Below are 57,671 nucleotides of genomic sequence, written 5' to 3'. Positions count from 1 at the left end.
GTCGCGCTTGCCGATGCGGTGGGCGGCCAGGAAGCACAGCCCGCCGACGAGGAAGAAGGGCAGCTTGGGCATGGCGGGGATGACGGCCAGCACGAGGGCGGCACCGCCGGCGATCTGCAGGACGAGCTTGTTCTGGCCCAGCTGCTTGATGGCCTCGCTGCCCATGTCCCCGGAGGAGGTGGCGCGGGTGACGATGAGGCCGGTGGCCACGCTCAGCAGCAGCGCCGGCACCTGCGAGGACAGCCCGTCGCCGATGCTCAGCAGGGCGTACTGGTTGATGGACTCGCCCGGGCCCATCCCCCGCTGCAGCATCCCGATGGCGAAACCGCCGACGAGGTTGATGATCACGATGACGATGCCGGCGATGGCGTCGCCCTTGACGAACTTCGAGCCACCGTCCATGGCGCCGTAGAAGTCGGCCTCGGCGGTGACGTCGGCGCGCCGGCGGCGGGCCTCGGCCTCGTCGATGAGCCCGGCGTTCAGGTCGGCGTCGATGGCCATCTGCTTGCCGGGCATCGCGTCCAGGGTGAAGCGGGCGCCGACCTCGGCGACCCGCTCGGCGCCCTTGGTGATGACGACGAACTGGATGACCACGAGGATCATGAAGATCACCAGGCCGATGACCAGCGAGCCGGAGATCACGAAGTGGCCGAAGGCCTCGATGACCTTGCCGGCGTACCCGTCGGACAGGACCAGCCGGGTGGAGGCCACGTTCAGGCCGAGGCGGAAGAGGGTCAGGACCAGCAGCAGCGCGGGGAAGACGGAGAAGTCCAGGGGCCGCTTGACGAACATCACCACGAGCAGCGCGAGCAGCGAGCAGGTGATGTTGGCGGCGATGAGGAAGTCCAGCAGCGCCGCCGGCAGCGGCACGACGAGCAGCAGCACGATGCCGACGACTCCTGCCGGCACCGCCATCTGCGTGAGGTTGCGGAAGTTCACTGCACCGCCTGTGTCGCACGGTCACCCGTCCGGGTGCCCTCGGTCAGCGGCCCGTCCGTGGCCCTGCTGCGCCGTCCTGGCTGTCTCTTCCTCGGCACCGGCGCCCGGTGCCTTGAGCGCCCGCCGGGGTGGCGCGCGCGGGTGACGGCGCGGGAGCTGACAGCCGGCCTGCGGGGCCGGTGCGACACGCCGCGCGAGGGGCCCGGTGGGACGGCGTGTCGCCGTGCGCCCGCAGGCCGGCTGTCAGCCGGCGGGGACGGTGTGGGCGTCGCCGAGGGGGGTGACGCTGCCGCGGGCGCGCAGGTTCATCACGAAGGCGAGGACCTTGGCCACGGCCGCGAACAGCTCGGCGGGGATCTCCTGGCCGACCTTGACGCTCTTGTACATCGTGCGGGCCAGGGCGACGTCCTTGACGAGGGGGACGCCGTGCTCGCGGGCGCGCTCGCGGATCTTGGTGGCGATGAGGCCGGCGCCCTTGGCGACGACCTTGGGGGCGCCGGTGCCGGGCTCGTAGCGCAGCGCCACGGCGATGTGGGTGGGGTTGACGACCACGACGTCGGCCTTGGCGACGTCGGCCATCATGCGGTTGCGGGACATGGCCATCTGCTTGGAGCGGATGGCGCCCTTGAGCAGCGGGTCGCCCTCGGCGTTCTTGTGCTCCTGCTTGACGTCGTGCTTGCTCATCCGCAGCTTCTTCATCACCCGGCGCCGGCTCATGGCGAAGTCGGCGACGGCGATGACCAGGCCGATGACGATCGTGACGGTGAGCATGGAGCCGATGGCGGCGCCGGTGGCCGACAGCACCGAGGACAGCGGCAGCAGGCCGGTGCCGATCAGCTGCGGGGCCAGGGTGCGGGCCACCACCCACAGGGCGAGGCCGATGAGGACGGTCTTCAGCAGCGACTTGGCCCCCTCCCACAGCGCCTGCGGCCCCCAGTGCTGCTTGAGGCCGTTGACGGGGTTGAGGTTGGAGAACTTCGGCTTCAGCTTCTTCGTCGCCGGGCGCAGGGTGCCCTGCACCCCGCCGGAGGCGACGACGGCCAGCACGGTCACCAGGGCCATGGGGCCCAGGACGGCCGGCAGGCCGGAGAAGGTCTCCACGAGGGCCTTCAGGGCGCGCGCGGGCTCCGGCTGGGCGGCCACGTCGCCCAGCTGGGCGAGGGTGTCGCGGCACAGGTCGCGGGCGGCCTCGATGGTGCGCGGGACGAGCACGGCCCCGGCGGCGACGCTGAACCAGGCCGCGACGTCGCGCGACTGGGGGACGTTGCCCTCCTGGCGCGCCTCCTTGAGGCGCTTGGGAGTCGGCTTCTCGGTCTTCTCCCCGCTCACGCCCGCCTCACCCCCCGCCGCCCGCGGCGGCCAGGCGCACGAGGGTCTCGCGCAGCTGGCCGGCCAGGTCGGTGACCACCCCGGGCAGGACGGCGTAGGCGAAGCCGCCGAGGGTGAGGGTGATGAGGATCTTCAGCGGGAAGCTCATCGCGAAGACGTTCAGGGCCGGCGCGACGCGCGAGAGCAGGCCCAGGCCGACGTCGGCGACGAACAGGACCGCGATGAGCGGGGCGGCGATCTGCAGCGCCGACAGCATCAGCGTGCCGATGCCGGCGGTGAAGACGCTGGCGACGGTGGACCAGTCCATCCCCGCGTCCAGCGGCAGCACGTCGAAGGTGCGCAGCATCCCCTGCAGCACGAGCAGGTGCCCGCCGGTGAAGACGAGCAGGGCGCTGGTGGTGGCCGTGTACAGCTTGCCGAAGATCGCCGTCTGGGCCTGCATGAGCGGGTCGTAGGCGCTGGCCAGCTGGAAGCCGCCGAAGAGGTCGATGAGGTCGCCGGCGGACTGCACGGCGGCGAAGACCAGCGCGCACAGGGCGCCCAGGACACCGCCGACGAGGACCTGCTGGGCGACGGCGCCGAGGAGGGCGGCCGGCTCGGCGGCGGGCACCTGCCCGCGCAGGCCCTCGGCCATCGGCAGGGCGACCGCGAACGCCAGCATGGCCTTCACGCGCGCGTTGACGGCGCGGTTGGCGAACGGCGGGGCCAGGACGAGGAAGGAGACCACGCGCACCGAGGCCAGCAGCAGCGCCAGCAGCAGGTCGAGCGGGATCGCGCTCGGGGTGCCCGACACCGCCTCAGCCGCCGCGGACGATCTCGGGGATGCGCTCGTACAGGTCGGTGGTGAAGGCCGTGGCCTCGTGCAGCATCCACCGCCCGCACACGACGATCGCGACGCCGACGGCGATCGCCTTGGGCACGAACGCGATCGTCATCTCCTGCAGCTGGGTGACCGACTGGAACAGGGAGATGCCGAAGCCGACGGCCAGGGCGGTCAGCAGCAGCGGGGCGGACAGCTTGGCGGCGAGGACGAGAGCGGTCATCCCGATGTGGATGACGGTCACGTCGGTCATCGCAGGTGCCTTCCGTCGGGCGGGGTGCGGGCTGGGGTGCTGGGGTGCTGGGGAGTGCTTCGGCCGGACGGGTGAACGGCTTGAGCGCGGCGCCGGGCGGCCCGGGGCGTGCGGGACGCCCGTGGCGCGCGGGGCGTCGTGAGGGGGCCGTCGTGCGCGGGTCAGCCGCCGCCGTAGCTGGCGACCAGCGACTTCACGACGAGGTTCCAGCCGTCGACCATGACGAACAGCAGCAGCTTGAAGGGCAGGGCCACCGTGACGGGCGGCAGCATCATCATGCCCAGGCTCATCAGCGCGCCGGAGACGACGACGTCGATGACCAGGAACGGGATGAAGATGACGAACCCGATGATGAACGCCGAGCGCAGCTCCGACAGGGCGAAGGCCGGGATCAGCGTGGTGATCGGGGTGGCCAGGCAGTTGGCCGGGTCGTCCCGGTCCGCGGCCCGGCTGATGAGGGCGATCTCGTCGCCGCGGGTCTGCCCGCACATGAACTGCTTGAGCGGGTCCTGGGCGGCCGTGAACGCCTCGGTGATGGGCGTGCCGTTCAGGTAGGGCTGGACGGCGACCTCGTTGATGTCGCTGAAGACCGGCGCCATGACGAAGAACGTCAGGAACAGCGCCAGGCCGGCCAGGACCTGGTTGGGCGGGGTGCCCATGAGGCCCAGGGCGTTGCGGGTCAGGCCCAGCACGACGAGGATCTTGGTGAAGCTGGTGCACAGCAGCAGCAGCGAGGGCGCCACCGACAGCAGGGTCAGCGCGACCAGGATGGTGATCGACTGGCTGGGCTTGCCGTCCACGCCGGTCAGGCCGCCCACGTCGATGGTGACCTGGCCCGGCGCGGCGGGCGCCTCGGGGGCCACGGGCGCGCTGACGGCGGCCAGCTGGACGGCCGGGGCGCTCATCGGCGTGGCGCCGGCGTGCCCGGCCTGGGCCAGCCAGAACGCGGCGGCCAGCAGCAGCCCGAGCATCAGGACGCCGGCGGTGCGGCGCAGGCGGTGGGTCACCGTCGGGTCGTCCTCTCGCGCAGCACGTCGACCGCCTTCGTCCAGGTGGCCGGGGACAGCGCCGACCCGGCCAGCGCGCCGGTGGGGGCGCTGTGGCGGCCGGGGGCGGGCGCGACCGCGGTCGCGGCGGCCGGGGCGCTCGTCGTGGCGGGGGTGGTGGCGGGGGTGGGAGCGGGGGTGCTCGTGGGGGTGCTCGTGGGGGCGGTGGGACCGGCGGTCCCGCGGGTGCCGGCGCGGCGGGTGTAGCGCTCCCCCACCACGCGCGCGACCGGTTCGCCGGTGCCGGGCAGCTCGACGGTGACGGGCTGCGCGAGCGGCGGGGCGGCCGGCCCGGCGGCCGCGTCGCCGGCCGGCTCGTCGACCGCGTCGGCGGCGCCCAGCTCGGCCAGGGTGGTCTCGGCCAGCAGGGTGACCTGCTGCTCGGTGACCCCGACGACCAGGGCGCGCTCCCCCACCCGCACGACCGCGACGCCGGCCTTGTGGCCCACGCCCTGGCGGGTCAGGACGGCCACGGCCTCGGTGCCGCCCAGGCCGGCCAGCTTGGAGCGGCGCAGCCAGCGGGCGGCCAGGTACAGCAGCCCGAGGACGGCGACCAGGCTGACCGACATCCGGGCCAGCGCCGCGAGGGCCTCCATCAGGCGCCGGCCTCCGTGCCCGGGGTGACGATCTCGGTGACGCGGATGGCGTAGTCCTCGTCGACGACGACGACCTCGCCGCGGGCGATGAGCTGGCCGTTGACGAGGATGTCGGCCGGGCTGCCGGCGGCGCGGTCCAGCTCGACGACCGCGCCGGGGGTCAGGGCGAGCAGGTCGTGCACGGTCATGCTCGTGCGGCCCAGCTCGACGGTGACGTCCATCTGCACGTCGCGCAGCAGGTCCATCGTGCGGCGCGGGCCGCCGGCGACGGCGGCCGCGGCGGCGACGGGCGCGGCGGCGGCCGGCACGTCGGCGCTGAAGGTGATGCCGATGAGGGCCAGGGTCTCCCCGCCCGCGCCGATGACGGCGACGGCGCCGCCGTCCAGGGCGCCCAGCGCGGCGGCCGGGTCCTGCTCGACGCCGGCCTCCAGCACGCACGGGCCCAGGGTGGCCACGGCCGTCTCCAGCGCCGGGCGCAGCGCGTCGACCGGGTCGAGCGCGCCCTCGGGGCTGGTCAGCAGCGTCTCCAGGGTGGCCTCGCCGACCACGACGGTGACGCGGCCGGTGGCCGCGCCGGCGAAGTTCGCCGAAACCGCGGTGCCCTCGTCGCCCAGGTCGGGGGCGGAGGCCACGGGGACGACACCGGTCAGGGTCCCGGGCGAGGCCAGGGGCAGCACCGCCAGCGCCGCCTCGGCGGCCTGGGTGACGAAGGCGTGGACGTCGGCGTGGGTGGCGGTGCTCATCGGGAGCTCTCCTCGGGGGTGGGGACGATCAGGCAGGCGAGCCGCTGGCCGCGGCTGCCGGCGACGGCGGAGGCGACGTGGACGTCGGAGGCGACGACCTCGAGGGGGGTGTCGGCGGTGTGCGGCAGGCGGATCACGTCGCCGGGCACGAGGGCGAGGATCTCGTCGGGGCGCATCTGGGCGGCGGTGAAGCGCACGGAGACGTCGACGGGGATGTGCTCGAGGTGGTCGTCGAGGCGGTCGCGCATGAGGCGGCGCACCCGCAGCTCCTCGGGGCTGGCCACGCGCAGCTCGGCGGCCGACAGCGCCGCGGACAGCGGGTCCAGGGGCATGGCCAGGGTGGCGGTCCCGCTGGCCTGCTCCACCTGCAGGTGGAACGCGGCGACGATCATCACGTCGGTGGCGGCGGCGGCCTGGGCGAACTGCGGGTTCTGCTCCAGGCTCGTCAGGCGCGGCTTGAGGTCGACGACGCTGGTCAGGCTCGCGGCCAGCTCCACCAGGGTCCGCTCGAGCAGCCCCTTGGCCAGGACGGCCTCGATGTCGGTGAGGACGCGCTGCGGCTGGCCGGGCTTGCCGGCGCCGCCGAGCATGCGCTCCACGCAGCTGAGCAGCAGCGGGGTGTCCACGTGCAGGACGCCGGCGCCCACGAGCGGCTCGGGGTCCACGACGGCCATGACGGTCGGCATGGGCAGCTCGGCGGCGTACTCGTCGTAGCTGTACTGCTGGATGCCGTCCAGCTCGACCTGCACGGTGGTGCGCAGGGTGGAGGACAGCAGGGTGGCCCACTGGCGGCAGAACGCCTCGTAGGTGATCTCGAGGACGCGCGCGTGCTGGCGCGAGAGCTTCGTCGGGCGCCGGAAGTCGTACGGGACGGGGACGCCGCGCCGTCGCGAGCGACGGCCGCCGGTCCGCTCTGCGCTGGTGGAGGTCTCGGGTGCCACGCCGTACCTATCGGCACGGACGGCCGTCACCCTTTAGCGCTAGCCCGCGCGGGTGACGGCGGCCGTCGCGCACCCCCGCGCGCCGGACGACCCCTCGACGCGAACACCCGCCGTGATCATGGACGGGTGAGCGTTCAGCCATCCATGATCACGGCGGGTGGGAGGGGTGGGGCGGGTCAGGCGGAGGTCACTGCATGACGAACTGGGTGAAGTAGATGCCCATGACCGTCTTGTGCGGCTTCTCGCCCTCCTTCTCCGCCTCCTCGGTGTACGCCTCGACGATCTTGGCCTGCAGGTCGTCCTTGAACGCCTGGCGCTGCTCGGGGCTGCTCAGGTCGGCCATCTTCGCGCCGCTGAAGGTGGAGATCGCCAGGTCGAGGGCCTTGCTGCCGTCGGGGCCGCTGGAGCCCCCGTGCCCGCCGCCCTCGGTGTGCACGCCCTGCAGGGCGATGCCCAGCTTCAGGTAGCGCCCGTCGGCCAGGTTCAGGGTGATCGGGTCCAGGGCGGTGACGTCCCCGGGGACCAGGTGCTCCTCCTCCTCGACGGCGGCCGCGGAGGCCGAGTCGCCCTTGGTGAGCAGGAAGACACCCCCGCCCGTGCCGCCGGCCAGCAGCAGCGCGCCGAGAGCCGCCACGACGACGAGCTTCTTGCCGCCGAGCTTGCCGCCCTTGGTCTCGGCGCCCTCGGCGTCGTTCTTCTTGCCGGCCATGTCAGTGGCCTCCCGTCGTGGTCTCGCTGTGGCTGTCGGCGTGGGTCTCGGTGGTGGTGCCCGTGGTGGTGCTGGTGGTGGTGCTGGCGGGGACCGCCGCGGCGGCCCCGGTGGTCGTGCCGGTGGTGCTGCCGGTGGTGCTGGGGACGTCCAGCTCGGCGGGGCCGTCGGTGGGCGTGCTCTGCGCCACCTGCGGCAGCAGCGCCTTGACGGACTCCGAGGACGGCGAGGCGACGACCAGGTCGACGCGCCGGTTGCCGGCCAGGGCCCGCGGGTCGGCGTCCGGGTACAGCGGGCGCGCCGACCCGTACCCGGTGGAGGACAGGCGCTGGTCGCTGATCCCGGCGCGACTGGTGAAGTGCGTCAGGACCGAGTTGGCGCGGGCCGAGGACAGGTCCCAGTTGTCGCGGTAGCGGGCGTTGCCGCGCAGCGGCAGGGAGTTGGTGTGCCCCTGCACGGCGATCTCGTTGGGCAGCGGCGCCAGGACGGGCCCGACGACGTCGAGGACGTCCAGGCCGGTGGGCATGACGTCGGCGCTGGCGTTCTCGAAGAAGACGTTGTCGGCGACCAGCCCGATGACCAGGCCGTCGGAGGTGATCCGGTAGGTGACCTGGTCCTGGTCGCCGCCGGCCGCCAGGGCCTGGTCGATGCGCGCCTCCAGCTCCCGGTACCCGGCGACCTCGGCGATCGCCTTCTGCAGGTCCGAGACGGACTGCTGCGTGTCGGCGGCGTCCTGCGCCTGCTGCACCGCCTGGGCGATGGTCAGGGACTGCATGGGGTCACCACCGGCGAAGGGCGCGAGGTCGACGGGGTCCTCGCCGTTGTCGACCTGGTTGATGCCGTCGTTGCCGGGCAGGACGAGGTTGGAGGCGGACTCCCCGTCGTTCATGCCCGCCTTGAACTGGGCGAACTTGACGACGTCGACCTGGCTGAGCGCGAACAGGACGATGAACAGGGCCATGAGCACCGTCAGCATGTCCGCGTAGGAGACCAGCCAGCGCTCGTGGTTGACGTGCTCGTCGTGCTCCTCGTGCTTGTGCCGGCGCTTGTGGCCCGCGGCGGACATCAGGCGGCCTTCTTCGCGTCGGCGACGGCCGTCCCCGGCGGCAGGAGGCTCTCGAGCTTGCGGGCGACCGAGCGCGGGTTGGAGCCGGCCTGGATGGCGAGGATGCCCTCGACGACCAGCTCCATCTGCGCGACCTCCAGGCCGGACAGGCGCATGAGGCGGCTCTGCACGGGCAGGAAGAAGAAGTTCGCGCTGGCCACGCCCCACAGGGTCGCCACGAACGCGGCACCGATCATCGGGCCGAGCGCGGCGGCGTCGGAGAGGTTCTGCAGGACGACGGTGAGGCTGACGACGGTGCCGCAGATGCCGACGGTGGGCGCGTAGCCGCCCATGTCGCCGAAGATCTTGGCGTTCTGCTTGTCGGCGGCCTTCTTCGCCTGGATCTGCGCGGTGAGGATCTCGTACAGCTCGTCGGGGTCGGTGCCGTCGATGGCGGTCTGCAGGCCGTCGCGCAGGAAGGGGTCGTCGACCTCCTTGATGGCGTCCTCCAGGGCCAGCAGGCCCTCGCGGCGGGCGCGCTCGGCCATCTTGACCAGGACGCCGACGGTGTCGGCGGAGTTCTTCGGCTTGGACAGGAACGCCTTCTTCAGCTGCCCGACCGAGGCCAGGCCGTCCTTGAGCGTGCCGCCCATGAGGCCGACACCGAGGGTGCCGATGAACACGAGCACCAGCGGGCCGGGCAGGAGGATGTCGCCGAGGGCGCCGCCCTCGTGGTTCTGCATCCACAGCACGGAGGCCGTGGCGATGACGAGCCCTGCGATCGCTGCGATGTCCATGTCACGGCCTCCTGCGGTGCAGCGGGGTCGGCGCGGGCAGGTCGCCGTCGGTGTCGCTGGTGGTGGGGGTGCTGCTGCGGGTGTGCGAGCTGTCGCTCGTCGGGTGCGCCGGCAGCTCGAGGACGTCGGCGGTCCCCGTCTCCTCCAGCGCGTGCGCGGTGGCGACGACGCGGGCGCGGAACGCGAGCACGCGCTCCACGACGTCGTCCAGCGTCTCGGTCACGACGAACTTGGCCCCGTCCACGAGGGTGATGACCGTGTCCGGGGTCGCGTCGACGCGCTGGACCAGGTCGGGGTTCACGGCGAACACCGACCCGTTGAGGCGAGTCACGAGAATCACGGGGATCCGTCCTTGGGCTGGGATCGAGGGCCCTTCCGTGGGCCGTGTCAGCAGTTCCATCGGCGTGTCCGGGGTGGACCTGAGAGAGGTTGATCGACCCCACCCGTTCGTGCTAACGGGTCACCCTGCGCGAGCACCGCTCCCCCGGCCGGCGGCCCGCGGGGGTGGCGCCAGGAGGGGCGCGCGAGCGGGCCCGGACGCGCGGACGCCCTCCCGGGCCGCGCACCACGCGGCCCGGGAGGGCGTCGAGCTGGTCCCGTCGGGGGCGTCAGCGCTTGAGGTTGACCAGGTCCTGCAGGATCTCGTCGGAGGCGCTGATGATGCGCGAGTTCGCCTGGAAGCCGCGCTGGGCGAGGATCAGGTTGGTGAACTCCGCCGACAGGTCGACGTTGGACATCTCCAGGGAGCCGGCCAGCAGGCCGCCGCGGCCCGCCTCGCCGGCGATGCCGAAGACCGGGTTGCCCGAGTTCGTCGACACGCTGTAGAGGGAGTTGCCCTCCTTGCGCAGGCCGGCGTAGTTGTTGAAGGTCGCGATGGCGACCTGGCCCAGGGTCTGCTTGTAGCCGTTGGAGTACGAGCCGGTGATGACGCCGTCGGTGCCGAAGGAGTAGCTGGTCAGGGTACCGATCGGGAAGCCGTTGCCGGCGCCCTGGATGTTGCTCTTGCCGGTCGTGCCGACGTAGCCCGTGAGCTTGGTCAGGTCGACGGCGATCGCGGCCCCCGTCGGGCTGGTGCCCGCACCGATGCTCAGGGTGCTCGGGGTGGCGGCGGCACCGTCGGCCACGGTGCCCGTGCCGTTGAAGGAGATCGGCCCGAGGGTGTTCGCGAAGGTGCCGGCGGGGTCGGTGTCCCAGGCGACGTTCCAGGTGTTGGTCTTCACCGGCGGCGTACCGGGCGCGTCGTTGCTGAAGCGCACGTAGACGGTCGTCAGGTTGCCCTGCTCGTCGAACGCCTTGAAGCTCGTCGTCACCTTCTGCGCGGTGCCGTCGGCGGCCAGCGTGTTGTCCAGGTTGCCGCTGATGGTGGCCTCCGCGGTCACCTTCGCGGGCATCACCGAGTCGGAGGGGATGACGAGCTTCTCGACCTGGCCGTTGGTGTTGATCGGCCCGTTGGGCGTGGCGGGACGCCAACCCATGACGTAACCGCCGTTGTTCGTGACGACGGAGCCGTTGGCGTCCAGCGTGAACGAGCCGTTGCGGGTGTAGAACGTCCCGTCGCCCTGCTGGACGGCGAACATGCCGTCGCCCTGCAGCATGATGTCGGTGGACTTGCCGGTGGACTGCGCCGAGCCCTGCGTCATGTTCATGGTGATGGCGTCCACGCGCACACCCAGACCGACCTGGGAGGGGTTGGTGCCGCCGTTGACGTCGGTCGGCGCACCCGCGGCCTTGGTCAGCTGCGACAGCGTGTCGGAGAAGACCACGCTGGAGCTCTTGTAGCCGGTGGTGTTGACGTTGGAGATGTTGTTGCCGACGACGTCCATCATCGTCTGGTGCGAGCGCAGGCCGCTGACACCGGAGAACATGGAACGGAGCATGGGCGTTGCCTTCCTGGGGACGGGCGGGGTCGGGGTGGGGGGTGGTGCGGGTCAGCCGGTGGTGGTGCCGGCCGGCGGGACCGCCGCGGCGGCCTTCGGCACGTCGACGCTGCCCACCTTGGACAGCACGACCTCCTGGCCGTCGACCTTCAGGACCGGCTCGCCGCCGGTGCCGCCGACGGAGGAGGCGCTGAAGGACGCCGAGGTGACGACGCCCGTCACGGGGTTGCCGTCCGCCCCGGTGTAGGTGACGGTCTGGCCGACGAGGGTGCTGGCCTGCAGCTTCAGCTGCGCGCCGAGCATCTCGACGTTGTTCTTGTTCATCGCCTCCATCGTCTCCAGGCTGGAGAACTGCGCGGTCTGCGCGATGAAGGCCGTGGAGTCGACGGGCTTGGACGGGTCCTGGTAGCGCAGCTGCGCCACCAGCAGCTTCATGAAGGTGTCCTTGTTGTCCTTCGTGTTCCCGGACGCCTTCGTGCTGGCGCTGGGGTCAGCCGCCCGCTTCGCCGCCGCCGCGGACGTGGCCGCGTCGGAGTTGGCGATGAGCGAGGCGTACGGGTTCGCACCGCTGGCCGCGTCGATGGTCATGGGTTCTCCTTCGGTCGTCCGGGTGACGATCTGTAGGCCGGACAGGCGTTCTCGTGCGCCCGGGAGGCTGACAGGAGCGCTCAGACGCGCAGGTCGAGGCGCCCGGCTGCCGAGGCCGCGGCCGCGCGCCGGGCGGCGAGGTCGCCGTCGGCGCCGAAGCCGGCGGACGCCCAGCCGCCGCGGCGGCCGGTACCGCCGTCGCCGCGCTCGTCACCGCGCTGCCCCGGCTGGCCCGGCTGCCCGGACCCGGTGTCACCGGCGGCGGCGCGGGACTGCTGCTGGCCGGGGGTGTCGGCGCTGACGTCGACGCTCGTGGAGGTGAACGAGGTGCCCGACAGCTCCCGCTGCAGGTCCCCGAGGGCCTGGCGCAGGGCGTGCCGGGCGGCCTCGGAGCTGCCCGAGAGCTGCACGTGCAGCGCACCGCCGGACACCTCGGCGCTGACCTGCACCGGCCCGAGGCCGAGCGGGTTCACCTCGACGGTGAGCCGGTGCGCGCCGTCCACGTCGTGCGGCAGGCGCGACAGCTGCGCGCTCAGGCCGTGCGCGAACGCGGCCGGGTTGGTCAGCGGCAGCGGCGCGGGCGGCGTGGAGGTCGCCGCGACGGCCGGGGCGGTCACCGCACCGGCCAGCGGGGCGGCCGGAGCCGGGACGCCGGCACCGGTCACCGGCGCCGAGGACGAGGCGGCGGCGCGGGTGGCGGGCCCGGTGTCCGCGAGCGCCCCGGCGGCGGACGCGGCGGTGGCGGTGGCCGGCTGCGGGACGACGGGGCTGGCGGCCAGGACGGTGGGCTGCGCGTCCTCCGTCCGGCCGGCGGTGCCCGCCGCGGCGGGGGCGGGAGGTGCGGCGGGCCGCTGCCCGCCGGGCTGGTCCTGCGCTCCCCCGCCGGTGCCCGCGTCGCCGGTCGTGGCGGACGGGACGCCCGCGGCGGCCGTGGCGGTGCCCGCGGCGTCGGCGGGGGCGGCGGTGGCGGCGGTGGCCGGGGCGCCGGTCGCCGCGGGACCCACCGGGACGGCCTGGGCGACGGCAGCGGTCGCGGCGGTCGTCGCGGTGGTGGTCGCGGGTGCGGCGGCCTGGTCGGCGGTCTCCGCGGTGGGCACGGCGGCGCCGCGCTGGGCGGCCTGGACGGCGGCGCGCACGGCGAGGGCGCCGGCCACGTCGGCGGAGGCGCCGCCGGTCGGGTCGGCGGCGGGCGCGCCGGGGGTGCTCGCGGCGACCGCGGTGGCGGCGTCCGCGGCCGGCGCGGCACCGGGGGCGCCCGGCACCGGGACGCCGGTACCGGCGACGGCGGCACCGGTCGCCGGAGCGGCCGGGGCGGCGTCCACGGCGGCGGGCGTCGCGGTGGCGGGAGGTGCGGTGGTGGCCGGGGCGGCGAGCGGGGACGCGGACGGGGCGACCGAGGTCTGCTGCGCCGCAGCGGGAACGGCGGCGGGCGCACCGGCGACCGGCGCGGCGGGCACCGCGCCGGTGGCGTCCGCCGCAGCGGCGACCTGGCCGGGCACCGCGGCGGCGGGCTGACCCGGCACGGTCGCGCCGAGCGCGGTGGCGGTCCCGGCAGCAGCCGCGGGCTGGCCGGCCGGCTGGCCGTCCGCGACGGCCCCGGCGGACGTGGCGGTCGCGGTGGTCAGGACGTGCGGTGCGAGCAGCGCCAGCGGCAGGCCGAGCAGCGCGGGGTCGACGGGGGCGGGCGCGGCGGTCGCGGCCTCGCCGGTCGTGGCCTCGCCGGTCGTGGTCTCGCCGGTGACCGGCTGCCCGGACCCGCCGCCGGACCCGCCCGCGGAGGCGCCGGAACCGCCGGTGCCGCCGGTGCCGTCGCCGCCCTCGCGCAGGGAGGCGACGGCGCGCCCGAAGCTCTCGGCGAACCCGGCGCCGCCGCCGGAGGCGGCGCTGTCCCGGCTCCCGGACGAGGGGGCGGGCGCGGCGACGGGCAGCGTGCTGATGGTGGGGGTGCTCACGCGGCGCTCCAGGCGTTCAGGGTGGCGGTGATCTTCTGGACGTACTTCTGGGTCTCCGCGAACGGCGGGACACCGCCGTGCTTGCGGACGTTGCCCGGTCCGGCGTTGTAGGCGGCGAGCGCGAGCGGGACGGACCCGAAGGCGTCCAGGTGCTTGCGCAGCAGGCGCCCGGCGCCGTCGATGGCGGAGGCGGGGTCGAGGGGGTCGACGCCCATCTCGCGGGCGGTGGCGGGCATGAACTGCATGAGCCCGAGGGCGCCGGCGCGGCTGCGGGCGTTCGGGTCGTAGCCGGACTCGGCCTTGGCGACGGCCGAGAGCAGCCCGGCGGGCAGGGAGTAGCGCTGCTCGGCGGCGCGGAAGGCGGCGTCGTAGGGGGCGGAGGCGGCGCCGGCGCCGGTGAGGGCGGGCGGGCGCACGTAGCCGGCGCCGGTGGTGGCCGGGGCGCCGCCGACGCCGGTGAAGACCGCGGCGGCGGCCAGGCCGGCGGCCGCGGTGGTGGCGGCGGTGGTGCCCAGGCGCCGGATGGTCATGGGCGTCTCCCAGACCTTGGCGATCTTGACGACGTCACCGGCCTTGGGCGCGTGCAGCATCTTCCCGTCCCCGACGTAGATCCCGATGTGGTGGCCGCCGGACAGGACGACGAGGTCGCCGGGGCGGGCGTCGGCGAGGCTCGCGACCTCGGTGCCGACCTTCGCCTGCTGGGCGGCGGTGCGCGGCAGGCTGACGCCGACCTGCTTCGCCGCGTACTGGATCAACCCGGAGCAGTCGAAACCGGCCGGGGTGGTGCCGCCCCACACGTAGGGCACGCCCAGGTAGGGGCGGGCGGCGGCCAGCAGCCGCTCCCCCGTGTCGCCGCCGGCGGCGGTGGCCGGGTCGGTGGCCGGGTCGGCGACGACGCGGCCGCCGAAGGCGGCGCTGACGGCACGGGTGCCGCGGGCGACGGCACCCGTGGCACCGCCGAGCGCCGAGGCGAAACCCCCGTCGCCCGCGGTGGCGGAGCTAGCGGCGCGCACCGCGGCCTGGGCGGCGAGCAGCCGCTGCTGGCCGGCGGCCGCGCCGAGCCCGGCGATGCGGGACTCGATGTCGGCGATGCGGGACTGGACCTCGGCGATGCCGCTCACGCGTCGTCCTCCCCCGGCCCGTCCGCGGGCCCGGCGAGGCCGGCGCGCCGGCGGGCGCGGGCGGCGAAGGCGGCCACGGTCAGGTCGTCCAGGGCCTTCTGGTCGGCGGCCAGCGCGGCGCGCTCCTGCGCGAGCTCCTGGCGCTCGACGACCCGCTCGAGGGAGCGCTCGGCGCGGCGGGCGCGCGCCCAGGCGGCCTGCTTGTCGCCGACCTCCTGCTCGGCGCGGGCCACGAGGGCGCGGGCGGAGTCCAGGTCGGCGACCAGGGCGGCGCGCCGGGCCACGGAGACGGTCCAGGCGGTCATCGTCTCGTCGCTCAGGTGGGCCTCGCCGAGGTCGCGCTGCACGCGGGCGGCGCGCTGGGCCTCGCGGCGCAGCTGGGCGTTGGCGTGGGAGACGTCGGCCTTGGCCTGCTCCTGCTGGGCGCGGCGCAGCTTGAGCAGGCCGAGGATGCCGCGGGCGATCACCGTCCACCTCCGGATCGGGTCAGCTGGGCGGCCAGCTGCGCCAGGTCGTCCCACGCCCGCTCGGCGGGGGTGGTCTCGTCCAGGTCCTGGCGCAGGAAGGCGTTGATGGCGGGCATGGCGACCACGGCGGCGTCGACGTCGGGGTTGGCGCCGGGGGCGTACGCGCCGACGTCGATGAGCTCCTTGGCGTCGCGGTGGGCGGCCAGGACGCGGCGCAGGGTGGTGGCCAGCGCGCGCTGCTCGCGGGTGGTCACCCGCCCGGCGACGCGGGAGACGGACTCCAGCACGTCGATCGTCGGGAAGTGCCCGGCGGTGGCCAGGCGCCGGTCCAGGACGACGTGGCCGTCGAGGATGGAGCGGGCGGCGTCGGCGATCGGCTCGTTGTGGTCGTCGCCGTCGACCAGGACGGTGTAGATCCCGGTGATGGAGCCGGTGACGCCCGGGCCGGCGCGCTCCAGCAGCCGCGGCAGCAGCGCGAAGACGCTGGGCGGGTAGCCGCGGGTGGCGGGCGGCTCGCCGACGGACAGGCCGACCTCGCGCTGGGCCATCGCCACGCGCGTGAGGGAGTCCATCATCAGCACGCAGTCGGCGCCCAGGTCGCGGAAGGACTCGGCCACCGCGGTGGCGGTGACGGCCGCGCGCAGGCGCAGCGCGGGCGCCTCGTCGCTGGTGGCGACGACGACGACGGAGCGGGCCAGGCCCTCCGGGCCCAGGTCGTCCTCGAGGAACTCGCGGACCTCGCGGCCGCGCTCGCCGACGAGGGCGAGGACGGACACGTCGGCCGCGGTGCCGCGGGCGATCATCGACAGCAGGGAGGACTTGCCGACGCCGGAGCCGGCGAAGATGCCGAAGCGCTGACCGCGCCCGGCCGGCACGAGGGTGTCCAGCGCCCGCACGCCCAGCCCGAGGGGGGCGTCGACGCGGGCGCGGGCCATCGCCGGCGGCGGGGCGCTGTGCAGGGGCGCGCGGGGCGCGGCGTGCAGGGGCTCGCCGCCGTCCAGGGGGTTGCCCAGGGCGTCGACGACCCGCCCCAGCAGGGCGGTGCCCACGGGGACGGTGGGGGCGCGGCGGGTGGCGGTGGCCGGCAGGCCGGCGGCCAGGCCCGCGGCGTGGCCCAGCGGCAGGCAGCGCAGCCGCGGCGCGCCGCCGGGACCGGCGTCCACGGCCACGACCTCGGCGGGCGTGACGGGACCCGTGGCCGGGTCGCCCAGCAGGACGGTCTCGCCGACGGCGGCCTCCAGGCCGGCCACGTCCACCGACAGGCCCACGACGCCGCTGACCCGCCCGCGCACGAGCGGGCGGGCGGCGGTGGTGGCGCGCTCCAGCTGCGGGCGCAGCACCTCGCGCACCTGCCGGGCCAGCGCCGGGCCCACGAGCCGCCCGGAGGTCACGGGGGTCCCGGCGGTCGCGGCGCTCACCGCGCCCGCCCGGGCACCTCGCTGCGCGCTGCCGCCTCCGGCGACACCAGCGCCTCCAGGGCGCGGGCGACGCTGGCGCGCAGGCCGGCGTCGACCTCGGTGTCGCCCTGCCGGGCGAGCGCGTCACCCGGCTGCAGCGTGGGATCGGGCAGGTACGTCACGAGCTGTGCATCGGCGCCGCCGTCCGGGCCCTTGAGCGCTGCGCCGGACGGGTGGTGCGCGCCGGGCCCCTCGGGTCCGGTGAGCGCGTCCAGGTCCTGCGGGTGCAGGCGCACGGTGACCGGGCGGGTGGCGTCCAGGGGGCGCAGGGCCCGCTGCACGGCCTCCAGGACCGGCGAGGACGCCAGGGAGACCTCGCGGTCCAGGACGGCGCCGGCCAGGTCCAGGGCCAGCTCCAGGACGGTGTCGGCCAGGGCGCCGACGGTGGGCTCGCGCTCGGCGCGCACGGCGTCGGCCGCGTCCAGCAGGGCGCCCTCGGCACGGGCCAGGACCTGCGCGCGGTGCGCCTCGTGGGCGGCGGCCGAGGCCCGGGAGGCCTGGCGCTCGGCCAGGCGCTCGGCGGCGGCCCGCTCGGAGGCCTGGCGCATGCCCTCGGCCCAGCCCTCGGCGTACCCGGCGGCGCGGGCGGCCTCGCGCTGGGCGCGCGCGGCCTCCTCGTCACCGGGACCGCGCGGCACCTGGAACCCCGTGAACCGTTGCGGCACACCGGCTCCCGGGGAAGCCGGCGCGGCGACGAACGTGCGCGGGGCGCGCGCGGGGGCGGTGTCGGCCGGCACGAACGCGCGCGAGCGGACGGCTCCCGTCGCGGCGGCCGCCGGCCCGGCGGCGAACCGCCGGGCCGCGCGGGGGTCAGGCGACGAAGTCATCGTCCCCGCCGCGCGTCAGCACGATCTGGCCGGACTCCTCGAGCTGGCGGATGACCTGGACGATCTTCGTCTGGGCCTCCTCGACCGCCGAGGTGCGCACGGGACCGAGCATGTCGATCTCGTCCAGCAGGTTCTCGCGGGCGCGCTCGGAGACGTTGCGCAGGATCTTGTCGCGCACGACCTCCTTGACGCCCTTGAGGGCCGTGGCCAGGTCGGCCGTCTCCACCCCGCGCAGGACGAGCTGGATGGAGCGGTCGTCGAGGGTGGTGATGTCCTCGAAGACGAACATGAGCCCGCGGATCTCCTCCGCCAGCGGCGCGTCCACCTTCGCCAGGCCCTCGAGGATGCTGCGCTCGGTGCCGCGGTCGGCGCGGTTGATGATGTCGACCAGGGGCTGCACGCCGCCGACGGCGGTGTTGCTCTTGGCCTGCAGCACCGTGGAGGTGCGCCGCTGCACGACGTCCTCGATCATCCGCACGTACTCGCTGCTGGTGGACTCCATCGTGGCGATGCGGTAGGCGATGTCGGCCTGCATCTCCGGGGCCAGCCCGCCCAGGATCATCGAGGACTGGTCCGGGCGCAGGTGCGCCACGACCAGGGCGATGGTCTGCGGGTGCTCACCGGTGAGGAAGGTGAGGATCTGCTGCGGGTCGGCCTGGTGCAGGAACTGGAACGGCTGCACCACGGCGGCCTCGGCCACGCGGCCCAGGACCTCCGCGGCCCCGTCGGTGCCCAGGGCGCCCTCCAGCAGCGCCTGGGCGAAGTCCATGCCGCCGGCGCCGCCGCGCAGCGGCGCGACGATCATGTCGTGGAACTCCTGCAGCACCACGCCGGCGGTCTCGGCCGAGACCGAGCGCAGCCGCAGGATCTCCGCGGTCAGCTCCTCGATCTCCGCCGGCCGCATGTGGGCCAGGACCTTCGCGGCGTTCTCCTGCCCGACCTGCACCAGCAGGACGGCGGCCTTCTGCGCCCCGGACAGGGGCGCGACCTCGAGCTCGGTGGACGGCACGGCTCAGGACCTCCGATCGGCGAGCCAGCCGCGGAGCAGTTCCGCGACCTCCTCGGGCTGGCGGGAGACGAGTTCGACGACCTCGGTGCGGCGGGCGGCCGCCGCCTCCAGGGCGGGGTCGACCGGCGCGGCCTCGAGCGCCACCGGACGATCGGCGCCGGAGGCCAGCTCCTTGAGCGCGTCCTCCTCGCCCGTGACGTCGCCCACCGGGATCGGCGCGAGCGGGACGTCGAGCACGTCGACGGTCTCCACCTTGCGCCGGCGGAAGGCCAGCAGGACGATCACCAGCAGGACCAGGACGAGCAGCCCCAGGGCGGCGGTCTTGGCGTAGCCGACCAGCTGGTCCTGGCGCTCCTGCTCGGCGGCGGCGTCCAGCGCCTCCTGCGCCTGGGTGGCGGCGGAGGTGTCGAACGCGGTCTTGACGACCGAGACGGTGTCCCCGCGGGTGGCGTCGATGCCGGCGGCCTGGCTGACGATCTGGGTGATCTGGTTGACGTCGGCCGCACCGGCCTTGCCGGCGTCGATGACGACGGCCACCGACTGGCGCTGCACCTTGCCCGGCGCCTGCGTCGTGGTCGTGTCGGTGCGGTCGATCGGGTTGTTGTCGGTGGCGGACTTCTTGGAGTAGTCGCCGCCGGTGCCCGCGCCGTCGGCCGGGACCTGGATGTTGTCCGGGCCCAGGACACCGGTCGCGGCGTTCCCGGCCGCCCCCGTGTACGTCTCCTCGGTCGTGGCGCTGGCCAGCGGCGGGATCTGCTGCGGGTAGGAGTACCGGGTCGACGTGGTGGTGGTGTCGTCGAAGTTCAGGGTCGCGTTGACGGTGGCCTTGACGTTGCCCTTGCCGAGCACGCCCTCCAGCATCGCCTGCAGGTTCTGCCCGGCGACGGTGTTGTAGTCGCTGGTGCGCTGCTGCTGCGCGGAACTGCCCGAGCCGTCGCTGGAGAGGGTGTTGCCCTCGCCGTCGACGACGGAGACGTTCTTGGGGTCCATGCCCTCCACGCCGCCGGCCACCAGGTTCACGATCGAGGTGACCTGGTCGGTGGTCAGCTCCGCGCCCGGCTCCAGGCTCACCAGCACCGAGGCGGTGACGGGGTCCCGGGTGTCCAGGAACACGTCCTTCTGCGGGATGGCGAGGTTGACGACCGCGGTCTCCACCCCGTTGATCGAGGTGATGGTCTTGGCCAGCTCACCGGACAGGGCGCGCTGGTACGTCTTCTGCTGCACGAACTCCGAGGTGGTCACCCCGGACTTGTCCAGCAGCGCGTACCCGGACTCCGAGTCCGAGGGCAGGCCCTCGCCCGACAGGGCCAGGCGGGCGTCGTAGACGCGCTCGGAGGGCACCATGACCGACCGGCCGCCGTCGGCGAGCTGGTACGGGGTGCCGTCGGCGGTCAGCTTCTCCACCACGGCCGAGGCGTCGGCGGCGGACAGGTTCGTGAACACCGGCGCGTACGTCGGGGTGGTCGCCCACCGCGCGAACAGGGCGCCGCCGGCGAGCAGCGCGACGAGGACGGCGACCACGACGGCCTTCTGACCGGCGGAGAAACCGCCGAACACGCCCGCGTAGCGACGGGCGCCCTCGACGATCGCGGCGGGTCCCTTGCTGGCCTTGGCCATCAGATCTGCATCCTCATGATCTCGTTGAACGCCTCGACGGCCTTGTTGCGGATCGCCGTGGTCAGCTGCGTGGCTAGCTGCGCCTCGTTGCTCGCGATCATGTAGTCGTGGACGTCGGTCAGGTCACCGGTGGCGGCCTTCACGGCCAGCTGGTCGGCGCTGGACTGCAGGCCCTGCAGGCGTTCCAGGCCGCCGGCCAGCAGCGCGGCGAAGTCGCCGCCGGTGCCGGCGGCCGCCTGCGCGCCGCCGGCGCCCTGGGCCGCCTGCAGCGCCGCCGCCCCCGCCGCCCCGGCCGGCGCGACGGTGGTGGCCGCGCCCGTGGCGACCGCGCGGGTCATCTGGGCGTTGTCGGTGTCGGCGATGCCCTGCCCGAACCCGGTGGCCAGGGTCCCCAGCGCACCGCCCACGCCGCTCGCACCGCCGATCCCGCCGACGGCGCCGATCGTCTCGACGCTCACCCGGATCAGCCCTTCCCGAGCTGCAGGGCCGCCTGGTAGGCGTCCTTGGCGCGGTCGACCACGGTCAGGTTCGCCTGGTAGGCGCGCTGGGCCATGATCAGGCTGGTCATCTGGGTGCTCATGTCGATCTCGGGGTACTTCACGTACCCCTCGGCGTCGGCGAGCGGGTGGTCGGGCTCGTAGACCATCCGGCCCTCGGTGCTGCCGGTGACGATCCCGGCGACCTGGGTGCCGCGGCCGTCGCCGGCCTCGGTGGCCACGACGTAGCGCGCCGCGAAGGCGTCCTCGTCGGTGCGCCGCACCGTGTTGATGTTCGCGAGGTTGTCGCTGACCGCGTCCATCCACTTGCGGTTCACCGTGACACCGGTGCCGGCGATGCCGATGGCGTCGAAGATGCTCATGCGTTGCTCCGGGCTCGTCGCGTCCGGGGGGACGTCTGCGGGGGGCGGGGGGCGTGGACCGCGGGGACGGTCGTCGCGGGGAGGGTCACTGCGAGGACATCGCGGTGCGCAGCAGCGAGTACTTGCTGTTCAGCGCGGCCAGGACCGTCTGGTAGCTGAGGTTCGTCGCGACGTTGGAGATGGTCTCCTGGTCGAGGTTGACGTTGTTGCCGTCCTCGCGGGTGGGCTCCAGCGACTTGCGCGTGGACACCGGCGACGTCGCGGCCGCGGCCGGGTCGCCGGAGCGGACCGCGTCGGCCAGCGACGACTCGAACGCCACCTTGTTGGCCAGGTAGCCCGGGGTGTTGATGTTGGAGATGTTGTCGGCGATGGCTCGCTGGCGCGCCTGCAGACCGTCCAGCGCTGTGTGCAGCGCGATGCTGGTGATGTCGGGCACTGCGGCCACCCTCCGACGGCTCACCGGCGCGGGGCCCGGTGAGGGTTTCGACTGTCCTGCTCCTGCCGCCGCGGTCCGGGCCGGCGCTCGGCCGGCACGTCCCGCGTCTTGTGACCATTCGGCGCAGCGCGGCGGGCGCTTGAGCCGCACCGCCCGTGCGGGGCCCTTCGACCTGCCGGGGGCTGGTAGAACCACCCGATCGGCCCAGCGCCGCTCACGCACCGCCGCCGCCGGGGCGCCGGCCTCCCCCGCGCGGACGCACCCGGGTCGTTGAGCGCGGCTCCCCCGCCCGCCCGCCGGGCCCGCGCACCGGCGCGCCACCCGTCCCCGGAGCGCCCCGGACCCCGTCCCCGGCGCTGCCCGTCACGCGGCGGGCCGCCGCTGCTGCGTCCGGGTGACGCGCGGGGCACCGGGACGGGTGCCGCTCCTCACGCGCTGTGCGCTCAAGGGCGCCCGGTGGTGCGCCGAACCAGTGGCCAGCGACAGTCTGGAGACTCCCGTGACCCACCTGGACGACGTGACCGCCGACGTCCCCCCGGCGACGCCCGCGCCGCACCCCGCACCGCACTCGGCTGCTCACCCCGCGGCGCACCCCGCGGCGCACCGAGCAGCGACCCCGGACGCGGCCGCGCCGCGGATGACGGCCGAGCCCACCCCCCGCGCCGAGCTCGACGAGCTGGCCGCGGAGGTGGAGGAGCTGGCCGGCGCCGACACGCGCACCGACCGGGCGGCCGCCCTGGCCTCCCTGGCGCGCGCCCTGCGCGGCGGGGCCGAGCTGGGCCGCTGGGCCGACTGCGACCTGTTCGCCGTCCTGGACGTCGACGGGCCCACCCCGCAGCCGCTGCCGCGGCGCAGCCTGGTGCGCTCCGGCGCGCTGCGCACCGCGCTGGTGTTCGCGCCCGTCCTCGTCACCTGGGTCGGCCTGCTGTTCGCCGGCCGCGCCTACGGCGACATGGTCGCCGCCGGGGACGCGAGCGCCGGCTCGTCGTTCCTGCAGCTGTGGCTGGACGGGTTCGGCGGGCGCACCGTCTTCTCCCTGGACCACGTCGCCGAGGCCGCCGTCGTCCTCATCACCGCCGCCATCGCCGTCAGCGTGGCCACCGAGCGCCGCCAGCGCGCCGACGAGGACCGCGCCGAGGAGGCCGAGCGCGCCCACCGCCAGCGCCTGCGGGCCGTCGCCGCGCGCGCCACCCTGGCGCTGGCCCCGCACCGCAGCAACGCCGCCGAGCAGCTGGGCGCGCACTTCCAGCGCGGCCTGGAGGCCCTGGCCGGGCTCATCGCCGAGACCACCCGCCTGCACGGGGACACCTCCGGGCTGGTCGCCGACGTGCAGCGCTCCAGCGGCCTGATCGTCGAGGCGGCGCGCGCCGCCGAGGACAGCGGCGCCCGCGTCGCCGAGGCCGCCGTGTCCCTGCAGCGCGACGTGTCGGTGGCCATCACCCGGCACGGGGAGATGATCGAGCGCGACCGCGAGCAGCACTCCCGCGCCCTTCAAACCTCCACCGACACCCTGCAGCGCGCCCTGGGCGAGCTGGAGGAGGGCTGCAGCAAGGCGCTGCTGGAGAGCCTGACCGGCCGCGACCGGGTCCTCGCCGCCGTGGAGTCCGTCACCGGCTCGGTGGCGCAGCTGTCCACCGAGACCCGCGCCGCGATGGCCGACCTGGCCGAGGCCGGACGCACCATGAGCAAGCACAGCGTCGACTTCGGCGACCAGGTCACCGCCCAGCTGGACGCCCTCAGCAGCGCCGCCCGCGAGTCGGTGGAGAAGATCTCCGCCTCCTCCGTGGAGGTCACCGCCGGGCTCACGCAGGCCGCCTCGCAGGCCGTCGAGCAGCTGCACGAGACCGTGCTGCGCAGCGTGGAGAAGGTCACCGCCGTCACCGGCGACGCCTTCACCGAGCACGTCGAGGCCGCCACCGCGCGCGCCACCGCGACCATCGAGGGGCTGCGCGCGGACGTCAAGCGCTCCTCCGACGCGGCCGAGGAGGCGCTGGCCTCCGCCGGCGTCGCCCTGTCCGACGCCGCCGAGGACCACCAGCGCCGCACCCGCCACACCGCCGACATGACGGCGCTGCTGGCCTCGCAGACCGCCGCCCTGGAGACCTGGCGCACCGTCGAGGACGGCCTGGAGCACGCCGTGGCGGACCTGCGCTCGGTGCCGCGCTGGCTGGACGAGGTCCACGAGCGCCACGCCGAGGAGAGCACCCGCGCTTTGACCCGCCTGGGCGAAGCGCTGGGCCAGGAGGTCACCCGCGGGGTCACCGACACCCTGACCCGCGCGCAGGAGGACCACGTCCGCTCGGTCACCCGCGCCTACCGCGACTCCAGCCGGATGCTGCAGCACGACCTGACCGACGCCATCGGCGCGGTGCTGGACGGTGTGGCGAGCGCGCCCCGTCCCGAGCCGCGTCCCGAGCCGCGTCCCGAGCCGCGCCGCGAGGAGCACCGGGCCCCGGCGCGCGCCGTGCGCGAGCCCGTGCGCGAGCCCGTGCGCGAGCCCGTGCGCGAGGCCGTGCGCGAGGCGCGCCGCCCGGTGGACGCGCCGCCGGCCCGCGCGGCCGCTCCCGTCCCGGTCACCGCCCCCGCGCAGGTCACCGCCCCGGCCGCCGCGCCGGCGCGCGAGCCGCGCCGGGACCTGGCGCAGGAGCTGCGCGCGGCCCTGCGCGCCCGCGGCGCGGCGCCCGCCCCGCAGACCGCCGTCCTCACCGCGCCCGCGGCCCGCGACGAGCGGGCCGGCGGCGAGGACGACGCGCCCTTCGCCGTCGCGCGCTTCAGCCGCGCCGGGGTGACCCGGTGAGCGGGCGCCACCGCCGCACGGGCGCGGCCGCCCGCTCGTCCACCTCGGCCGGGCTGGCCGGGTGGGTCTTCGCCGACGGCCTGCTGGCGCTGACCCTCATCGGGCTGGCCTCCGGCGCCGTCGTCGACCTGGCCTCCGGCCCGCCGCCCGCGGCCGCGGCCGCAGCGGTGGCGCAGCCCACCGCCGAGCCGACCCCGACCGCCACCCCCAGCCCGGTGCCGCCCGCGCCGCCGGCTCCCCCGCCGCCGGCGCCCGTCGTGGCCGACGGCGTCGCGCAGGCCCCCGTGGTGCTGGAGGTGGCCGTGGCCGGCGTGGACGACGAGGCCGTGCGCCTGCGGGTCGCCGAGGCCGTGGCGCCGCTGGTGGCCGAGGGACGCCGGGCGGCGTTCGTCCTGACGTTCGGCACGGCGCGCGAGCCCGGTGCGGGCACGGCGCTGGCGCGGCGGGCCAACGGCCTGCTCGACGCCGCCGCCCCGGAGGTCTTCGCCGGCTCCGCCAAGCGCGACTTCTGGCGCGCCGTCGGCGAGGGCGCCCCGCAGGCCGGCGTCGTGCGCCTGGAGGTGTACCTGCTGCAACAGGTCTGAGACCCGTCCCGAGCGGGTCCGACCCGGGTCCCCGGGGTCCCCGTCGGGTGCGGGCCGCGGGCCCGCCCTCCAGTTCCCCCCGGCGCGTGCCGATGCAGCCGGAGCGGACGGCGATCGGCAGGCGGAGGGCGGGCTCGCAGGGGTGTACGGACTGGTGAACACGGCGGTCGCCGACCTGGCGCGGGCCGTGGGGGGCGAAGAGGCCTGGCAGGAGGTCTGCGCGCACGCGCAGGTGCCGCCGGTGGCCTTCGTGGGCACGGCCGCCTACCCCGACGACGTGACGTACCGCCTCGTCGAGGGCGCCAGCGCCGTCCTCGGGATGAGCCCCGAGCAGGTGCTGGCCGCCTTCGGCCGCCACTGGGTTCGCTACACCTCCCAGCGGGGGTGGGGGCCGCTGCTGCAGTCGGCCGGCGGGTCGCTGCCGGAGGTCCTGGCCGGGCTGGACGCCCTGCACGCGCGGGTGCGGCTGATGATGCCCGAGCTGCGCCCGCCGTCCTTCCGGTGCGTGGAGCTGAGCGCGACCACCCTGCGGCTGGACTACTGGTCCGAGCGCCCGGGCCTGGCGCCGATGGTCGTCGGGCTCGTGGAGGGCCTGGCCGAGCTGCTGGGCGGCAGCGCGAGCGCGACGCACGTGCGGGTGGCCGCCGACCGGCACGACCACGACTCCTTCGCCGTCACACACTCCCCGGCCCCGGCGTGAGCGGCGACGCGCCGCGGGAGCCGGCGCGGGACGCGGCGGCCGCGGGCGCACCGGCGCTGCCCGAGGGCCTGCTGCACGAGCTGCTGGAGCGGCTGTGCCCCTTCCACCTGCTCCTGGACGCCGAGGGCCGCGCGACGCGGCTGGGTCCCTCGCTGCGCAAGGTCTGCCCCGCGCTGCGCCCGGGCGAGCCCGTGGCGCCGCTGCTGCGGTTCACCACCCCGCGGGAGGCCTCGTGGCGGCGGGGCGCCGGCGAGCCGCCGCGCGGCCTGGTCGTCCTGGAGACCGACCGCGGCCACGTCCTGCGCGGTCAGCTGCTGCCCGCGGGCGCGGGCACCCTGTTCGTGGGGACCCCGTGGGTCACGAGCACGGAGGACCTGGCCGCTCTCGGCCTGCGCCTGGACGACTTCTCCGCCGCCGACCCGGTCACCGACCTGCTGCTGCTGCTGGGCGCGCGGGCGGGCGCGCTGGCCGACGCGCAGCTGCTGGCCGCCCAGCTGCAGGAGGTCGCCGCCGCGCACGCCCACCGGGCGGGCCACGACGACCTGACGGGGCTGGCGAACCGCGCCGCGTTCACCGACCGCCTGGAGCGCGAGCTGCGGTCCGCGCGCGCCCGCGGCGGCAGCGTCGGGGTGGTGCTGCTGGACCTGGACCGCTTCAAGGAGGTCAACGACACCCTCGGGCACGACTGCGGGGACCTGCTGCTGCGGCAGGTCGGGCCGCGCATCGGGGCGGTGCTGCGCGCCGGGGAGGCCGTCGCGCGGCTGGGCGGCGACGAGTTCGCGCTGCTGGTCGCCTCCCCGCGCCGGGGAGCGGCCGCGCTGGCCGACCACCGCGCCGTCGCCGAGCGGGTGCTGGCCGCCCTGCACGAGCCGTTCGTCGTGGCGGGCCTGACGCTGTTCGTGGAGGCCAGCGCCGGGATCGCCGCGGCGCCCGAGCACGGCAGCACGGGCGCGCTGCTGCTGCAGCACGCCGACGTGGCGATGTACCAGGCCAAGAGCCGGCACCTGGGCGTGGTCGCCTACTCCCCCGACCTCGACGGGCACGACCCGCGCCGGCTGACCCTGCTGTCGCAGCTGCGGACCGCGGTGGACGGCAGCGAGCTCGTCCTGCACTACCAGCCCCTGCTGGACCTGCCCTCCCGGCGGGTGCTGGGCGTGGAGGCGCTGGTGCGCTGGCAGCACCCGGTCGAGGGCCTGCTGCCGCCGTCGGAGTTCGTGCCGCTGGCCGAGAGCAGCGGCCTGGTGCAGGCGCTGACGCGCAGCGTGCTGGCTGCGGCCTGCGCCCGGGCGAGCGCGTGGCTGGCCGCCGGGCGCCCGCTCGTCGTGGCCGTCAACGTCTCGGCCCGCTCGCTGGCGGACCTGTCGCTGCCGGAGGCCGTCGCCGAGCACCTGGGCAGGAGCGGGCTGCCGCCCCACCTGCTCAAGCTGGAGATCACCGAGAGCGCGGTGATCGCCGACCCGGTGCGCGCGCAGCACGTCCTGGAGCGGCTGCGGCGCCTGGGCGTGGCCCTGTCCGTGGACGACTTCGGCACCGGCTACACCTCGCTGGCGCACCTGCGCCGGCTGCCCGTGCAGGAGCTGAAGATCGACCGCTCGTTCGTCACGGGCATGCTCACCGAGCCGGCGGACGCGGTGATCGTGCGCACGGGCGTCGAGCTGGCCACGCGCCTGGGCCTGCGCTCGGTCGCCGAGGGCGTCGAGGACGCCGCGACGCTGGCCGCGCTGGCCGCGCTGGGCTGCACGACGGCGCAGGGGTACCACCTGAGCCGGCCGCTGCCGGAGGCGGCGCTGGAGCGGTGGCTGGCTGCCCGCGACGCCGGGCACCCCGCCGCGTAGGCGCGGCGGCTCAGCGCCCCAGCGCCCGCCAGGTCAGCCGCAGCCAGGGCAGCGCGACCGTCAGGGTCGGCCCGGCCAGCACGAGACCGGCCGCGGTGTAGAGCGCGGCGGACAGCCGGCGGTGCGGGGGCGTGCGGTCGTCCTCGCCGCACCCGTCGGCCAGGCGCCGCACCCGCGTCAGCGCGTCGGCGCCCACGGCCGTCTCGCCCTCGGTGCGCTCGCCGGGCGCGCTGGCCAGCTGCACCAGGGCGCGGGCCAGCGGGGCCGAGCCCTCGGTGCGCCGGGCCGCGTCATCGGCGAGCATCTCCACCAGCAGCCGCACCGTGTCCAGGGCCGCGCGCGAGGAGACGATGCGCGGGAAGGCCGCGTGCAGGGCGGTGAACGCCTCCAGGACCAGGTCGTGCCGGGCGCGCAGGTGGGCGCGCTCGTGGGCCAGGACGGCGCGCACCTCGGCCGGGGACAGCTGCTCGATGACCCCGTCGGACAGCACCACCCGGTTGGCGCGCACGCCGGGCAGGCAGTAGGCGATGCGCCCGGGCCCGGACAGCACCCGCACCCCCGCCTCGCGCAGCAGCGCGGCGTCCAGGGCGCCGTGGGACTCGGTGCGGTGCAGCAGGTCCACCAGCTCGCGGTGCCGGCGCCGGCGTCGGCGGGTGCGCACCGCCACGTGCGCGGCGACGACCCAGAACCGCACGGTGACGACGGTGACGAAGGCGGAGCCCAGGCCGATGAGGGTGGTCTGGACCCAGCCGCGCCGCTCCAGGAACGGCAGCCCGGGCTCCTCGGTGAACAGCATGGTCAGCGAGGCCAGCCCGGCGCCGAGGGTGGCCAGCACGGCGCCGAGGGCGACCGCCTGCCACAGCACCAGCGCCGCGCGCGGCACCCGCCACGTCCACCGGGCGCGCGCCAGCAGGGCCGGCACCGGGCCGGCCAGCAGCACCGCGAGCGCGGCGAACCAGAAGGCGGTCACGGGACCGCCTCCGCCTCACCCGCCGGACGGGGCACGGACGTCGTCAGGACGCCGGGGCGCTGTCCCCCGCCCGCTCGTCCACCCGTCCGCGCGCGGCCCCGGGCTCGCGGGTGGCGAGGGCGTCCAGCGCCTCGCGCAGCGCGGCCGCCTCGGCCGGCGAGACGCTGCCGACGAAGTGCACGAGGGCGGCCTGGCGGTCGCCGGCGGCGGGCACGCCGCCGAGGGCGTCGAGCATGAGGTCGGCGACCATCTGCTCGCGGGAGGCGGCCGGGGCGTACCGGAAGGCGCGCCCGGCGCGCTCCTGGGTGACGACGCCCTTCTTGGCCAGGCGGTCCAGCACCGTCATGACGGTCGTGTAGGCGATCTTGCGGTGCCCGGCGAGCAGCTCGTGGACCTCGCGCACCGTCAGCGGGTGGGGGGACGCCCACAGCCGGTCCATGACGTCGCGTTCGAGCTCTCCGAGGGCCACGAGGCGATGGTACGTGAGCGGGGACACGCAACGCGAGCCGTCGTACTACGACCGGTCGTAGTAATGTGGAGCCACTACGACGGGCCGTCGTAGGACCCGTCGCAGCACCCGACCCGCGGAGGCACCCCGGTGGACGTCGTCGAGCTCAGCCGGCTCCAGTTCGCCACCACGACGCTGTACCACTACCTCTTCGTCCCGCTGTCGATCAGCCTGGCGCTGCTGACGGCCGGGCTGCAGACCGCCGCCGTGCTCGCCCGCCGCCGCGCCGCCCGGCGCGCGCCGGCCGCCGTGGGCGCCCGTGCGGGCACGGGTGCCGGTGCCGGTGCTGGGGGCGCCGCTGCGCCCGGTGAGCGGTGGGGGCGCCTGGGCCTGCTGACCGGCAAGCTGCTGATGACGACGTTCGCGGTCGGCGTGGTCACCGGCCTCGTGCAGGAGTTCCAGTTCGGCCTGAACTGGAGCGACTTCGCCCGCTTCTACGGCGACGTGTTCGGCCCGACCCTGGCCGTGGAGGGCATGCTCGCCTTCTTCCTGGAGGCCACCTTCCTGGGCCTGTGGTGGTTCGGGCGCGACCGGCTGCCCGAGCTGGTCCACCTGGCGACCATCTGGACCGTGGCGCTCGGCACGACGATCTCCGCGTTCGTCATCCTGGCCGCCAACTCCTTCATGCAGAACCCCGTCGCCTACACGATCGACGCCGAGACCGGCCGGGCGCAGCTGGGCAGCTTCTCCGAGCTGCTGCTCAACGAGGTGAACCTCGCCGCTTTCCCGCACACCGTGTTCGGCGCCCTGATGACCGGCGGCGCCCTCGTCATGGCCGTGGGCGTGTGGCACCTGCTGCGCGGCGGGCACGCGCCCGCCTCGGAGGAGTTCGCCGCCTTCCGCGCCCTCTCGCGGGTGGGCGCCTGGACCACCCTGGTGGCCGGCGCCGGCACCGCCGTGACCGGCGACCTGCTGGGCAAGGTCATCACCCGCGTGCAGCCGATGAAGATGGCCGCCGCCGAGGCCCTGTACGAGACGCGCACCTCCGCGCCGTTCTCGCTCTTCGCCTACGCCCCGCCCGGCGCCGAGCGGCCGACGTTCAGCCTCGAGGTCCCCGGCCTGCTCTCGTTCCTGGCCAAGGGGTCCTTCACCGCCGAGGTCGCCGGCATCGACGACCTGCAGGCCGCTTACGCCGCCCAGTTCGGCCCCGGCGACTACACGCCCTGGATCCCCGTGGCGTTCTGGAGCTTCCGCCTGATGATCGGCGTGGGGATGCTCGCCGCGCTCGTGGCGCTGGTGCACCTGTGGGTCACCCGCTCCGGGCGCCCGCTGTCGGTGGACACCCGCCTGGCCGCCGGCGTGCTGTGGTCGGTGCCCGTCCTGCCGCTGCTGCCGCTGGCCGCCAACTCCTTCGGCTGGATCTTCACCGAGACCGGCCGCCAGCCGTGGCTGGTGTTCGGGCTGTTCCAGACCGCCGACGGCGTCTCCCCCGGCGTCTCGACCGCCGAGGTCGTGCTGTCCCTGCTCGCCTTCACCGCCGTCTACGGCGCGCTGGCGTGGGTGTGGACGCTGCTGGCCGTGCGCCTCGTGCGCGCGGGGCTGCCGGCCCTGCCCGGTACCGCGCGCCCCGACGACGGCGACCGCGACGGCGACGTCGACCGCGGTGGCGACCGCGACCCGGCCGGCCGCGCGCGCGCCGGCGCCCCCGACACCTCCCTGAGCTACTGAGGAGCCCCGCGTGGACCTCGACCTGGCCCTGACCTGGTTCGCCGTCGCCGTCCTGGCGTGGGTGCTGTTCTTCGTCCTGGAGGGCTTCGACTTCGGCGTCGGCTACCTGGGGCCCCTGCTGGGGCGCACCGACGCCGAGCGCAGCGCCGCCGTGCGCACCGTCGGCCCCGTCTGGGACGGCAACGAGGTGTGGCTCGTGGCCGCGATCGGCGTCACGTTCGCCGCCTTCCCCGACTGGTACGCCGCGCTGCTGTCGGGCACCTACCTGCCGATGGTCGCCGTCCTGCTGCTGCTGGCCGTGCGCGGGGTGGCCATCGAGTTCCGCGGCAAGCACGACGACCGCGGCTGGCGCGCACGCTGCGACGCGTTCCTGGCCGCCTCCTCGCTGCTGCTGGCCGCGCTGTGGGGTGCGGTCGTGGGCGCGCTGGTCACCGGGCTGGCGATGGACGCCGGCGGCGAGGTCCGTGCGGCCGGCCTGCTGGGCGGGCTGGGCCGCTCGGTGGAGCCGCTGCTGAGCCCCGGCGCGGGCGTCGGCGCCGTCGCCGGCGTGCTGCTGGCCACCCTGCAGGGGGCGACGTTCCTGTCGCTGCGCACCACCGGCGCGCTGCGGGTGCGGGCCCGGCGGGTGGCCGTGCCGGCCGCGGCCGCCGCCGCGTTCGCCGCGCTGCTGACCGTGGTCATGGCCCCCAGCACCCCGGCCGCCGTGGCCGGTGCGCTGCTGACCGCGGCCGCGGTGGCCGCCGCGGCGCGCCGCGAGGCGCTCGCCTTCACCGCCAGCTCGCTGGCCGTCGTGGCCGCCGTCGTCGGTGCCCTGACCGCGCACTTCCCCGTGCTGCTGCCCACGACCCTGGCCGGCGGCGCCGACGTGACGCTGCGCGGCGCGGCCGCCAGCGACGGCGCGCTGGAGCTCATCTCGGTCGTGGGCGTCGTCGTCCTGCCCGGTGTCGTGGCCTACCAGCTGTGGTCGTACTGGGTCTTCCGCCGCCGCGTGGGCGGCGAGCGCGAGGCACCCCGCCCGGCGGGCGCGCAGCCGTCGCGGGGGGTCAGGCTGGGCCGGTGACCGCCACCACCGCGCCCGCCCCGGCCACCGGGACCGGCGCGACCCGCCCGCGCGGGCCCGTCGACCCGCGGCTGCTGCGCCACGCCCGGCCCGCGCGCGCCGGGATCGCCGCCGTCGCGGCCGCCGAGACGGTCGCGGCGGGCGCCGGGCTGGGAACGGCGTTCGCGCTGACCGACCTCGTCGTCGCCCTGTGGGCGGGCACGAGCCCCCGCGACGGCCTGCTGCTGCTCGCGGCGGCCCTGGCCGTGCGCACCGGCGCGACGTGGGCCTCCGCGCGCCTGGCGCAGCGCACCGCGACCGCCGTGCGCACCCACCTGCGCGAGCGGCTGGTCGAGCGCGCCGCCGCGCTGGGGCCCGCCTGGGCCGAGGCGCACGGCACGGACCGGCTGACGAGCCTGCTCACCCAGGGCCTGCCCGCGCTGGACGCCTGGTTCACCCGCTACCTGCCGGCCCTGGTGCCCGGGGTGCTGCTGCCCCCGGCCGTCGTGGCGCTGCTGGCCCTGCACGACGTCGAGTCCGCCGCGACCGTGGCGCTGACGCTGCCGCTGGTGCCGGTGTTCGCGGTGCTGCTGGGCTGGGCGGCGCAGGCGCGCGCGCAGCGGCAGTGGGCCGCCACCCGCGCCCTGGCCGTGCACTTCCTCGACGTCGTGCGCGGCCTGCCCACCCTGCGCGCGCACCGGCGCGCGCAGCGGCAGGTGGGCGTGGTCGCCGCGCGCACCGACGAGCACCGTCGCGCCACCGCCTCGGTGCTGCGCCTGGCGTTCCTGTCCGGCACCGCGCTGGACCTCGTGGGCACCCTCAGCGTCGGCCTGGTCGCCGTCACGGCCGGGATGCGCCTGGCCACCGGGTCGCTGGACCTGGCGACGGCCCTGCTGGTCATCCTCCTGGCGCCCGAGGCGTACCGGCCGCTGCGCGAGGTCGGCGCCCGCTTCCACGAGTCGGCCGACGCGGCCGCCGTCGTCGGGGACGTCGACGCGGTGCTGGCCGCCGTCCCGCCGTCCCCACCCGCGCCGCCGGCGGCGCCCGCCGCCGGCCTGCGGGTGCGCGGAGCGCGGGTGCTGGTGCCCGGGCGCCCGCCGGTCCTGGACGGGCCGGGCGACGGGCCGGGCGACGGGCCGGGCGACGGGGCGGGCGTGGACCTGGACGTGGCCCCCGGCGAGGTGGTCGCCCTGGCCGGGGTCTCCGGCGCGGGCAAGTCGACGCTGGCGCGGGTGGCCGCCGGGGTGCTGGTGCCGACGGCCGGGCGCGTGGAGCACCCCACCGCCCCCGGCGAGCTGGTCCACCTGCCGCAGCGGCCCTCCTTCCCGCACGCCGCGACCGTGCGCGAGGCCGTCCTGGCCGGCCGCGAGCCCGGCGAGGACCCCGACCTGGACCCGGACGCCGAGCTGCTGGCGGTGCTGGCCGACGCCGGCTGCGCGCCCGGCGAGCTGGCGCTGGACGCCCCGCTGGGCGCCGGGGCCTCGGGCGTGTCCGCCGGGCAGCGCCAGCGCCTGGCGATCGCGCGCACCCTGCTGGCCGTGCGCCGCGGCGCGCGGCGCCTGGTGCTGGACGAGCCCACCGCGCACCTGGACACCGCGACCGAGGCGCACGTCGTCGGCGTGCTGCGGCGGCTGACCGCCGAGGGGTGCGCGGTCCTCGTGGTCGCGCACCGGCCCGCGCTGCTGGCCGCCGCCGACCGCGTCGTCACCGTGGTGCGCCCGGCCGCGACGGCGGTGGTGGACGGTCCCGCGGACGTCCCCGGGGTCGCGGGTGTCGCGGGGGTCGCGGGGGTCGCCGCCGCGCCGGAGCCGTCGCCGGCCGCGGGCGCGGCCACGAGCTGGAGCCGGTGGCGGCTGCCGCGCCCGGGGTGGGTGGCCGCGGGCCTGGGCGTGGGCTCGGCGAGCGCGGGCACGGCGCTGACCGCGGCGGCCGCCTGGCTGATCGTCACGGCCGCCGACCGCCCGCCCGTGCTGACGCTGTCGGTCGCCGCGGTGGCGGTGCGGGCCAGCGCCACCGCCCGCCCGCTGCTGGCGTACCTGGAGCGCCTGCTCGTGCACGACGTCGCCTTCGCGCGGCTGGCGCGCTGGCGCTCGGACGTCGTGGCGGCGCTGGTGCCGCGCTCACCGGGCGCGCTGCACCGCGCGGGCGCGGGCGCGGGGACGGGCCGGGCCGGTGACCTGCTGGCGCGGCTGGTCGACGACGTGGACGCCCGCGTGGACGGGCTGCTGCGCCACCGGCACCCGGTGCTCGTCACCGCGCTCGCGCTGGCCGTGGCGGCCGGGGCGGCAGCGCTGCTGGACCCGCTGCTGGTGGCCGCGGCCGTGCCCGGTCTGCTGCTGGCCGGGGTGCTGGCGCCCGCGCTGGCCGCGCGCGCCGAGCGGCGCACCGAGCGCCACCGCGACGAGCTGGCCGCCGTGGGCACCGCGGCCGCCGAGACGCTGCTGGCGCTGGAGGACCTGCGCAGCCTGGGCACCCGCGAGCGGGCCCTGGCGGTGCTGCGCGCGCGGGGCCGGGACCTGGCCGGCCTGGAGCGGGCCCGTGCGCGCGCGGCGGCGACCACGTCGGCGCTGGCCGTCGGCGGCACCGGGCTGGCGCTGCTGGGCGTGGCGCTGGCCGCCACGCGGGCGGTCGCGGGGACGGGACCGGCGTGGGCGGCGGTGGCCGTGCTGGCGGCGCTGCCCGCGCTGGAGGGGGTGCGCGCCCTGCCGGAGACGGCGCGGGCGCGGGTGCGGGCCCGGCAGGCCGACCGGCGCGCGGCCGCGCTGCTGGGCGCGCCGGTGCGCGCTCACGAGCCGGTCCACCCGCGGCCGCTGCCGCCGCGACCGGCGGCCGGGCGCGCGGTGCGGGTGCGCGGCCTGGTCGCCGGCTGGGACCCCGGGCGCCCGGCGCTGCGCGGGCTGGACCTGGACCTGCGCCCGGGCGACGTCGTCGCGGTGCGCGGGCGCTCGGGGTCGGGCAAGTCGACGCTGGCGGCGGTCCTGCTGCGCTTCCTGGACCCGGCGGCCGGGCGCGTGGAGCTGGACGGGACGGACGTGCGCGAGCTGGCCGGGGACGCGGTGCGCTCGGTGGTCGGGCTGGTCGCCGACGACGAGCACGTGTTCGCCACCTCGCTGCGGCACAACCTGCTGCTGGCGGCGCCGGGCGCGAGCGACGCGCAGCTGCGCGACGTGCTGGCGCGGGTGCGGCTGGACGCGTGGGCGGCGGGGCTGCCGCAGGGGCTGTCCACGCCCCTGGGCGACGGCGGGGCGCCGCTGTCGGGCGGGGAGCGGCGGCGGCTGGCGCTGGCGCGGGCGCTGCTGGCCGAGGTCGACGTCCTCGTGCTGGACGAGCCGGGCGAGGGGCTGGACACCACGACGGCCGGGGCGCTGCTGGACGACCTGCTCGACGCGGCGGCCGGGCGCGCCGTCCTGCTCCTCGCCCACCGTGACGACGCGCTGCACCGCGCGACGGAGGTCCTCGTCCTGACGGACGGCCGGTTGCGCACCGTGTCCGAGCATGAACCCGTTGTGGCGCAGCGATCCTGAGGGAGCCGATCGGGTGACGGAAGTCGTCCACCCGGCGTTCAACCACCGTTAACGTGTGCGCCGGTCCGGGGTCACCCGATCAGCGGACCCGCCGGCCGAGGGGGAACCCGTGCTCACCGTGTCCGTCAGACCGCGCCACCTGCTGGCCGTCCTGCTGGCCGTCACCGCCGTCCTCGTGGTGACCAGCTACGCCTTCCTGCTGGCCACGGTCGCCCTCGGCGTGGACGCCGGCGCGGTCGTGTCCGCGCGCAAGTTCGTCGACGTCAACAACGAGCAGAACCTGCCCGCCTGGTACTCGGCGATGCTGCTGTGCGTGGCCGGGCTGGTCACCCTGGAGGTCGGCCGGCGCGCCGTCCTGGAGCGCCGCCGGTTCCGCTGGCACTGGGTCGTCCTGGGCGCCGGGTTCCTCTACCTGTCCCTGGACGAGCTCGTCGCCCTGCACGAGAAGTTCGTCGAGCCCATGACCGCGGTCGTCGGCAGCGGCGGCGTCTTCGCCTACGCCTGGGTGGCCGCCGCGCTGCCCGCCGTGGCCGTCGTCGCGCTGGCGTTCCTGGGGTTCCTGCGCGCCCTGCCGCGGCGCACCGCCGCCCTCGTGCTGCTCGGCGGCGCCCTGTACGTGGGCGGGGCCGTCGGCATGGAGATGGTCGCCAACCTCCTGACCTCCGCCGGCGTCGACGAGGGCGGGATGCTCTACGGCACCCTGCAGACCATCGAGGAGGCCATGGAGATGGCCGGCCCGGCCGTGTACCTGTACGCCGTCGCCGCCCACACGGCCGCCCGCTCGGTGGCCCTGCCCGCGCAGGAGGTCCCGGCCTCCAGTCCGGCGCAGTCGCGGGCCTGAGCCCCGCGCGACGCGTCCGCGCGACGCACCGCCGCCGGGCGGCTACGGTCTGCCGCGTGCGCCCGTCGCCCCGCCGTCCCGGCCGGCTCCTGCTCACCGCGCTGCTCGCGCTGGCGGCGGGCGGCCCGGCCGCCGCGGCCGCGGGCACGGGCGCGGCCGAGGGGGTGGAGCGGCGCGATCGCGCCGTGCGCGCGGTCCCGCCGCTGCCGGCGTACGTGGCCCGGATCGACCCCGTCGGCGCCGGTGACCTGCCCGCGTCCTGGCGCCCCGGCTGCCCGGTCGGCCCGCAGGACCTGCGCGCGGTGACCGTCACGCACGTCGACGACGCCGGGCGCGCGCAGGTGGGCCGCCTCGTCGTGCACGCCGACGTGGCCGGCGCGGTGGCCGCGGTGTTCGGGGAGCTGTACGCGCTGCGCTTCCCGCTGGCCTCGGTGCGCCCGGTCGACGAGTTCGGCGGCTCCGACGACGCCTCGATGGCCGCGGACAACACCTCGGCGTTCAACTGCCGCCTCACCACGGGCGGCACCCGCTTCTCCGAGCACAGCTACGGCACGGCGATCGACGTCAACCCGGTGCGCAACCCGTACGTGCGCGGCACGACGGTGCTGCCGGAGGCCGGGCGCGCGTACGTGGACCGCACCCCCGCCCCGGGCGTCGTCACGGCCGGGGACCCCGTGGTGCGGGCCTTCGCCCGTCACGGCTTCTCCTGGGGCGGGGACTGGTCGTCGCTGAAGGACTACCAGCACTTCTCCACCTCGGGCCGCTGACCCGCCCGCCCCCTCAGCCCTCCCCGAGTCGTTCCACCCCACCTCCACCCCTCCGTGATCTCGCAGGGTCTCCCAGCAAGATCACGGTGATCATGGATGGATGAGCGTCCACCCTTCCATGATCACCGCTGGGCGGGGTGTCAGACGCGGTCGAAGACGCCGCGCTGGCGGGGCAGGTTCGCCGTGGTCGCCACCGGCTGGCACACCGTCAGCACGCGGCTGGGCACCTCGGCCACGGCCTCCTCGTCCAGCCCGCCCGCTACGCCGCCGACCGCACCGGTGGCCGGCGCGCCGGCGCCGGTGCGGTGCAGCAGCCGCGGGGAGCGGTGCGTGCCGCGCACGACGTCGTCCACGCGCACCGACAGCGCCGCGGCGTCCTGCGCCTCGACCAGCAGCGCGCGCAGCTGCTCGGTGTCGGTGCACACCTTCTCCCCCGGCAGAAGGCACAGCGCCCAGTCGCTGGCCAAGTGGGCCATCGCGGCCTGCTGCGCGCGCCGGCGGTCGTCGGCCCAGAAGCCGCTGACGACGGTGACCGCCGGGTGCAGCGTGGCCTCGAAGGCGGCGGAACCGGGCACGAGGTGGTCGGCGGTGTCGTAGACGACGACCTCGTCGGCCACGGCGACGAGGTTGCGCACGTCGGCGTCGAGCGCGGGCGGGGTGCCCCCGCCCTGCAGGACGAGGCACGCGGCGATGCTCGGTCGGGTGCTCGACATGGTGGGCTCCTGCGCTGGTCGCGGGTCGTTCGCGGTCGGGTGGTGCCGGCGCGGCGTGAGCCGCGTCACCACCACCATCGGTCGCGGCCCCGGGAACGTTGCACGCGACACGAGGTGTTCACACGAATTCACGACGAGTTGACACTCCGGCCCCCCGCGGAGGGACGCCGGAGCACCGGCGGTGGTCAAGGTCACCCGTCCGGGTGACGAGATCACCGGGGTGGACGAACGCTCCCCGACCCCGAGCTCGCTCACGCAGCGGCTGCGCCGCGCCGCCCCGCTGGCGGTGCTCAGCGCGCTGACCGTGGCCGTGACGCTGCTGCCCCCGCACAACCACCACCCGCGCTGGATCGCGGCCGGGACCGCCGCGTACGCGCTGCTGCTCGCGCTGGAGGTGGTGCTGCCCTGGCACCGGCTGCCGGCGGCGTGGGCACCGGCCCCGCTGCTGGCCTCCTTCGCGCCGCTGGGGCTGGTGCGCCACGGCGCGGACGGGGCGGCCAGCGGCCTGACCCCGGTGCTCATCGTCCCGGTCGTGGCGGTGGCCCTGCACCACGGCCGGCGCGCCGTGGCCGCCGCCCTGGCGTGCGGGGCGGCCACGCTCCTCGTCCCGCTGCTGCTCGTCGGGGCGCCGATGTACCCGCTGCAGGAGTGGCGGCGCCTGGTGCTGTGGCTGGTGGCCAGCGGCCTGGTCGGCCTGCTCGTGCACCGGCTGGTGTCCCACCTGCGGCTGCAGGCGCAGCACCTGAGCGTGCTGGCCCGCTGCTCGCGGGACCTGGCCGCCGCCGACGACGCCCGCGAGGCGATCTGCGCGGCCGCGCGCCAGATCGCCGGCGCGGACGGGGTGTACCTGCTGGAGGCCGACGGCGACGGGCACCTGCGCACCACGGGCGCGTCCGGCCCGCGCGTGCCCGCCGTGGTCGTGGACCTGGACGGCCCGGCGACGATGGCCGCCCGCGCCTTCGCCGGGCACGACCTCGTCTTCGCGGCCGACGCCCTGACCCACCCGGGCGTTCACCGGGACGTCTTGCAGGCCCTGGGCGCCGGCGCGGGGTCCTCGGCGGCGTGGCAGCCGGTGCGCGGCCCGCACGGGGCGCTGGGGGTGCTGGTGGCGGTCTGGGGCGCGCGGCTGGGCGCGCTGCCGGCGCACGTGCCGGCGATGCTGCAGACGCTGGCCGGGGAGGCGGCGGGCGCGGTCGAGCGCGCCGACCTGCTGCACCGGCTCTCGCGCGCCGCGGACCGCGACCCGCTGACGGGCCTGGCGAACCGGCGCCGCTGGGACGAGGCGGCCGCCGACGAGGTCGCCCGCGCCGTGCGCAGCGGGCAGCCGCTGACCTTCGGGATCGTGGACCTGGACCACTTCAAGCGCTACAACGACACCCGCGGCCACCTGGCCGGGGACGTGCTGCTGCGCGACTTCGCCGCCGCGGCGGCCGGGCAGCTGCGCGCGGTGGACACGATCGCGCGCTGGGGCGGGGAGGAGTTCGCCCTCGCCCTGCCCGGGTGCGCCCTGGAGGACGCCCGCACGGTCGCCGAGCGCCTGCTGGCGGTGGTGCCGGACGGGCAGAGCTGCACCGTGGGACTGGCGCAGTGGTGGCCGGGCACGGGGGTGGCCGAGACGTTGCGGCGCGCCGACGCCGCCCTGTACGCGGGCAAGGAGGGCGGGCGCGGGGTCGTGCGCTGCGACGAGGGGACCGGTGGCGCGACGGGCGGGGGGACCGGCGAGCCGGCCGGGTCCCGCGCGTGAGCCCGGGTGACGACCCCGTCCCGGGGATCACGCTGGGTGCTGCGAACGTGACAACTCGTACGTCGGGGGCGATGCTGTGGAGCCCCGTCGAACAGCAGGAGGGAGGGCGGGCGGTGGACTTCACCTCGGCCGCCGGTGCGACGCTGCGCTTCCTGCACTCGGTGCTCGGCATGGACCTGTGGATCGTCTCGCGCCGCGACGGGGAGGACTACGTCGTGCTGTCGGCGCTGGACACCGCCGAGGTCGGAGTCGACGCGGGTGACGTGATGGCGTGGACGGACACGTACTGCGCCGCCGCCGTCGAGGGGGCCGCGCCGCGCTTCGCCGAGGACGTGTCCGCGGTGCCGGCGTGGGTGCGGGCCCGCGAGCTGAACGGGCTGCCGTTCACCTCCTACCTCACCGTCCCGATGCGCGCGTCCGACGGGACCCTGCTGGGCACGGTGTGCGCCGGGTCGCTGCGACGGGTGCGGGCCTCCGAGACCGCGCTGGACGGCGTGCAGCTGTCCGCCGACCTGCTGGCCACCGTGCTGGAGCACGAGGCGGCCCGCTCGGCGCTGCGCGCCGCGGACCCGGCCCCCCACGAGGTGGACCCGGTCACCCGCCTGGGCGACCGGGCCCGCTTCGAGCGCGCCCTGCGCGAGGAGGAGGAGCGCGCGCAGCGCTACGGCACCACCGCCGGCGTCGTGCTCGTGCAGCTGGAGGACCTGCCGCAGGTCAACGAGCGCGCCGGGCACGAGGCCGGCGACGCCCTGCTGCGCCGCGCCGCGCACGCCCTGCAGGCGCGCCTGGGCGACGGGGTCCTGACCCGGCTGGCCGGCGGCCGCTTCGCCGCCCTCGTGCCCGGCGCCGGGCCCGACGAGGCAGCGTCGCTGGCCGACCGCCTGCGGGTGGCCGCGGCCGCCAGCGGCTCGGCGGTCAGCACCGGCTGGGCGGCGCGGCGGGCGGCCACGGGCCTGGCGCACGCCTGGCGGCAGGCCGACGCCGCGCTGGCCGCCGACCGCGCGCGCACGGCCACCTGCCCGGGCGCGGCCGCGCCGCGGGTGCTGGACCCGGTGGGAGCGGGCGGCCCGGGCGCCGGCGCACCCGGCGCGGAGCCGGCGTGGACGGAGCGGGTGTCCCACCTGCTGGAGATGGCCCGCCAGCAGCTGGACCTGGACGTCGTCGGCGTGTGCGTGACCGACGGGACCTCCTGGCGCGTGGTGCAGGCCGCGCAGGCGCCGACCGTGCCGGACCTGCGCGAGCGCGCGTGGCCGGTGGCGGAGTCGGTGTGCCAGCGGCTGGTCGACGGGCGCACCAGCGTCGTGGTGCCCGACCTGCTCGACGACGCCGGGGCCCCGCCGTTCGCCATCACGCGGGACCTGGGCGCGCGCGCCTACCTGGGCGTGCCCGTGCACCGGCGCGACGGCCGGCTGTACGGCAGCCTGTGGGGCGCCTCGCTGCGCCCGCTGCCGGAGCTGCGCGCGCGCGACGCGTCCGTCCTGCACGTGGTCGCCCGCGTGGTGGCCGGTGCGGTGGACGAGGCCGAGCACGCCGCCGACGAGCGCCGCGAGGTGCTGCAGCGCCTGGACGCCCTGCGCGCCGCGGGCGGGCCGCGGCCGGTGTTCCAGCCGATCGTGGCCGTGGCCGACCGCTCGGTGCTGGGCGCGGAGGCCCTCAGCCGCTTCCCCGCCGGCACCCCCGACGCCTGGTTCGGCGACGCCGCGCGGGTGGGCGCCGGGGTGCCGCTGGAGCTGGACGCGCTGCGCGCGGCGCTGGCCGCCTGGCCGGGCGCGGGCCTGCTGTCGGTCAACGTGAGCCCGCGCACCGCCGGCAGCCCGGAGCTGGTGCGGGCGCTGGCCGGCGCGCCGGTGGACCGGCTCGTCCTGGAGATCACCGAGCACGAGCCGGTGGACGACTACGGCGCCCTGCTGGCGAACCTGGCCGGGCTGCGGCGCGAGGGGCTGCGCCTGGCGGTCGACGACGCGGGGGCGGGGTTCGCGAGCCTGCGCCACGTGCTGGCGCTGCGCCCGGACTTCCTCAAGCTGGACGTCAGCCTCATCCGCGACGTGCACCTGGACCCCACCCGCCGCGCACTGGCGGCGAGCCTGGCGGTGTTCGCCGCCGAGAGCGGCGCCGCGGTCATCGCCGAGGGCGTGGAGGTCGCCGAGGAGCTGGAGTGCCTGCACGGGCTGGGCGTGCCGTACGCGCAGGGCTACCACCTGGGCCGCCCCGCCCCCGCCGAGGAGCTGCAGGTCGTCGGCTGACCCCCGCCCCGGCTCACCCCCGCCTCCGTCCCGCCCCCTCCCCCGCACGACCACCTCTCCCACCGTGATCTTGCAGGGATTCCCAGCAAGATCACCGTGATCACGGATGGATGAGGGGTGGACCGTCCATGATCACCGCGGGGTGGGGTGGGTGACGGGGTGGGACGGGTGACGAGGTGCCGCGGGGCGGTGACGCCCGGTGGGGTGCCACCCGCCGCGCCCGGGGTGTCCGGACACCGCGCGGGGACGTACCGTCGAGGCATGGAGGCCGCGCCGACGCGCCACGGGACCGCCTGTCTCGAACCGGGTTTCGGGGACCGGCGCGTCGTGGACGCCCCCCGGCCGCCCGCCTCGGACGCACCGTCGCTGGCGGTGGCGCTGGCCGCGCTGCGCGAGGTGCGCGAGCTGTGCCGGCGCACCGCCACCGCGGCCGGGCTGCCGCCGGAACGGGTCGACGACCTGGTCCAGGCCGTCCACGAGGTCGCGGCCGCGCGCGCCGCGGGCGGAGCGCCGGCGCGGGTGGCCGTGTGGGTGACGGCCGCGGACGTCGTCGTCGAGCTGCGCCCCGACGGCACCCGTCCGGTCCAGGAGGCGGCCCTGGGCGGTGACGCGCTGAGCATCGTGCGGCGCCTGGCGGACGGCCTGTTCGTGCAGACGGGTCCGCAGGGGACCCTCGTCCGGGTGCGCGTCGGTCTGCGCAGCGCGACGGGACCGCCCGTCGTCGCGCCGTGGGGGTGAACCTGCCCCGCTGACCTGCTCGCGGGGCGGGCGGGTGTCGATGGGGCGGGTGTGAAGGGTCCCGGTCTGCCGCTGGTGCGGGCGCTGCTCGTGGTGGGCGGCGCCCTGGCCGTGCTCGTCGTGGCGCTGCCCGAGGGGCCGGTGCGCGCGGTCCTGTACTGCGCCGTGGCGGTCGCGTGCGCGGCGGCGGTGTTCGCGGGAGTGCGCCGGCACCGCCCGGTGCACCCGGGCGGCTGGCTGCTCGTCGGCGCCGGGGTCGGCGCGTGGGCGCTGGGCGACGTCGTCTACACGTTCCTGCGCGACGTGGCGGGCGTGGAACCCTTCCCGTCGGTCGCCGACGTGGCGTACCTGGCCGCCTACCCGCTGCTGGCGGCGGGTTTCTGGCGGTTCGTGCGGGCGCGGCAGGGCGGTCGCGGACGCGACGGGCTGGTGGACAGCGCGATCCTGGTCGTCGGTTTCTCGCTGCTGATGTGGGTCACGCTGGTCAAGCCGTCGCTGCTGGACACGAGCGTGTCCGCGGCGGCGCGGGCGGTGGGCGCGGCCTACCCGATCGGGGACGTGCTGCTCCTGGCCGTCCTGGTGCAGCTGCTGACCAGTTCCGGGGCCCGGACGGCGGCGTTCCGGCTGCTGGTCACGGGAGCCGGCCTCATGCTGGCCGCCGATGCCGCCTACCAGCTCGTCTCACTGCGCGGCAACGTCTTCGGCCTCGACGAGGGGGTCGTGGACGTGCTGTTCCTGTCCTCCTACCTGTGCACGGCGGGCGCGGCGCTGCACCCGTCGATGCGGCGGCTGACGGACTCCCCGCCGCGCGAGGGCGCGGAGCTGACCCGCGCGCGGCTGGTGGCGCTGACGGCGGCGAGCCTGCTGTCGCCGGGCACGCTGGCGGTGCAGGTGGTGCTGGACCGCGACCTGGAGGTGTGGGCGGTCATCCTCACCTCGGTGACCCTGTTCCTGCTGGTGGTGGTGCGCATGAGCGGGCTGCTGCGCCAGGTGCAGGACCAGGCGCGGCAGCTGGCGGCGCTGGCGCGCACGGACGCCCTGACGGGGCTGCCGAACCGGCGCAGCGGGCAGGCGGAGCTGGCGCGGCAGCTGGAGCGGGCACGGCGCGAGGGGCTGCCGCTGTGCGTGGCGCTGCTGGACCTGGACCGCTTCAAGACCTACAACGACACCTTCGGCCACCCCGCCGGTGACCGGCTGCTCGTCGGCTCGGCCGCCGGCTGGCGGGCGCGCCTGCAGGGGCGCGGGGTGCTGGCCCGCTGGGGCGGGGAGGAGTTCCTGCTGCTGCTGCCGGGCCTGCCGGCGGTCGCGGCCGTGGAGGTCGTCGACGAGCTGCGCGCGGCCACGGCCGACGGGCAGACGTTCTCCGGCGGCGTGGCGCAGTGGGACGGCGCGGAGAGCGACGAGTCGCTGGTGGCGCGCGCCGACGAGGCGCTGTACGCGGCCAAGGCCGCCGGTCGCGACCGGGTGCTGCCCGCCCCGGCGCCGGACGCGCTGTCCGCCCGTGGGCACTGACACCGTCCCCGCCGCCCTGCCCGGCGCCCCGGCGCGGCCGGGCCGGCGGCGGGGTCCGGCCTCCGTGCGCGCCTCGCGGCGGCGGGCGCTGGTGGCGGTGGGCGCGGCGGTGGTGCTGCAGCTGCTGGCGCTGGCGGCGCTGGGCGCGGGTGTGGTGCGCGCCGAGCGCGCGGACGTCGTGGCGTGGGTGGAGGTCGTCGACGCGCTGGCCGCCCATGAGGACGCCGTCCTGACCCGGGAGGCGGACCTGCGCGGGGCGCTGCTGGACGGCGGTCCCGCGGCCGGCCAGGGCGACGACGCGCCGGCGCTGGCGGCGGCCCGGGAGCGCCTGCGCGGGCGGCTGGCGCTGGACCCGGCGCTGGGGCCGCGGCTGCTGGACGTCGTGCTGGCCGAGCAGGCGTGGGAGCAGGCGTGGGAGCAGGCGTGGTCGCCGGTGCCCGACCGCCCCGACCGCACGGGCACCGGCGGTGTCCCGGCCGCGAGCGCGCGGGCGCTGGGCGCCTACCGCGAGGCCCACGAGCGCGCCCTGTCGCTGGCGACGGCGCGCCGGGACGCGGCCCGCCGCGACCGCAGCCGCACGCTGCTGGCGCTGGCCGCGCTGGACGTGGCGGTGGGCCTGCTGGCGGCGGCGGTGCTGGCCCACCAGGGCCGGCGGCTGGTGCGCGACCTGGACGGCCCGGTGCGCGCGGTGCACGCGGTCCTGCAGCGCGTGCACCGCGGCGAGCGGGTGGTCGAGCTGCCCGCCACGGACGTGCGGGAGCTGGACGACGTGGCCGCGGCGTTGGCGGCGCTGTCCGGTGCGCTGCACGAGGAGCGGGCCGGCTCGGCACGCCGGCGCGAGGACGCCGAGCGCACGGCGGGGCAGCTGCGCGCGGTGCTCGCGGCCGGGCGGGCGATGGCCACGTGCTCCTCGACGCAGGCGCTGGCCGCGCAGGTGGTCGCGAGCAGCGCGCGGGTCAGCGGCGGGTCGGCGTCGCTGTGGACGGCGGCCGACGGGGCGCCGGGGGCGTTCACGTGCGCGGCGTGGTCGCAGCAGCAGGACCCGCGCCCGGACGGGGACGCCTCGATCGTGGCGGCGGTGGGCGCGGACGGGCGCCGGCGCACCGGCGACGGGGAGGTGGTGCTGCCGCTCATCGGCTCGGGCAGCGTCCTGGGGGTGCTGCACGTGCGGTTGTGCGCGGAGGACTCGGGGGGCGTGGACGGCCCGGCGGACGGCGTGGCCGACGGCGGGGCCGACCCCGGCGACGTCGTGGACGCGCTGGAGGCGCTGACGCTGGCGGCGGCCGCGCACCTGGGCGCGGTGCGCCTGCACGAGCTGACGCGGCGGCAGGCGGTGACGGACCCGCTGACGGGGCTGGCGAACCGGCACCAGCTGGAGCAGGACCTGGCGGCGGCGTGGGCGGAGGCGGCGTGGCAGGAGCGGCCGCTGTCGTTCGCGATGCTGGACGTGGACCACTTCAAGCGGGTCAACGACACCGCCGGGCACCAGGTGGGCGACGAGTGGCTGACGATCGTGGCCGACGTGGTGACCTCGCAGCTGCGCAGCAGCGACGGCGCGTACCGCTTCGGCGGGGAGGAGATCGCGCTGCTGCTGCCGGACACCGGCGAGGAGGGCGCGGCGGTGCTGCTGGAACGCATCCGCGCGGCGGTGGAGAACACCGTCGGCCCGGACGCCTACCCGCGGATCACGGCGAGCCTGGGGGTGGCGGAGCGGCGCTCGGGGATGCGCTCGGCGGCGGACCTGGTGGCGGCGGCCGACCGGGCGCTGTACGCGGCCAAGCGCTCGGGGCGCAACTTCGTGCTGCGCTCGGCGCTCATCGCCTACCAGGCGCCGGTGGGTGAGCTGTCGGGCGACCCGTCGCAGGTCCCCTCGACTTCGCCGCCGGTGTGAGGACGCCCGGACCGCCTGCGGTGCAGGCGGTCCGGGCGCGTCGTCGAAACTGCGGGTTCAGGCGCGCATGCCGTGCAGGAACCCGCTGATCTGGGTGCGCAGTTCTTCCGCGAGCTGGGACAGGCCGGTGATGTCGCCGTCGCCGCCCCAGCCGCCGCCGCCGTCGACGGCGGTGCGCACGCCGTCGACGAGGCCGTTCATCTCGCCGATGGTGGCGTTGATGCCGGAGATGGCCTGCACGGCGCCGGCGGCCTGGGAGCGGATGCTGCCGACCTGGGTGCTGACCTGCTCGGTGGCGCGGCCGGTCTGGTCGGCCAGCTCCTTGACCTCGGCGGCCACGACGGCGAAGCCCTTGCCGGCCTCGCCGGCGCGGGCGGCCTCGATGGTCGCGTTCAGGGCGAGCAGACGGGTCTGCCCGGCGATGGCGTTGATGACGGAGACGACCTGCTGGATCTCCTCGGAGGCGCGGGTGAGGGCCTCCATCGTCACCGAGGCCTGGTCGGCCTCGGCGCTGGCGGCGCCCGCGGCGGCGGACAGGCCCTGCGCGGAGGCGCTCAGCTCGGTGGAGGCGGTGGCCAGCTGCTCGGAGACGCCCATGACACCGGTCTCGAAGCCGTCGGCGAGATCGAGGCGCGCGGTGCGGGCCTCGTCGATGCGGCCGGAGGCGACCTTCATGCTGGCGCGGCCGGCGTCGATGGAGGCGGCGCTCTGGCGGTAGGCGCCGCGCATGCCGCCGGGCAGCAGGCGGCGGTGGTAGCGGCCCTCGGCGGCGGCGGTGAGGACCTCCCCGGCCTCGCGCACGAACGCGTCGGAGACGTCGAGGGCGCGGTTGACGCCGTTCTGCAGGGCGACGAGGTCGGGGTGCGCCTCGACGCCGGGCACACCGCCCGCGCGGGCCTCCAGGTCGCCGGCGGCGGCCTTCTCGCACACCTCGACGACCTGACGGACCATCGCCCGGTACGTCTCCAGCTCGCTGTCGGCGCCGGCGGCGCCGCGGTGGAACAGGGCCACGGCTCAGACCTCCCCGTCCGGCACGATCGACCAGACGAACTCCTCGTAGGTGACGCCGCGCTCGGCCAGGTGGCGCTCGAGCATGGCGGTGGACGCCTCCACGGCGGCGCGGCCGCTGGAGTGGCGGTGCTCCTCGGCGCGCAGCGCCGCGTACAGCTCGCGCGCGGCGGCGACGCCGGAGGCGGCGGGCTTGCGGCGGCTGGAGTGGTAGCCCACGATCCGCCCGCCCGCGCCGAACGAGGGCGTGACGTGCGCCAGGACCCAGTAGTTCGCGCCGTCGGCGGCGAGGTTGTTGACGTAGGCGAACAGCTCGCGGCCGCTGGAGACGGTGTCCCACAGCAGCTTGAAGACCGCCTTGGGCATGTCCGGGTGGCGGATGAGGTTGTGCGGCTGGCCGATCACCTCGTGCAGCTGGTAGGCGCCCACGCGCAGGAACACGTCGTTGGCGTAGGTGATGATGCCGCGCGGATCGGTCTTGGAGACGATGAGCTCGTCGGCGGAGAACGTGCGTTCCTCGCCCGTGGGCCGGATCGCCGCCTTCGCGGGGCGCTCGTGGGTGCTGGTGGTCAAGGTCGCTCCTCGTGACGACCGCGCCGGCTCGCTGTTCGGCCGGTCACTCACCTGGAGCATCGGCTCGACCTCTGGATGACTTGAGGGTGTCCGGCGTCCCCCGTCCGGGGCAGCGCCCGGGGACGACGGAGCGCCCGGCAGGTGCTCGTGGCACCTGCCGGGCGCTGTGCTCGGTGTCTGCGCTGGTTCTCTACGCGGTCCTCGCCCTGCCGGCCTCTCCCCCGACGACCGCCCGCTCGCCCCTCTCCCCCGCGGTGATCACGGACGGCTGAGGCGTCAACCATCCGTGATCACCGTGATCTCGCTGGGTTTCCCTGCACGATCGCGGCAGAGGTTGGACAGGTCGCGGAGGATCGGGGTCAGCGGGGCAGGGTGAAGGAACCCACCAGGTCGTTCAGCTCGCTGGCGGCGCGGGAGACCTCGCCGGCGGTCTGGGCGGTCTGGGTGGCCCCGGAGGTCGTCTGGTCCGCGCTGGCGGCGATCCCGGAGATGTTCGTGGCGATCTCCTGGCTGCCGGTGGAGACCTCGGTGACGTTGCGGACCATCTCGCTCGTGGTCGCCGACTGCTCCTCGACCGCGGCGGCGATGGTGGCCTGCAGCCCGTCGATGCGGGCGATGACCTCGGTGATCTCGCTGATCGCGCCGGCCGCGGCGGAGGCGTCGGCCTGGGTGGCGTTGACGCGGGCGACGATCTCCTCGGTGGCCCGCGCGGTCTGCTGCGCCAGCTCCTTGACCTCCCCGGCCACGACGGCGAAGCCCTTGCCGGCGTCCCCGGCGCGCGCGGCCTCGATGGTCGCGTTCAGCGCCAGCAGGTTGGTCTGCTCGGCGATGGAGGTGATGAGCTTGACGACCTCGCCGATCTCGCGGCTGGAGGCGGACAGGCGCTCCAGGGTCTCCCCCGCGCTGGTGGCGGCGCTGACCGCGGAGGCGGCGGTGGAGGAGGCCTCGGAGGTGGAGGTGGCGATCTCGCGGATGGCGGAGGTCATCTCCTCGCCGGCCGCGGCGACGGTGCCGATGTTGGCGCTGATCTCCTCGGTCGCGGCGGAGACGACCTGCGACTGGGTGGAGGCCTCCTCGGCGCCGCTGGACAGCTGGGTGGCGACCGCGGACAGCTCCTCGCTGGAGGCGGCCAGGGTGGTGGAGGCACCGGCGATGCGGCGCATCGTGGTGGTCAGGCGGTCCATGGTGACGTCCACCGCGGCGGCCAGCTTGCCGACCTCGTCGGCGCACACGTAGTCCACGCGCTGGTCCAGGCGGCCACCGGCCAGGCCCTCGACGACGTGCAGGGTGCGGGCCAGCGGGCCGGCCACCGAGCGGGCGATGAGGACGGCGACGGCGATCGCGAGGGCCAACGCGGCCGCACCGGCGACCAGGAGCAGGACGACCGCGGTGTGGTAGGCCGAGGAGCCCTGCGCGGCGATGTCGGTGGCGGCCTGCGACTCGGCGTCGGCGAGGACGTCGAGCACCTCGTTGATCTCCGAGGAGATCGGCGACGTGGTCTCGGCGCGCAGCTCGATGAAGCCCTGGATGTCGCCGGCCTCGGCCAGCGGGATGAGCGCCTCACGGGCCTGGCGGTAGTCGGCGAGCAGGCCGGCGAAGCGGTCGCGCTCGGCGGCGGGGGCGGACGGGCTGCTGGCGAGGTAGGCGGCCCACGCCTCGTCGACGAGCTCGTCGGTCTCGTCGATCTTCGCCTCGGCCTTGGCGATCTCCTCGGGCCCGGTGACCATGACGAGGTTGGCCAGGTCCAGGCGCAGCTGGACGAAGTCGGCACGAGCGAGCTCGACGGACTGGACGGAGACCAGGCCGCTGGTGGCCATGGTCTCCAGGGTGCGCTGGGAGGTGCCCAGCTTGGCGATGCCGAGCGCGACGACCGCGACCATCAGGAGGCAGACGACGCCGAATCCGGCGAACAGCTTGGTGGCGACGCGCAGGTCGCGCAGACGAGAGAGCATGGTCACCTGTTCGGCTCAACTTCTAGAGGACTTGAGGGCGGTGGGCCGGGACCTCCGGCCCTGGGGAGCGCCTACAGCGCGCGGTCGACGAAGACCGGCGGGCGCTCGGCGCGGTCCAGCTTGGCCAGGGCGCGCCGCTGCGAGCGGGTCTGCACCATGGCCTCGGCCAGGCGCTCGCTGACGTCCAGCTGGCGCTGCAGCAGCTCACGCGCCAGGTCGGCGAACTCCGCCGGCACGGGGCCCAGCAGGGCGGGCGCGATCCAGTCGCGGGCCGGCGGCGCCTCGGGGGCCTCGTCGTCGCTGTGCAGGCGCTCGATGAGGCGCTCGGCGTCGGCGACGTCCAGCTCGACGGCGCGCAGCGCGGCGCTCCACGCGGCGCGCCACGGGTCCTCGGCCGGTGCGGCGGGCACGGGCGCCGGGGCGGACGCGGCCCCGAGGAGGTCGGCCAGCTCGGGCGGCGCCTCGGCCAGGTGGCGGGCGGGTGTCACGCGACACCGTGGCCGGCGGCCGGAGCACCCGCGAGGTGCTCCAGGGCCGCCTGCCGCCACGCCTCCGCGAGAGGCTCGACGGTCTCGGTGCGGCAGGTCGCGGTGCGCTCGGCGTCGCCGCTGAGGTTGGCGGCCACCAGCTCCTTGACGAGCCAGGTGTACAGGGAGCGCAGGCCCGGCCCGCCCTCCCAGGCCTCGACGTCGAGGCTGGACTGCAGCTCGTGGAGGATGTCCTGGGCGTGGACGAGGTTGTGGTGGGCCGTCTCACGGTCGCCTGTCCGCTGCGCCTGTTCGGCGCGCTGCAGGTCCAGCACGAGGCGGTCGTACAGCATGACGAGCAGCGTGGCCGGGCTCGCGGTGGCGAGGCTGTCGCCGAGGTAGCGGTTGGCGTGCCGGCCGAACGTCGTCGTGCTCATGCGGTGGTCCTCCGTGGTGTCGGGGAGTGCTGGTTCTCCATCGGCAGCCGACCTGCGCGGTGAAGGGACGATCGGGGACGGCGAAGGGCTGGCCCGGCAGAACACACCGGACCAGCCCTCACACGGGTACCGCCTCAGCCGAGGCTGGCCAGCTGCCCGGACAGCCAGGTGCCCTGGCTCTTCAGCTTGCCCAGGGACACTTCGAGAGCCGCGTAGTACTTCTCGTAGCGCTCGCGCTTGCTCGCGAGGCGCCTGTCCCAGTCGGCGATCTGGGTGTTGAGCGACTCGATCGACGAGGTCTGGCCCTTGATGGCCTGCGCGATGGAACCGGTCGTGACCTGCGTCGCCGCCTTGGTCACGGCGGTGATCCGCTCCGCCAGTCCGTCGGCGCGGGTGGCACCGGCCACGACGGGCAGGGACTTGGCGGACACGAGCCCCTGGACCTTGCCCGGGTCCGCCGCGTAGGCCGCGAGGAACGTCGACCGGTCGAAGGAGAGCGCACCGAACCTGTCGAGCTTGATGCCGAGCGAGGCCACCGACTCGCGCGCGACGCCCCCCACCGCGGCGGTGACGGCGTCGATGAGACCGGACTGCAGGTTGCGCAGACCCGCGTCCCCGCGGAGCACACCTCCGCCCGAGACCGCGCCGGTGGCACCGACCGATCCAGACCTGGTGTGCTTCGTGATCTCGCTGAGCGCCGCGTTGGCGGTGTCGACGAGAGCCTTGAGGGAGTCGGCCAGCCCGTTCGGGTCGCTGCTCACCGACAGGGTCGCCACACCGGTCTTGACGGCGGTGAAGGAGACCCCCGGCATGACGTTGGCGTAGCTGTTGGACGCCGACGTCAGCGGCACCGCGTCGGCGGGCAGCTGCGGGGACCCGTCCGGGGCCAGCACCCCGCTCGGCCCGGACGGCAGCAGGTGGAAGCGCGCGTCCGAGGACGCGACCGCGCGGGCCGGCGGCTCGCCGAGCGCAGGGTCCGGGGTGCCGTTGAGCGCCCAGTCGAAGGCGCCCTCGGTGCTCCCCGTCCTGGTCGACGTGATCTGCAGGCGGTAGGTGTTCTCCGCCACCCGGACCGCGACCGCCGTGACGCCGAGGTTGGTCATCTTGTTGATGGCGGCGGCGACGTCGGTCAGCGAGCCGACGCTGGGCACGGTGAACGTCTGCCCCTCCACTTCCAGCGGGAAGCCGAGGGCGGCCAAGCCGGCCGCGTCGTTCGTGACGGGCGCCGTCAGGACCGACTGGGGAGTGGCGAGCTTGCTCACCTGGACGGTCACCGCGCCGGAGGCCGTGGCACCGGCCGCGGCGACCGCGACGGCGTCGCTGGAGGAGGTCGCCTTGGACGCGGTCCAGGTGGCCGCCTTCTGCAGGCCCTCGACGGCGGCCTGCAGAGCGGCGACCTTGGTGTTGATCGACTGCAGCGCGGAGACCTTGCTCTGCGCCGTGGAGACGCTGGCCTTCAGCCGGTTCTGAGCGATGGAGTCGATCGAGACGAGCTGCGAGACGATGTTGCCGGTGTCGAGGCCGCTGACGAGTCCGTCGACACTTGACGATGAGATGGTCGTGGACATCACGGCCCCTCTCTTTCTCGTTCGTCGTGCGGATGTGGGTGTAGGCGGGGGGCGCCGGGGTTCCCGGTGCCCCCCGCCTGGTGAGGGACGGCTGGCTGTGCTCAGCCGGCCTCAGGAGCTGATCGGGTCAGCGGCCGGGTCAGCCGCGCAGCAGCGCCAGCACGTTCTGCGAGGCCGAGTTGGCCTGCGCGAGCATGCTGGTACCGGCCTGCGAGAGGATCTGGCTGCGGGTGAAGCGGGTCATCTCCGCGGCCATGTCGGTGTCGCGGATCGCCGAGGACGAGGCGGTCAGGTTCTCGATCGAGACGTTCAGGTTGCTGATGACGTGCTCGAAGCGGTTCTGCACCGCACCGATCGTGGCGCGCTTGGAGGACAGGTTCTCGATGGCGGTCTGGATCGTGTCGATGGCCCCGTCGGCGTCGCTGGTCAGGTCGACGGTGGAGATGTCACCGGCCGAGCCGATGTTGGCCGAGTCCAGCTCACCCACGGACAGGTCGATCGACTCACCGGAGTTGGCGCCCACGTGGATGGTGAAGGCACCGGTGGAGAAGACCTCCTTGCTGGAGAACTTGGTCTGGTCGCCGATGTCGTCGATCTGCTTGGCCAGCTCCTCGAACTCGTCCTGCGCCGCCTGCTTGGCGTCGTCGTCGGCCGAGCCGTTGGCCGCCTGGACCGCCAGGTCGCGCATGCGGTTGAGGATGTTGCCCACCGTGCCCAGGGCGCCGTCGGCGATCTGGGCGATGTTCACGCCGTCCTGGGCGTTGCGGGCGGCCACGGTCAGGCCACCGACCTGCGCGCGCAGGTTCTCCGAGACGACCAGGCCGGCCGCGTCGTCGGCGGCCTTGTTGATGCGCAGGCCCGAGGACAGCTTCTCCAGGGAGTTGTTCAGCGCCTTGTCGGTCGTCTGCAGGTTGCGCCAGGCGTTGAACGAGGCGATGTTGTTGTTGACGCGAAGACCCATGATGATCATCCTCCGTGAGTGGTGGTGCACCGGCCGGTGCCGGCTCGGTGCCGCGCGGGCCCTCCGTGGCCCAGCACTGCATCCATCGGCCCCGGCTCAGCGGACCTGAACCACCAGCGGCGAGCCGAACGGGTGAACCAGCCGACCGCCCCCACCGCTCCGGGCACCCCGACGCGCGCCCTACCGCACACGGCCCACCCTGCAGCCCTGCCGTCGATCCCCTGGCCGCGGTGGGAGCTGGCCGCCCACGACGATCCCCCATCCGAGTGACAGAGGAGCTACTCTCTGTCACAAGACGTCACGTGCGTCCCTCTGGTCCCGCTCACGCGGGGCAGGAGGACCGCGCGACACCACCGACGGGCGCCGCGCCCGCACAGCTCGGAGGAGACGAGTACCGGTGCTCAGCATCCTGCTGCCGGCAGCCAGGCGCAGCGGTCCCGGGGAGGACGCCCAAGCCGTGTGGGGCGACCTGCGCGTGGCTCTGGCCTCGGTGGCCGCCTACGCCCCCGGGGTGGACGTCGTCGTCGGCTGGTCCGGCGCTGAGGAGCCGCGGGACCTGCCCCCGAACCCGGCCGTCCGCCTGCTGCGCCAGGCCGACGGCATCACGACCGGCAGCGAGGCGTGGAACTGGTGCGCCCAGCAGACCGAGGCGGACGAGCTGCTCATCCTGGGAGACGACTGCGTCCTGCACCCGGACAGCCTCCGACTGCTCCAGGAGGACGCCGCCCTCATCGCCCGGGAGGCGCCGTCCGTGAAGGTGGGCTTCCTGGGCGCCCGGTCCAACTACGTCAAGGGACCGCAGAACGTCCGCGCGGCCAACAAGGGCACGATCCGGGGTGTCCAGTTCACCTCCGAGGCCCGCATCGTCCAGGCCGAGATGATCGTCCCCGTCGCAGCGCTCGTCCGCCACGACGTCTTCGACGCCACGGGCGGCTTCCCCCCCACCAACTGGTTCGCCGACGACCTCGTGTGCTGGGACCTCGCGCGCCGGGGCTACTCGCACTTCGTCAGCCGGGCGTACGTGCACCACGTCGGTCAGCGCGCCACCGGTCAGGGGCGCAGCTCCGAGGTGCTGTACCGCGAGGGCATCGAGTGGCTGCGGCGCCACCGGCCCGACTTCCTGGAGGAGAAGCTCGATGTCGACGCCTGAGCCGCTCTCCTCCCCGGCGGCAGCCGGCCGCGCGGGCAGGCGCTTCCTGGTCGTCCTGCGCGCCGGGGACTCCTCGCTGCACGAGAGCTGGTTCCACGAGGACCGGACGTACGACCTGGTCGTCGACTACTACGGCAAGCAGACCGGCCGGTACCGCGACTCGTGCGACGTCCTGCACGAGAACCGCGGCTCGAAGTGGCGCGGCCTGCACCGCCTGCTGCGCGAGAACCCGCGCTACCTGTCGGACTACGACGCCGTCTGGTTCCCCGACGACGACATCCAGACCGACCACCGGGCCCTCAACGCGATGTTCGCCCTGCACGAGGAGCTCGGCCTGGCCCTGTCGCAACCTGCCCTGACGCTGGACTCCTACTACACCCACTCGGCTGTCCTGGTGAACAGCGCCTTCACCGTCAGGTTCACCAACTTCGTCGAGGTGATGGTCCCCCTCTTCAGCCGAGCCGCCCTGCACCGGTGCTTCGACACCTTCGACCTGAGCGAGTCCGGCTGGGGCATCGACCTCGTCTGGCAGTCCGTCCTGCCCGAGGGGTCCCGCTGCGCCGTCATGGACTGCGTCCAGGTGCGGCACACCAGGCCGGTCGGCGGCGGCACCCTGTACGACGGTCTCGAGCAGACGCCCGCGGACGAGAACCGGGCCCTCGCCGAGCGGTACGGCGTCCCCCCGGACCACCGGCACGTCACCTACGCGGGGCTGGGCAGGGACTTCGAGCTCCTGCCCGACCGGGAGCTCCTGGGAGCCCTCCTCGAGGGCCGCCCCGAACCGACCGTGCAGCCCATCTCCCCCTGGGACTTCTACCTGCGCGACATCGCGCAGAGCCTGCAGTGGGCGCTGTCGGACACGGTGGCACCAGGCCCTCCCGCCCGCTCACCCCGTCCTGCGAGCAGCACCGGAGCGGAGCCCCCGAGCAGCCCCGCGCCGGGCTGGACGGTTCCCCTGGTGGTCGTGGCCGGCAGACCTCGCGACCGCGTGGAGCTGTCGGCACGCTCCGAGGCCCTGCGGGCGGAGGGGTTCTCCACCGCCCTGTTCGTCGCGGAGCCGGACGAGGACGACGTGGGCCGGGTGCAGCGCGTCCTGGAGGAAGCGGCGACCGGAGCCGCCGGCAGCGTCCTCGACGTCGTGGTCAGCGGTGACCAGCGCGACGTGGCGCTGCTGCGGAGCGCCCAGCAGACCGGTGCTCTGACGGTGGTGCGGGTGGGCGGGCACTCGCTGCTGGAGCCCTCCCCGGACGGGGGCACGACGGCGGCCGCGTCGACCTCGGCGCTGGTCCAGGCCGTCTCCCTCGCCGACGTGGTGGTCGCAGCGGCCGCGGCGCGGCCCTTCGCGGAGGGTGCGGCGCACCCCAGCGCCCTGGTGACCGGTGGGTTCGACGGGCGGCACCTGCGGGAGCGGGTGGGGGTGGGAGCGGTGGTCGAGCCCACCGGCCCGGTCGTCGTCGTCGTCACCTGCGAGGACGGGGAGGACCCCGGACCGTGCCTGGAGGGGATCGCGCGACAGACGATCGCCCCCGCCGGTGTGGACGTCGTGGTCCTCGAAGCCTCCGCGGGCGCCCGGGTCTGGCTGGAGCGCCACCGGGCGGCCGGTACGTTCCGCTCCCTGGTCGAGGCGGCTCCGGCCTCCGGTGCCGCCGGGCCCGTAGCCGCTCCCACCGGCCTCGTCGTCCACGTGCAGGCCGGTCACGTACCGGCTCCGTCGTGGTTGCAGGAGCACCTGGCGCACCACCGCAGCGACCCGAGGCCGGACCTCGTCGTGCGCAGCCTGCCCGCGGTGTCGCTCCGGCACGGTCTGACCCCGGCGGCCAGCCGGTTCGCCGCCACCACGTCCCCCGGTCTGGCCCGTTGGTGCCCGGCTCCCGGGGAGGGGTTCCCGACCGTCCAGCTGCCCCGGAGCGGCGTGAGCGTCAAGGGCAGCCACCCGGTGGTCGTGGCTGCCGGAGGTGCCGTCGTGGGCACCCCGCCGACGTCCGCGCCCCCGGGTGACCAGGTGCTGGCCCGGCGCGGCGTGCTCGTCCACGACGCGGCTGTGGACCTGGCGACGCTCCGGCGGGAGGCCGTGCTCAGCGGTCTGGGGCGCCAGCTGGCGCGGCCCGGCCAGCGCGCTGGGGACCCCGTGCCCTTCGCGCGCCAGTCGCGGTCCCTGTACCTGTGGAGCAGGCGCCACGAACGGGTCGCCGCCTGGACCGCGCACGCAGCGCAGCCGTGGAGCTCCGAGGACCCGGACGACGGCTGGCCGGCGGGTGTCCTCGGTGAGCTGGACCTCGATCTGGACGCCCACCGCACCGCGGGGCGCCTCATCGGGCGGGCCATGCACGTCGCACGGCGGGACGGGCGGCCGTTCACCATCGGGGTCGACGCCCGCGACGTCCAGTCGGTGGAGGTCCTGCTGCAGGCGGACCCCCGCTGCACGGCCGTGGTCGTCGTGACGTCGCCCTTCGGTCCCGCTCCCGAGGAGGTCGAGGAGCGCGTGACGCGCTGGGCGCGCGGGCGGCGGACCTCTCTGGACGACCTGCCGGACGTGGAGGTGCGGGTGACCAACCGCAGCCCGGTCCTGGAGCAGGGCCTGGACGCCGTCGTCGCTCTGCACCCCGTGGAGACGTGGCGGCACTACACGCCCCCACCCCTCTTGGGGCTGCCGCTGCCGGAGTGGCTGCGGGTGATCGCCGACGGGTCCCCGGAGCACCGGGCGGGGGGCGGGGACGGGGCGTGAAGCTCTCGGTCCTGTACGTCGCCGACCAGTCGGCTCCCGCGGTCGCGGCCTCGCTGGCCGCAGTCGTGGAGGCCGCCGGCCTGGCTGAGGAGGCTCGCGGTCTCGACGTGGACGCCACCCTGGTGACCAGCAGCGACGACCCGGAGGTGCTGGGGTTGCTGCAGAGCGTCGACGGGGCCGAGGTCCAGGTCCGCGGGACCGCCGCTCCCCCCGTGCACCTCTGGCGCGAACTGGTGGCCTCGTCGTCGGCGGACGTCGTCTACCTGGCCACGGCCCTGTCGGCGCCAGCACCCGAGACCTTCACCCGCCTCCTGGACGCCCTGGAACAGCACCCGGGCGCCGTGGCCGCCGCCCCCGGGCACGGCAACCCCCGCGCCCTCCTGGTGCGCAGGGAGCGGTTCGTGCGCATCGGCGGCTTCGCCTCGCCCAGGGTGACGGGCATGACCACAGGACCGGAGGCGCTGGCGGAGCTGGTGTGGTCCCTGCAGTCCCTCGGCGAGGAGGTGGTCCACGTCCCGGGCGCCCGCGTCGGCGGCGTGCCGCTGCGCCAGCCGGCGCGGACACCCGACCGCGTCCTCCGCGACCGCCGGTTCGAGGTGGCCTCCCGCGACGCGGTCTCCCTGGGACCGCACACCTACCTGGGCGACGGCGCGCGGTGCGTCACGTACGCCACCACCCAGCGGATCCGGATCGGCGCCTACACCTCCATCGCCGACGGAGTCCGGCTCCTGCACCAGCACCCGCGCGGGGGCGAGGTGGTCGGCGGTGGCGGGTCGCGCACCCTGGAGCTCCTCGGGTTGCACGTGCTGTCCCGTCCCACCACCTACCCCTTGTCCCGGCTGGGAGGGATGCCGCTCGAGCGACCCGGCCCGGACGATCTGGGCGCGCCCATGGTCATCGGGAACGACGTGTGGATCGGTGACGGGGCGACGATCCTGGGAGCGGTGACCGTCGGTGACGGTGCGGTCGTGGGAGCGGGCGCCGTCGTCGCTCGCGACGTGCGCCCCTACGCCGTCGTGGTGGGGAACCCGGCCCGCGAGGTGCGTTCGCGGTTCTCCCCGGAGGTCGTGGACGCGCTCCTGCGGATCGCCTGGTGGGACTGGCCGGAGGACGTGCTGCTCGAGCGGGTCGAGTGGTTCCGCCGGCCGGTCGAGGAGTTCGTCGCCCGGTTCGGCTGACCGCACCTGCCGGGACGACGAGCAGGCGGGGGGCGCCGGGGTTCCCGGTGCCCCCCGCCTGGTGAGGGACGGCTGGCTGTGCTCAGCCGGCCTCAGGAGCTGATCGGGTCAGCGGCCGGGTCAGCCGCGCAGCAGCGCCAGCACGTTCTG

The 57,671-nt window shown here is 75.9% G+C and carries 51 protein-coding genes (1 of these 51 running past the window's edge); 17 read left to right on the top strand and 34 right to left on the bottom strand.

Annotated features, from left to right (window positions below; all coding sequences use genetic code 11):
• The 24 genes from flhA to AB8M62_RS06810 all read right to left on the bottom strand — a co-directional run.
• Positions 1-939: the beginning of a flagellar biosynthesis protein FlhA gene (gene flhA, locus AB8M62_RS06925; protein ID WP_369069050.1), read on the bottom strand. It extends 1,116 nt beyond the left edge of the window; 939 of the gene's 2,055 nt are visible here — the first part of the coding sequence; the start codon lies at positions 937-939; the stop codon falls past the left edge of the window.
• A 243-nt stretch (positions 940-1,182) separates the two neighbouring features.
• Complete coding sequence (locus AB8M62_RS06920; RefSeq protein ID WP_369054565.1) at positions 1,183-2,268, bottom strand: EscU/YscU/HrcU family type III secretion system export apparatus switch protein; 1,086 nt, start codon at positions 2,266-2,268, stop codon at positions 1,183-1,185.
• A gap of 7 nt (positions 2,269-2,275) precedes the next feature.
• On the bottom strand, positions 2,276-3,061 hold the full coding sequence (locus AB8M62_RS06915) for a flagellar biosynthetic protein FliR (RefSeq protein WP_369069049.1): 786 nt from the start codon (positions 3,059-3,061) through the stop codon (positions 2,276-2,278).
• A gap of 4 nt (positions 3,062-3,065) precedes the next feature.
• Entirely contained in the window at positions 3,066-3,341 is a 276-nt protein-coding gene (locus AB8M62_RS06910) for a flagellar biosynthetic protein FliQ (RefSeq protein WP_369054561.1), read from the bottom strand.
• A gap of 161 nt (positions 3,342-3,502) precedes the next feature.
• Positions 3,503-4,348 (bottom strand): flagellar type III secretion system pore protein FliP, encoded by an 846-nt coding sequence (gene fliP / locus AB8M62_RS06905; protein ID WP_369054560.1) that lies wholly within the window; start codon positions 4,346-4,348, stop codon positions 3,503-3,505.
• Positions 4,345-4,983, bottom strand: coding sequence for a FliO/MopB family protein (locus AB8M62_RS06900; RefSeq protein WP_369069048.1), 639 nt, complete (start codon positions 4,981-4,983; stop codon positions 4,345-4,347). The genes fliP and AB8M62_RS06900 overlap by 4 nt, the downstream gene beginning before the upstream one ends.
• A complete protein-coding gene (fliN, locus tag AB8M62_RS06895) occupies positions 4,983-5,726 on the bottom strand; it encodes a flagellar motor switch protein FliN (protein ID WP_369069046.1) in 744 nt (247 codons plus the stop codon). Before fliN ends, AB8M62_RS06900 begins: the two co-directional genes overlap by 1 nt.
• Positions 5,723-6,667 (bottom strand): flagellar motor switch protein FliM, encoded by a 945-nt coding sequence (locus tag AB8M62_RS06890; RefSeq protein ID WP_369054555.1) that lies wholly within the window; start codon positions 6,665-6,667, stop codon positions 5,723-5,725. Before AB8M62_RS06890 ends, fliN begins: the two co-directional genes overlap by 4 nt.
• Before the next feature lie 187 nt (positions 6,668-6,854).
• Positions 6,855-7,376, bottom strand: coding sequence for a flagellar basal body-associated FliL family protein (locus AB8M62_RS06885; RefSeq protein ID WP_369069045.1), 522 nt, complete (start codon positions 7,374-7,376; stop codon positions 6,855-6,857).
• A 1-nt stretch (position 7,377) separates the two neighbouring features.
• A complete protein-coding gene (locus tag AB8M62_RS06880; protein WP_369054551.1) occupies positions 7,378-8,442 on the bottom strand; it encodes an OmpA/MotB family protein in 1,065 nt (354 codons plus the stop codon).
• Positions 8,442-9,218, bottom strand: a complete 777-nt coding sequence (locus AB8M62_RS06875) for a motility protein A (RefSeq protein WP_369054550.1) — start codon at positions 9,216-9,218, stop codon at positions 8,442-8,444. Before AB8M62_RS06875 ends, AB8M62_RS06880 begins: the two co-directional genes overlap by 1 nt.
• A gap of 1 nt (position 9,219) precedes the next feature.
• On the bottom strand, positions 9,220-9,558 hold the full coding sequence (locus tag AB8M62_RS06870) for a flagellar FlbD family protein (RefSeq protein ID WP_369054549.1): 339 nt from the start codon (positions 9,556-9,558) through the stop codon (positions 9,220-9,222).
• A 268-nt stretch (positions 9,559-9,826) separates the two neighbouring features.
• Positions 9,827-11,095 (bottom strand): flagellar hook protein FlgE, encoded by a 1,269-nt coding sequence (locus tag AB8M62_RS06865; protein WP_369069044.1) that lies wholly within the window; start codon positions 11,093-11,095, stop codon positions 9,827-9,829.
• A 51-nt stretch (positions 11,096-11,146) separates the two neighbouring features.
• A complete protein-coding gene (locus AB8M62_RS06860) occupies positions 11,147-11,683 on the bottom strand; it encodes a flagellar hook capping FlgD N-terminal domain-containing protein (RefSeq protein WP_369069043.1) in 537 nt (178 codons plus the stop codon).
• Positions 11,684-11,763: 80 nt separating this feature from the next.
• Complete coding sequence (gene fliK / locus AB8M62_RS06855) at positions 11,764-13,635, bottom strand: flagellar hook-length control protein FliK (RefSeq protein WP_369069042.1); 1,872 nt, start codon at positions 13,633-13,635, stop codon at positions 11,764-11,766.
• Positions 13,632-14,756 carry an NlpC/P60 family protein gene (locus AB8M62_RS06850; RefSeq protein WP_369054544.1) on the bottom strand — a complete coding sequence of 375 codons (1,125 nt, stop codon included), beginning with the start codon at positions 14,754-14,756 and terminating at the stop codon, positions 13,632-13,634. Before AB8M62_RS06850 ends, fliK begins: the two co-directional genes overlap by 4 nt.
• The gene (locus AB8M62_RS06845) at positions 14,753-15,223 is read right to left on the bottom strand and encodes a flagellar FliJ family protein (RefSeq protein WP_369054542.1); all 471 of its coding nucleotides are present in this window, start codon (positions 15,221-15,223) and stop codon (positions 14,753-14,755) included. Before AB8M62_RS06845 ends, AB8M62_RS06850 begins: the two co-directional genes overlap by 4 nt.
• Positions 15,220-16,572, bottom strand: a complete 1,353-nt coding sequence (locus tag AB8M62_RS06840) for a FliI/YscN family ATPase (protein WP_369054649.1) — start codon at positions 16,570-16,572, stop codon at positions 15,220-15,222. The genes AB8M62_RS06845 and AB8M62_RS06840 overlap by 4 nt, the downstream gene beginning before the upstream one ends.
• Positions 16,573-16,637: 65 nt before the next feature.
• Positions 16,638-17,507: a FliH/SctL family protein gene (locus AB8M62_RS06835; RefSeq protein ID WP_369069041.1), complete on the bottom strand. Its 870-nt coding sequence runs from the start codon at positions 17,505-17,507 to the stop codon at positions 16,638-16,640.
• Complete coding sequence (gene fliG / locus AB8M62_RS06830) at positions 17,491-18,516, bottom strand: flagellar motor switch protein FliG (RefSeq protein WP_369054539.1); 1,026 nt, start codon at positions 18,514-18,516, stop codon at positions 17,491-17,493. The genes AB8M62_RS06835 and fliG overlap by 17 nt, the downstream gene beginning before the upstream one ends.
• A gap of 3 nt (positions 18,517-18,519) precedes the next feature.
• Entirely contained in the window at positions 18,520-20,133 is a 1,614-nt protein-coding gene (gene fliF, locus AB8M62_RS06825; RefSeq protein ID WP_369054537.1) for a flagellar basal-body MS-ring/collar protein FliF, read from the bottom strand.
• A complete protein-coding gene (fliE, locus tag AB8M62_RS06820) occupies positions 20,133-20,471 on the bottom strand; it encodes a flagellar hook-basal body complex protein FliE (protein WP_507237569.1) in 339 nt (112 codons plus the stop codon). The genes fliF and fliE overlap by 1 nt, the downstream gene beginning before the upstream one ends.
• 125 nt (positions 20,472-20,596) lie before the next feature.
• Complete coding sequence (flgC, locus tag AB8M62_RS06815) at positions 20,597-20,992, bottom strand: flagellar basal body rod protein FlgC (protein WP_369054536.1); 396 nt, start codon at positions 20,990-20,992, stop codon at positions 20,597-20,599.
• Positions 20,993-21,077: 85 nt separating this feature from the next.
• Positions 21,078-21,428 carry a flagellar basal body rod protein FlgB gene (locus AB8M62_RS06810; RefSeq protein ID WP_369054535.1) on the bottom strand — a complete coding sequence of 117 codons (351 nt, stop codon included), beginning with the start codon at positions 21,426-21,428 and terminating at the stop codon, positions 21,078-21,080.
• A gap of 499 nt (positions 21,429-21,927) precedes the next feature.
• On the opposite strand from AB8M62_RS06810, the gene AB8M62_RS06805 reads away from it, so the two are divergent.
• From AB8M62_RS06805 to AB8M62_RS06790, 4 genes are all read left to right on the top strand, one after another.
• Positions 21,928-24,225, top strand: coding sequence for a coiled-coil domain-containing protein (locus AB8M62_RS06805; protein WP_369069039.1), 2,298 nt, complete (start codon positions 21,928-21,930; stop codon positions 24,223-24,225).
• Positions 24,222-24,809 (top strand): hypothetical protein, encoded by a 588-nt coding sequence (locus AB8M62_RS06800; protein WP_369069038.1) that lies wholly within the window; start codon positions 24,222-24,224, stop codon positions 24,807-24,809. Before AB8M62_RS06805 ends, AB8M62_RS06800 begins: the two co-directional genes overlap by 4 nt.
• 142 nt (positions 24,810-24,951) lie before the next feature.
• Positions 24,952-25,509, top strand: a complete 558-nt coding sequence (locus AB8M62_RS06795) for a heme NO-binding domain-containing protein (protein WP_369054531.1) — start codon at positions 24,952-24,954, stop codon at positions 25,507-25,509.
• Positions 25,506-27,344: an EAL domain-containing protein gene (locus AB8M62_RS06790; protein WP_369069037.1), complete on the top strand. Its 1,839-nt coding sequence runs from the start codon at positions 25,506-25,508 to the stop codon at positions 27,342-27,344. The genes AB8M62_RS06795 and AB8M62_RS06790 overlap by 4 nt, the downstream gene beginning before the upstream one ends.
• 10 nt (positions 27,345-27,354) lie before the next feature.
• Here AB8M62_RS06790 and AB8M62_RS06785 read toward each other — a convergent pair whose 3' ends face one another.
• Together AB8M62_RS06785 and AB8M62_RS06780 are read right to left on the bottom strand one after the other, a co-directional pair.
• Positions 27,355-28,314: a M56 family metallopeptidase gene (locus AB8M62_RS06785; RefSeq protein ID WP_369054528.1), complete on the bottom strand. Its 960-nt coding sequence runs from the start codon at positions 28,312-28,314 to the stop codon at positions 27,355-27,357.
• Positions 28,315-28,357: 43 nt separating this feature from the next.
• A complete protein-coding gene (locus AB8M62_RS06780; RefSeq protein ID WP_369069036.1) occupies positions 28,358-28,783 on the bottom strand; it encodes a BlaI/MecI/CopY family transcriptional regulator in 426 nt (141 codons plus the stop codon).
• Positions 28,784-28,912: 129 nt separating this feature from the next.
• Here AB8M62_RS06780 and AB8M62_RS06775 point away from each other — a divergent pair, with 129 nt between their 5' ends.
• The 5 genes from AB8M62_RS06775 to AB8M62_RS06755 all read left to right on the top strand — a co-directional run bounded on the left by AB8M62_RS06775 (position 28,913) and on the right by AB8M62_RS06755 (position 36,661).
• The gene (locus tag AB8M62_RS06775) at positions 28,913-30,490 is read left to right on the top strand and encodes a cytochrome ubiquinol oxidase subunit I (RefSeq protein WP_369069035.1); all 1,578 of its coding nucleotides are present in this window, start codon (positions 28,913-28,915) and stop codon (positions 30,488-30,490) included.
• A 10-nt stretch (positions 30,491-30,500) separates the two neighbouring features.
• Positions 30,501-31,550: a cytochrome d ubiquinol oxidase subunit II gene (cydB, locus tag AB8M62_RS06770; RefSeq protein ID WP_369069034.1), complete on the top strand. Its 1,050-nt coding sequence runs from the start codon at positions 30,501-30,503 to the stop codon at positions 31,548-31,550.
• Positions 31,547-35,053 (top strand): thiol reductant ABC exporter subunit CydC, encoded by a 3,507-nt coding sequence (gene cydC / locus AB8M62_RS06765; RefSeq protein WP_369069033.1) that lies wholly within the window; start codon positions 31,547-31,549, stop codon positions 35,051-35,053. Before cydB ends, cydC begins: the two co-directional genes overlap by 4 nt.
• A 109-nt stretch (positions 35,054-35,162) precedes the next feature.
• A complete protein-coding gene (locus AB8M62_RS06760; protein WP_369069032.1) occupies positions 35,163-35,894 on the top strand; it encodes a DUF8692 domain-containing protein in 732 nt (243 codons plus the stop codon).
• 56 nt (positions 35,895-35,950) lie between these two features.
• Positions 35,951-36,661 (top strand): M15 family metallopeptidase, encoded by a 711-nt coding sequence (locus tag AB8M62_RS06755; protein ID WP_369069031.1) that lies wholly within the window; start codon positions 35,951-35,953, stop codon positions 36,659-36,661.
• Positions 36,662-36,801: 140 nt separating this feature from the next.
• Here AB8M62_RS06755 and AB8M62_RS06750 read toward each other — a convergent pair whose 3' ends face one another.
• Positions 36,802-37,374, bottom strand: coding sequence for a hypothetical protein (locus tag AB8M62_RS06750; RefSeq protein WP_369069030.1), 573 nt, complete (start codon positions 37,372-37,374; stop codon positions 36,802-36,804).
• 220 nt (positions 37,375-37,594) lie between these two features.
• On the opposite strand from AB8M62_RS06750, the gene AB8M62_RS06745 reads away from it, so the two are divergent.
• The 5 genes from AB8M62_RS06745 (at position 37,595) to AB8M62_RS06725 (ending at position 45,502) form a co-directional block, all read left to right on the top strand.
• A complete protein-coding gene (locus AB8M62_RS06745) occupies positions 37,595-39,118 on the top strand; it encodes a sensor domain-containing diguanylate cyclase (RefSeq protein WP_369069029.1) in 1,524 nt (507 codons plus the stop codon).
• Between the two features lie 113 nt (positions 39,119-39,231).
• A complete protein-coding gene (locus tag AB8M62_RS06740; RefSeq protein ID WP_369069028.1) occupies positions 39,232-41,361 on the top strand; it encodes a bifunctional diguanylate cyclase/phosphodiesterase in 2,130 nt (709 codons plus the stop codon).
• A 261-nt stretch (positions 41,362-41,622) separates the two neighbouring features.
• Positions 41,623-42,099 carry an ATP-binding protein gene (locus AB8M62_RS06735; protein WP_369054516.1) on the top strand — a complete coding sequence of 159 codons (477 nt, stop codon included), beginning with the start codon at positions 41,623-41,625 and terminating at the stop codon, positions 42,097-42,099.
• A 51-nt stretch (positions 42,100-42,150) separates the two neighbouring features.
• The gene (locus AB8M62_RS06730; RefSeq protein WP_369069027.1) at positions 42,151-43,611 is read left to right on the top strand and encodes a GGDEF domain-containing protein; all 1,461 of its coding nucleotides are present in this window, start codon (positions 42,151-42,153) and stop codon (positions 43,609-43,611) included.
• Entirely contained in the window at positions 43,601-45,502 is a 1,902-nt protein-coding gene (locus AB8M62_RS06725; RefSeq protein ID WP_369069026.1) for a GGDEF domain-containing protein, read from the top strand. Before AB8M62_RS06730 ends, AB8M62_RS06725 begins: the two co-directional genes overlap by 11 nt.
• 57 nt (positions 45,503-45,559) lie before the next feature.
• On the opposite strand, the gene AB8M62_RS20085 is transcribed toward AB8M62_RS06725, so the two are convergent.
• The 7 genes from AB8M62_RS20085 to AB8M62_RS06690 form a co-directional block, all read right to left on the bottom strand.
• The gene (locus AB8M62_RS20085; RefSeq protein ID WP_373694876.1) at positions 45,560-46,099 is read right to left on the bottom strand and encodes a methyl-accepting chemotaxis protein; all 540 of its coding nucleotides are present in this window, start codon (positions 46,097-46,099) and stop codon (positions 45,560-45,562) included.
• A gap of 417 nt (positions 46,100-46,516) precedes the next feature.
• Positions 46,517-47,083 (bottom strand): PAS domain-containing protein, encoded by a 567-nt coding sequence (locus AB8M62_RS06715; RefSeq protein WP_369054511.1) that lies wholly within the window; start codon positions 47,081-47,083, stop codon positions 46,517-46,519.
• Between the two features lie 359 nt (positions 47,084-47,442).
• Positions 47,443-49,035 (bottom strand): methyl-accepting chemotaxis protein, encoded by a 1,593-nt coding sequence (locus AB8M62_RS06710; RefSeq protein ID WP_369069025.1) that lies wholly within the window; start codon positions 49,033-49,035, stop codon positions 47,443-47,445.
• Positions 49,036-49,106: 71 nt separating this feature from the next.
• Positions 49,107-49,523, bottom strand: a complete 417-nt coding sequence (locus AB8M62_RS06705; protein ID WP_369069024.1) for a hypothetical protein — start codon at positions 49,521-49,523, stop codon at positions 49,107-49,109.
• Positions 49,520-49,939 (bottom strand): flagellar export chaperone FliS, encoded by a 420-nt coding sequence (fliS, locus tag AB8M62_RS06700; protein ID WP_369054508.1) that lies wholly within the window; start codon positions 49,937-49,939, stop codon positions 49,520-49,522. Before fliS ends, AB8M62_RS06705 begins: the two co-directional genes overlap by 4 nt.
• A gap of 134 nt (positions 49,940-50,073) precedes the next feature.
• Complete coding sequence (fliD, locus tag AB8M62_RS06695) at positions 50,074-51,507, bottom strand: flagellar filament capping protein FliD (RefSeq protein WP_369054507.1); 1,434 nt, start codon at positions 51,505-51,507, stop codon at positions 50,074-50,076.
• Positions 51,508-51,646: 139 nt separating this feature from the next.
• On the bottom strand, positions 51,647-52,468 hold the full coding sequence (locus AB8M62_RS06690; protein WP_369054154.1) for a flagellin N-terminal helical domain-containing protein: 822 nt from the start codon (positions 52,466-52,468) through the stop codon (positions 51,647-51,649).
• A 397-nt stretch (positions 52,469-52,865) separates the two neighbouring features.
• Here AB8M62_RS06690 and AB8M62_RS06685 point away from each other — a divergent pair, with 397 nt between their 5' ends.
• Genes AB8M62_RS06685 through AB8M62_RS06675 form a run of 3 tightly spaced genes read left to right on the top strand, consistent with a single transcriptional unit; the run spans position 52,866 to position 57,521 of the window.
• Complete coding sequence (locus AB8M62_RS06685; protein ID WP_369054159.1) at positions 52,866-53,618, top strand: glycosyltransferase family 2 protein; 753 nt, start codon at positions 52,866-52,868, stop codon at positions 53,616-53,618.
• Positions 53,605-56,343 carry a hypothetical protein gene (locus AB8M62_RS06680; protein WP_369069023.1) on the top strand — a complete coding sequence of 913 codons (2,739 nt, stop codon included), beginning with the start codon at positions 53,605-53,607 and terminating at the stop codon, positions 56,341-56,343. The genes AB8M62_RS06685 and AB8M62_RS06680 overlap by 14 nt, the downstream gene beginning before the upstream one ends.
• Positions 56,340-57,521 (top strand): glycosyltransferase, encoded by a 1,182-nt coding sequence (locus AB8M62_RS06675; RefSeq protein ID WP_369069022.1) that lies wholly within the window; start codon positions 56,340-56,342, stop codon positions 57,519-57,521. Before AB8M62_RS06680 ends, AB8M62_RS06675 begins: the two co-directional genes overlap by 4 nt.
• Positions 57,522-57,671: the final 150 nt, after the last annotated feature.

Origin of the sequence: Kineococcus terrestris (assembly GCF_041020755.1) — a bacterium.
GTDB lineage: Bacteria > Actinomycetota > Actinomycetes > Actinomycetales > Kineococcaceae > Kineococcus > Kineococcus terrestris.
The sequence above is the reverse complement of the archived record's forward strand: the minus strand, read 5'-3'. Positions and strand labels throughout refer to the sequence as shown.

Excerpts from the sequence above, each read along its gene's own strand:
- AB8M62_RS06910 (WP_369054561.1), bottom strand. The coding sequence starts at position 3,341 with ATGACCGACGTGACCGTCATCCACATCGGGATGACCGCTCTCGTCCTC.
- AB8M62_RS06900 (WP_369069048.1), bottom strand. The coding sequence starts at position 4,983 with ATGGAGGCCCTCGCGGCGCTGGCCCGGATGTCGGTCAGCCTGGTCGCC.
- fliN (WP_369069046.1), bottom strand. The coding sequence starts at position 5,726 with ATGAGCACCGCCACCCACGCCGACGTCCACGCCTTCGTCACCCAGGCC.
- AB8M62_RS06885 (WP_369069045.1), bottom strand. The coding sequence starts at position 7,376 with ATGGCCGGCAAGAAGAACGACGCCGAGGGCGCCGAGACCAAGGGCGGC.
- AB8M62_RS06880 (WP_369054551.1), bottom strand. The coding sequence starts at position 8,442 with ATGTCCGCCGCGGGCCACAAGCGCCGGCACAAGCACGAGGAGCACGAC.
- AB8M62_RS06875 (WP_369054550.1), bottom strand. The coding sequence starts at position 9,218 with ATGGACATCGCAGCGATCGCAGGGCTCGTCATCGCCACGGCCTCCGTG.
- AB8M62_RS06865 (WP_369069044.1), bottom strand. The coding sequence starts at position 11,095 with ATGCTCCGTTCCATGTTCTCCGGTGTCAGCGGCCTGCGCTCGCACCAG.
- AB8M62_RS06860 (WP_369069043.1), bottom strand. The coding sequence starts at position 11,683 with ATGACCATCGACGCGGCCAGCGGTGCGAACCCGTACGCCTCGCTCATC.
- AB8M62_RS06835 (WP_369069041.1), bottom strand. The coding sequence starts at position 17,507 with ATGACTTCGTCGCCTGACCCCCGCGCGGCCCGGCGGTTCGCCGCCGGG.
- fliF (WP_369054537.1), bottom strand. The coding sequence starts at position 20,133 with ATGGCCAAGGCCAGCAAGGGACCCGCCGCGATCGTCGAGGGCGCCCGT.
- fliE (WP_507237569.1), bottom strand. The coding sequence starts at position 20,471 with ATGACCCGCGCGGTCGCCACGGGCGCGGCCACCACCGTCGCGCCGGCC.
- flgC (WP_369054536.1), bottom strand. The coding sequence starts at position 20,992 with ATGAGCATCTTCGACGCCATCGGCATCGCCGGCACCGGTGTCACGGTG.
- AB8M62_RS06750 (WP_369069030.1), bottom strand. The coding sequence starts at position 37,374 with ATGTCGAGCACCCGACCGAGCATCGCCGCGTGCCTCGTCCTGCAGGGC.
- AB8M62_RS06735 (WP_369054516.1), top strand. The coding sequence starts at position 41,623 with ATGGAGGCCGCGCCGACGCGCCACGGGACCGCCTGTCTCGAACCGGGT.
- AB8M62_RS20085 (WP_373694876.1), bottom strand. The coding sequence starts at position 46,099 with ATGGGCGTCTCCGAGCAGCTGGCCACCGCCTCCACCGAGCTGAGCGCC.
- AB8M62_RS06710 (WP_369069025.1), bottom strand. The coding sequence starts at position 49,035 with ATGCTCTCTCGTCTGCGCGACCTGCGCGTCGCCACCAAGCTGTTCGCC.
- fliS (WP_369054508.1), bottom strand. The coding sequence starts at position 49,939 with ATGAGCACGACGACGTTCGGCCGGCACGCCAACCGCTACCTCGGCGAC.
- fliD (WP_369054507.1), bottom strand. The coding sequence starts at position 51,507 with ATGTCCACGACCATCTCATCGTCAAGTGTCGACGGACTCGTCAGCGGC.
- AB8M62_RS06690 (WP_369054154.1), bottom strand. The coding sequence starts at position 52,468 with ATGGGTCTTCGCGTCAACAACAACATCGCCTCGTTCAACGCCTGGCGC.
- AB8M62_RS06680 (WP_369069023.1), top strand. The coding sequence starts at position 53,605 with ATGTCGACGCCTGAGCCGCTCTCCTCCCCGGCGGCAGCCGGCCGCGCG.